We start from the raw sequence: 47,401 nt of genomic DNA on the forward strand, positions 1-47,401 counted from the left end.
CGACACCACCCACCAGGTGGCCTCGGCCGCGGAGGAACTGAGCCGGGTGGCGGAAGAGACCCGCGCCTCGGTGCAGGTCCAGGGTTCAGAGACCGACCAGATCGCCTCCGCCATCAACCAGATGGCCGCCACCATCCACCAGATCTCGAAGAACGCCAACGAGGTGCAGCAGGCCGGGGCGGATGCCGACCGCCTGGCCAAGGATGGCGGCCAGACCATGGCCGGCTCCCAGCAGTCGGTGAACAGCCTGTCCCGGAATATCCTGGAAAGCGCCGAGGCCATCGACGCCCTGGCCTCCCGCAGTGACGAGATCCAGAAGGTGCTGGACGTGATCCACGAAGTCACCGACCAGACCAACCTGCTGGCCCTGAACGCCGCCATCGAGGCCGCCCGGGCCGGCGAGCATGGCCGTGGCTTCGCCGTGGTCGCCGATGAGGTGCGCCAGCTGGCCAAGCGCAGTGGCGAGTCCGCCGGCCAGATCCGCGAGATGATCGATGGCTTTATCCGTGAGTCCCGCAGCGCGGTGGAGCGCATGCGTTCCTCCCAGGGCCTGTCGGAGGAGACTGTGGAGCGTATCAACCACGCCAGTTCGGCCCTGAGCACCATCGAGCAGTCGGTGGAGCACATCCACGATCAGGTGACGCAGATCGCCACGGCCTCCGAGGAGCAGAGCCAGGTGGCCGAGGAGATCAACAAGAACGTGGTGCGCATCGTGGAGGCGGCCCAGAACAGCGACACCGGCGTCACCCAGACCAACGAGGCCAGCCAGGAACTGGCACGACTGGGCGAGCGGCTGCGTGAACTGGTAACCCAGTTCCGGGTGTAACCGCTACCAGCCAGGTGTGAGTGGTTCAGGCGATGTCCTGAACCACCACCCGATTGCGGCCTGCCTCCTTGGCCCGATACAGGGCCCGATCAGCCATTTTGAACAGGTTCTCCCGGTCCGAGGCATGGTCGGGAACCACCGCCAGCCCGGCGGAGAACGTCAGGTTGTCGGGTCCGCCGGCGCCGAAATCCAGTTCAGAGAAGGCCTTCAGCAACCGTTCGACAACCTCCCGGCCCCGGGTGGCATCCAGCCCCGGCAACACCAGCACGAATTCCTCTCCCCCGAAACGGGCGGCCACATCGTGCTTACGACTGCCTTCCGTCAATAACCGGGCGAGCGCTACCAGAATCCGGTCTCCCACATCGTGCCCCCAGTTGTCGTTAACCTGTTTGAAATGGTCCAGGTCCATAACGCAGAAACTCAGGGGCTGCTGCTCCCGAAGTGCCCGGGGAATTTCCTGCTCCAGCACTTCGTCCAGCCAGCGGCGATTGTACAGTCCGGTCAGGGGATCGCGGATGGACTCTTCCTTCAGGGCCCGACGCAAGGCCTCGTTGTCGGCAAGCTGCTGCCGCAGGGAATCTTCCACTTCCTTCAGTTCGGTGACATCCCGGAAACCATACACATACCCCTTGACCTGGCTGCGCCGGTTCCTGAGCTCAGTTCGCCGAACGTTCAACTGCCAGGGCCGGCGAGCCTCGTCACCCGGCGGTTGCAGGGTTAACTCCTCCGCCGGTCTGCCCCCCTGAAACATCCCCGGAAGTGCCTCCTGCAAAAGCCTCCCTCTGGACATATCGACCCCGGCCCGCGTGAAAAGAGCCTGCGCCGCCGGATTCTGATCCAGTAGCCGCCCCCGGGTATCGGTGACCAGCACGCCATCCGCCATGCGCTCAAACACCAGGGAGCGAGCGACCGGCATCAGGTCCAGGAAGCCTTCCCGACGAATGTTGAGGGCCATGATCATGGACGCCACCACAAATCCGAACGGACTGAGATCCAGCTTTCCCCAGGACTCTGGCATCCACTGCATGATGGTTACCACATTCAGTATCAGCACCACCATGTTGCCGGCCAGGAACAATAACGCCTGGCGACGGTACTGGGGATTCTGGATGGCAAAGCGGATGAGCAGAAAGTAGGCGATGAACATTACGATGTAGGAGTAAAGCGTATGCAGCCAGAACGCCGGCCCGCCCTTGAACACGCTCTCACCACCTGGCTCAAAGTCCCCCATGAACCACTGGTGGCCGAACCCTTCGGTAAAATTGGCGATCATGCACAGCGTCGGGATTACCGCCACCAATCCGATCAAACGCAGACCAATCCGCTGCCGGTAGCCGGTATACTGCAATACAAAGATGATCAGGGCCGCGGGTAGCACCGAGACCCCCACGAACATCAGGCGGAACCAGAATAGCGGGTCGTTGAACAGGGTCGGAACCACGTCGGGGTGACGGATATGCAGAATCAGCAGGGCGTAGCAGAACGTCCACCAGCTCAGCCCGCCCATCAGCACGGCGATGGCAGGAGCGGTGCGAACGTCCCGCCGTTGCCAGGCAAAGACCATCATACCCAGCGTCACCAGACAGGACACAAACAGTGCCGCGACGAACAGCATTCACCCGCTCCCGAGCTTCATGGCCAAACTGCCAAATGGATTGTTGTTTTTATGTCAAATATGTTGGAAAGTCGTACTCATTTACGAGACGTTACCGATGAAGGTATCGTCAAAAAATAGAGCGCTGGCTCTATTTCAACAGAAACATGTATTATATGTAACAAAAACAATGTCAAAAAAGGTAGTGACGCCAGCGCGTTTAACGCCTTTTTAGTGCCAGAAGTGAGACCTCCGTGGCAGTTACACATTCTCCACTACAGCGCGAACTCCAAAAGACCCGCAAGCGCTCTTCCGGTGCCACTCCGGAAGATGCGTTCTACAAGGCCCGCCGCATCTGGCTCAAGGGAGAGCGGCTTCACCTGGCTGACCTGGCGGAGGAACTGGGCATCGGCCGCGCCACCCTGTTCCGCTGGGTGGGCAACAAGGACCTGCTGCTTGGCGATATCCTCTGGTCACTGTACATGCCCATCCGCAGCTCGATTGTCGCCTCTACCTCGGGCACCGGTGTTGACTATATTGTAGAAGTGTATCGGCGGATTAACATCGAACTGATTACCGCCAAACCCCTGCAGGAATTCGTGAAGCAGGACCCGGAGCATGCCCTGCGGGTACTGACATCGTCAGCCTCCACCATGCATGGCCGGGTGGTGGAGGCCAACACCATCATGATCCAGGATCAGATCGACAAGGGACACCTGGCGAGACCACCAATGCGGGTGGAGAGCCTGTCCTACTTCATGGTCCGGCTGGCCGAATCCTGCCTGTACTCCGATGTCATCCTCGGTCGGGAGCCGAACATCGAGGAAGTGGACGAGGCCTGCCTGGCGGTACGGATACTGCTTGGGGGCAAGCCCTGAAGGCATAGGGCCAGACATCCAACCTGACTGCTACACGGAATTACTGGCGGACATCCCCCTCTCTCCAACGAGGGAGAGGGGGTTTTAGCCAGGACCGACTCCCACCAGGGAATAGGAAGTTATCGCTAGGGATTAATGATCGCCATGGTGATCCGGGATACGCACACCAGCTTGCCGTCCTCGGTCTCGATGCGGATCTCCCAGACCTGGGTGGAACCGCCAATGTGCAGCGGACGGGCGGTACCATGGACCCAGCCGGATCTGACCGAGCGGATATGGTTGGCGTTGATCTCCAGACCCACACCGGCCGTGCCCTCTTTCCTCACGCAATGGTTGGCCGCGACACTCCCAAGCGTTTCCGCCAGCACCACGGAAGCCCCGCCGTGCAGTATGCCAAAGGGCTGCACGGTGCGCTTGTCCACCGGCATACGGGCACTGATAAAGTCGTCGCCCGCTTCCGTAAATTCGATACCCATGTTCTCCACGGCGGTGTTCCTGACCCGCTCCTGCATGCTTTCCACGGTGGGGGTGGTGGTCCAGATACTGCTCACTGAATGGCCCTCTTGTGTTGGGGGGATGGTTGATGGTTATGGGGTCACAACGGAAAACGGGCATCCCCCGGCGGAGAATGCCCGTTTCCGTTAGCCTTCTATATTTACCCCAGGGGGGTTGGCGATTACAACTGAAGCGCACGAACCTCGAGGAATTCCTCCAGGCCCCACTTGCCGAACTCGCGGCCAATGCCGGAGTGGCCGAAGCCGCCAAACGGCGCCAGCGGGTTGAAGGCACCACCGTTCACGAACACCTGACCGGTGCGCAGCTTGCCGGCCACCTTCTTCGCTTTGTCCTGGTCGCCGGAGAAGACAGCGCCGGACAGGCCATAGGGCGTGCCATTGGCGATGCGGATGGCCTCTTCCTCGGTCTCGTAGGGAATCACGCACATGACCGGCCCGAAGATTTCCTCCTGGGCGATACGGCTATCGGGATCCACATTGCCGAACACGGTGGGCTTGACGAAGTAGCCCTTCTCCAGGCCTTCCGGCGCCTCGGCACCACCGGCCACCAGAGTGGCGCCTTCCTCAATGCCCAGCTTGATGTAATCACGGACCTTGTCGCGCTGGTCGGCGGAGGCCAGCGGCCCCAGGCGGGTGTTCTCGTCCAGCGGATCACCCAGTGTCATGGCATTGGCAATGGCACCGGCGATTTCGCAGGCCTGGTCGTGCTGGTCCTTGTGCACCAGCATCCGGGTCAGGGCGGTGCAGGTCTGGCCGCTGTTGAGCAGGCAGTTGGTGAAGGTGCCCTTGACGGAGGCTTCCAGGTCGGCGTCCGGCAGAATCACCGAGGCGGACTTGCCCCCCATCTCCAGGGCGATGCGCTTGAAGTCATCGGCCGCCGCGTGGGCGATCAGGTGACCGGTACGGGTGGAACCGGTGAAGGACACCATGCGCACCTTCGGATGCTTGATCAGGGTGTCGCCCACTTCCTGACCCAGGCCGCAGACAATGTTGAACACACCCTTGGGCAGGTCGGTGCCATCCAGGATCTCCGCCAGGATAAAGGCGGTCTGCGGAGAAACCTCACTGGGCTTGAGCACGATGGTGCAGCCAGCGGCCAGCGCCGGCACCACCTTCAGGATCACCTGGTGCAGCGGGTAGTTCCAGGGGGTGATACAGCCCACCACGCCCACCGGGGCGTACTGCACCTCGGAGTTACCAGACTGCTCGGTAAACGGATAGTCCGGCAGCATTTCCAGGTAGGTCTCGGTGACCTTGATGGGCATCCCCGCCTGGATCATGCCCGCCAGCTTGATGGGCATACCCACTTCCCGGGCCACCGCCTGGGCAATTTCCGGGGCGCGTTTCTGCAGGCCTTCGTGCAACTGTTTGATGACGTTGATGCGCTGCTCCAGCGGGGTTTCGCTCCAGCTTTCGAAAGCGGCATCCGCGGCCGCGATGGCCTGCTCCATGGTGCCCCGGTCAGAGGACGGCACCTTGGCAATGACATCGCCGTTGGTCCCTTCGTGAACGTCAATAGTGTCGCCAGACCACTCGACCCACTGGCCGTTGATGTAGTTCTTGCTCAGGTTGTTCATCGTTGTGCTCCTTATCGGGAGTCGCTTTTGTCAGATATTCAGACCACAGGCGTTATTCGAAAATGATCACGCCACGGGCGTTCTTGCCTTCCAGCATGTCTTCGAACGCCTGCGGTGCCTCGTCAATGCTGTAGGTCTTGGTAATCAGCTCATCCAGCTTCAGGCGGTTGGCCTTGTACAGGTTGAGGATTTTCGGGAAATCGTACTGGGGCCGGGCGGAACCCAGCCAGCTACCCTTGAGGGTACGCTCATCCGCCGGCAGGGCGAAGGTGCTGATGGAGGTCTTGTCCTTCATGTCGGCAACGCCGACCACCACCACGGTACCGGCGCGGCCCAGGGCCTTGTAGGCCTGTTCCACCACCTTGCCGTTGCCGACACATTCAAAGGCGTAGTCTACGCCACCGGCGCTCAGTTTCTTGATGGCCTTGCTGACGTCTTCCACCTCGTTAATGTTGATGGTGTGCGTGGCGCCAAACTCTCTGGCCATCTCCAGTTTCTTCTCATTGGTGTCCACGGCAATGACCATTTCGGCGCCGGCGGTCACACAACCCTGGATGGCATTCAGCCCGACGCCGCCGATACCGAACACCGCGGCGCGGGAGCCTGGCTCCAGGTCCGCGGTATTGAAGACGGCGCCCACGCCGGTAATCACGGCACAACCCACCAGCGCGGCACTGGGCAGGGACACGCCCTCATCAATCTTCACACAGTTGTCTTCGTGCAGGGTGGCATACTCGGCCATGACGCCGCAGGCGCCGAACACGTACAGGTCCTCGCCATCCTTGCCGTGGGTACGAACGGTACCGTCCGGCAGGGTCACCATGGACTTCTTGGCGTTCTCGCACAGCACCGGGCGGCCACGGACGCAGTTGCGGCACTTGCCGCACATGGTGATGAAGGTGCTGACCACGTAATCGCCCTCTTTCAGGTCGGTCACGCCCTCGCCCACATCCACCACCACACCGGCGGCTTCATGGCCAACCACCAGGGGTGGCGGGTACTGGATCTTTCCGGTGGTGGCGGAATGATCACTGTGGCAGACACCACAGGCGGCCACCTTGATGGTGACCTCGCCCCGTTTGGGGGCATCCACAGTGATGGTTTCCACCTGAACAGGCTTGCCCCATTCGCGGCAAACAACAGCTTTCGCCTGACGGCTCATGGTGTATCTCTCCTGATTGATAGGTCCAAAAAAAACGGATCAGAAGCCTTCTGCTTCCATGTCCAGGGCGGAGGCATCCACCTCCCTCAACAATTGCGCCAGCCCCTGGACCCGGGGCAGCTCATAGCGACTGAAGAAATCGCAGGCCCTCAGCTTGCCCTGGTAAAACGCTTCCGGTTGCGGGCCACCATTATCCAGTGCACTGGACGCCACCAGGCCCTGACGCAGCCAGAGCCAGCCCACCACCATATGTCCGAAGGCTTCAAGATACAGGGACGCATTGGCGAGCGCACGCTCGACCTGCCCCTCCTTCCTGATCGCCTGGATTCTGTCGGTCGCCTCGGTCAGCAGACTCACGGTTTCCTCGAGACGACGGGCATTGTCCGCCAGCCGCTCATGGGAGCGGGCCTGTTCTATTGTGGCAGCAATACGACGCAGCAGTTCCTGATAGTACCGGCCCCCGGCCATGGAGATCTTGCGACCAAGCAGGTCCATGCCCTGGATGCCATGGGTACCCTCGTGGATCGGGTTCAGGCGGTTATCCCGGTAGAACTGCTCCACCGGATATTCCCGGGTATAACCATAGCCACCGTGTACCTGAATCGCCAGACTGTTGGCCTCCAGGCAGAACTGGGAGGGCCAGGACTTGATCAGCGGTGTCAGCAGGTCCAGCAGGCCGGCGGCCATGTCACGCTCTTCGTCGGTTTTTGCCACCTTCTTCTCGTCCACCAGCCGCGAACCCTGCAGGGCCAGGGACAGGCCGCCCTCCACGTAGGCTTTCATGGTCAGCAGCATGCGGCGGATATCGGCGTGCTCGATCAGCGGTACCTGGGGCGACTCCGGGTCCTTGTTGCCCACCGGCCGACCCTGGTGGCGTTCCCGGGCGTATTCCAGGGCATGCAGATAACCGGTGTAGCCCAGCATCACCGAGCCCAGGCCCACGCCGATGCGGGCCTCGTTCATCATGTGGAACATGGCCGCCAGCCCGTTATGGGGCTCACCCACCAGGTAGCCAACGGCGCCGTCCTTCTCACCAAAATTGAGCATGGTCGAGGTGGTGCCCCGGTAGCCCATCTTGTGGATCAGTCCGGCCAGGGCCACGTCGTTGCGCTCACCCAGGCTGCCGTCCTCGTTGACCAGGAACTTGGGCACGATAAACAGGGAAATACCCTTCACGCCGGGGGGCGCGTCCGGCAGCCTTGCCAGCACCATGTGGACGATGTTATCGCTCAGCTCATGGTCGCCGGCGGAAATAAAGATCTTGTTGCCCTTGAGGCGATAGCTGCCATCACCGGCCGGTTCCGCCCGGGTACGCAGATCGCCGAGGGAAGACCCCGAATGGGGCTCGGTCAGGCACATGGTGCCGAAGAAGCGCCCGCTGAGCATGGGTTCGGCATAGCGCTGTTTCTGTTCGTCGCTGCCCTGGGTCAGGATCAGGTTCGCCGCCGCGATGGTCAGGCCTGCATAGGCCTGGGTACCCACATTGGCGCCCTTGAGCAGGCCCACGCACATCTGGCCCACGGCACTGGGCAGTTGCATGCCACCCCGCTCGAAATCCTGAGTGGCCGCCAGCAGGCCGGTTTCCTTCAGGACATCCAGCGCCTTTTTGACTTCCGGGCGCATCACCACCCGGCCATCTTCGAAGGTCGGCTCTTCCTCATCCACCGCCCGGGCATGGGGCGCAAATTCCTCCGCCGCCACTTTCAGCGCCAGGTCGAGAGCGGCCTGGAGGGTTTCACGACTGTGGTCTGAGTAACGGTCAAACCGGAGGAAGTCTTCGACCTGATGGAGTTCGAAGAGCTGGAATTCCAGATCCTGGGTGTTGATGATGTTTTGCTGCACTGCTCAATTCCTTACTGATAACAAAAAAGGGGGCGAACTCTCGCCCGCCCCCTCTCTGATCCGCCTGTTTATACCACTTCGAACAGGCCGGCAGCGCCCTGGCCGCCGCCGATGCACATGGTGACCACCACATACTTGGCGCCACGGCGTTTGCCTTCGATCAGCGCATGACCGGTCAGGCGGGAACCGGTGACACCGTAGGGGTGACCCACGGCGATGGAGCCGCCGTTCACGTTCAGCTTCTCCATGGGGATGCCCAGACGATCACGGCAGTAGACCACCTGGGAGGCGAAGGCTTCGTTCAGCTCCCACAGGTCGATGTCGTCCATGGTCAGGCCATTGCGCTCCAGCAGACGCGGGATGGCGAACACCGGGCCGATACCCATCTCGTCCGGCTCGCAGCCGGCCACCGCGAAACCGCGGAAGATACCCATCGGTTCGATGTTGTTCTTTTCAGCGTAGGTGCTGTTCATTACGGTGCACACGGAGGCGCCGTCGGACAGCTGGGAAGCGTTGCCGGCGGTCACGAAGTTACCTTCACCACGGACCGGGTCCAGACCCTGCAGGCCCTCCAGGGTGGTGTTCGGGCGGTTGCACTCGTCCTTGGTCAGGGTAACGTCCTTCTCGCTGACCTCGCCGGTTTCCTTGTCCTTCACCATCATGGTGGTGTCATAAGGCACGATCTCGTCGTCGAACTTGCCGGATTCCTGGCCAGCGGCGGTGCGCTGCTGGGAGATCAGGGCGTACTCGTCCTGGGACTCGCGGCTGACGTTGTAGCGCTGGGCCACGATGTCGGCGGTCTCGATCATGGACAGGTACAGCTCCGGCTTGTTCTTCATCAGCCACTCGTTGGTGGCCTTGAACTGGTTGAGCTTGTCATTCTGCACCAGGGAGATGGACTCAACACCACCGGCCACGATGGCGGGCACCTTCTCGGAGACCACGCGCTGGGAGGCCAGGGCGATGGACTGCAGACCGGAAGAGCAGAAACGGTTGATGGACAGGCCGGCCGTGGTCACCGGCAGGCCGCCACGGATCGCCGCCAGACGGGCCATGTTCTTGCCCTGGGCGCCTTCGTGGAAGGTGGCGCCGAGGATCACGTCCTCGACGATGTTCGGGTCAATACCGGCGCGCTCGACGGCATGCTTGATGACGTGGCCAGCGATATCAACGCTGTGGCTGTTGTTCAGTGCACCCCGGTAGGACTTGCCCAGACCGGTACGGGCGGTGGAGACGATAACTGCATCAGACATGGATGTGTCCTCTTGAAACGGGTTTGCCGCAGGACCCGGGAGGCCCTGCGGCGAATCAATAAAGGCTTACAGGTCGCCGAACTTCTTGCCTTCAGCTACCAGTTTCTCCAGCAGGGCGGATGGCTCCCACTGCTTGCCGCCCACCTCTTTGTGGTACTTCTTCACGGCGTCCAGGATCTTGTCCAGGCCAATCTGGTCGGCCCAGAACATGGGGCCGCCACGGTAGGCCGGGAAACCGTAGCCGTAGATCCAGGTGATATCGATATCCAGGGAACGGTCGGCGATGCCTTCCTCCAGGATCTTGGCGCCTTCGTTGATCATCACGTACATGCAGCGCTCAAGGATTTCCTGGTCGGTCACCTCACGGGGCGTGATGCCCTGCTCCTTGCGGAACTCGGCGATGATCTCGTCCACTTCCGGATCCGGGATCGGCTTGCGGTTGCCTTCCTCGTACTTGTAGGTACCGGCCATGGTCTTCTGACCCAGGCGGCCCTTCTCCACCAGCTTGTCCATCCAGCTCGGCGGTACGTCCTCACCGGCCTTGCGACGCTCCTCCCGGATACTGTGGCCGATGTCGATACCGGCCAGATCGCCCATGGCGAACTGCCCCATGGGGAAGCCAAGATCGGTCAGCACCTTGTCCACCTGCTCCGGCTTTGCACCGTCATCTACCAGGGCCATGGCTTCGGCACCACGCTTGTGCAGCATACGGTTGCCTACGAAGCCGTGGCAGTTGCCGACCAGTACGCCCACTTTCTTGATGCGCTTGGCCAGGTTCATGGCAGTGGCCTTGACGTCGTCGGCGGTTTTCTCACCACGGACGATTTCCAGCAGCTTCATGACGTTGGCCGGGCTGAAGAAGTGCAGGCCGATCACGTCTTCCGGACGCTTGGTGGCGGAGGCGATCTCGTCGATGTCCAGGGTGGAGGTGTTGGAGGCCAGGATGGCACCCGGCTTACACTTCTCATCCAACTGGCTGAAGATGCTCTTCTTGATGTCCATGCGCTCGAACACGGCCTCGATCACCAGGTCGACATCCGCGAAGTCGTCGTAGGTCAGGGTGCCGCTGATCAGGCTCATGCGCTCTTCCACCTGCTCCATGGTCAGGCGGCCTTTCTTGGCGGTGTTCTCGTAGTTCTTGCGGATGATGGCCAGGCCCTTGTCCAGAGCTTCCTGTTTCACTTCCGCAATGGTGACGGGAATACCAACGTTGGCGAAGTTCATGGCGATACCGCCGCCCATGGTACCGGCACCGATAACACCCACTGTCTTGATATCACGGATGGGGGTGTCTTTCGGCAGACCGGGAACCTTGGATACTTCACGCTCAGCGAAGAAGGAATGGATCAGGCCAGCGCGCTGGTCGGATGCCATCAGCTCGCCGAACAGCTCACGCTCACGCTTCATGCCTTCCTCGAACGAGGAGGAAGTGAAGGCGGCTTCCACCGCGTCGGTGCACTTGAAGGGGGCAATCAGACCACGGGCCTTCTTTTTCAGGCCCTCTCGGAACTGGTTGAAGACATCACTGCCCTTCTCGGCTTCCAGCTTGTCGTTCAGTTCGCTGACGCGACGCACCGGCTTGCCTTCGTCAACGACCTTCTGGGCGAAGGCCAGGCCAGCGGCCTTCACGTCTTCGTTTTCGGCCACTTCGTCGACGATGCCCAGCTCAACGGCATTCTTCGCGGCGACGAACTCGCCAGAGGTGATCATTTCCAGGGACTTCTGGGCACCGGCCAGGCGCGGCAGGCGCTGAGTGCCGCCGGCACCGGGCAGCAGGCCCAGCTTCACTTCCGGCAGGCCAACCTTGGCACTGGGCACGGCAACGCGGTAGTGGCAACCCAGGGCCACTTCCAGACCACCACCCAGGGCGGTACCGTGGATCGCAGCGACAACGGGTTTGTCGGAGGCTTCGATGAAGTTGACCACCTCCGGCAGCCCCGGCTCCTGCATGGGCTTGCCGAACTCACGGATGTCTGCACCGGCAATAAAGGTGCGACCGTCACATACGATGAGGAGAGCCTTGGCGTCCGCATCATTACGACCCTGCTCGATGGCGCCCTGGATGCCGGAACGTACGGCGTGGCTCAGCGCGTTCACCGGCGGGTAGTTGACGGTGATAACGCCGATGGCGCCTTCGCGGTTATAGGTTACGACGTCGGACATAGATCCTCCTTGCGCAAACATGGAATGGAGTTTTATTAAGCGAAACAGACCGGAGATTTAATACAAGTTTGCGGAATGTTTCAACCTTGACTGGCTAAATGGCGACCAGAGAGTATCGAGAGAAATGATTGTACGCCTCATGGGGTGGGAGAGGAAAACCATGACAAAAGCCGGCTTTGGCGGGAAATCCAGAACACGATCAGGAGTGAGATTAAGAGAAAGTCGGGAAGAACTTAGGAGGAGGTGTCCCGTCTACCAACTGGTGCCAGAGCCCGAGGCAGGGGGCCTTTCTCCGCTGCAATTCACGGCCCGTCCATGGACCGACCTTGCACCGCACCATCCATGGTGCTGCTCCGAAAGACCCCCTGCCCCGGGCTTCAAACAATGTACTGGCCTACAGCACCAGAAACATCAAGCACTTGCAGTTATTGAAATTCGTCAGCCAGGTGCCTCACACGCCCAGCGATTCAATATCACTCGCCAACATCGCCAGTTGGTGGGCGATGGAACTACGCAGTTTGTCACCGGACACCAGATAGGACGGTGCCGCGCAGGTCAGGGCCATGGTGGTGCCGTCCTGAAGCCGGACGGGGACACCGGCGGCGTTGATGTTGCGGTCCCACTCTCCCAGGGTCAGGCAAAAGCCATGTTCCCGGTAGTCTTCCAGGGCGCGCTCCAGGCCTTCCTTCTTTTCCGGCCAGCCTTCGGGGCCGTACTTCTCGGCCAGGGCTTCCATCAGGATCTTGCGGCCGTCTTCGGTCAGGGATGAGCAGTAGGCACGGCCCGCCGCAGTGGTCGCCATGGGCAGCTTGAGGCCGATTTCCATGCGCAGCAGGGAGGCTTCCGGCGGCATCCGGTTCTCCACATAGATCATGTGCAGACGGTCGCGGCAGGTCAGGCCAACAGACATATTGTTGCGACGGGCAAACTCGTCCATGTAGGGCTTGGCCAGCTGTCGTACCTTGAGGTTGGAGACATAGGCATAACCCAGGGCCAGCACACCGGAACTGAGCTGGTACTTTTCCAGCACCGGGTTGTAGCTGAGGTACCCAAGTTTGGTCAGGGTGTAGGTCATGCGGGAAACCGTGGGCTTGGGCAGGCCAGTCAGCCTGGCGATGTCCTGGTTACCCAGGATAACCGAGCCCTGACTGAACGCCCGCAGCACATCCAGCCCCCGTGAGAGCGCCTCCACGAACTTACGATCTTTCTCCGGCTTGTCCGGTGCATCCGGGGACGCTTCGACCAGATCTGCTTTTGTTTTAGTATTCAAGGTCATAGATTCCCGTGCCTCAATATGCCCCATGGCACCCAACCTCCATATACCGGGCTGGAACGTTGTCCACAGGGCGCCTCCTGTTAGTGTAGTAAAACTGAAAGTCAGAAACCGCGCATTCTACGCACGCTCCCGCATCGCTGCCACGACCGGAGCGAAATTCGCCTCAAGAAACGGGCCAACACTGCCCCTGTTAATGAAACAGGGTATCGCAGAGCAGCCACCTCACCAGTCATGCTGAAACGCACCGCGAAGCGGCGTTTTCGGTATAACGTTCTGCTTTGCGGAACAGCTTAGTTAATTTAGAAACAAGATGCCAACCGCAATTTGGTAACAGAATGCAGACTCCAGAGGAAGACCTTTGCGAGAAAGATTGAAAAATCAGGTAAAACCCCGCATGCCCCGCTCTCTACGACCATCGGGGCGGTTGACTTGATCCGGGAGGATGTTTCATTGTGCAATACAATTTCATCAAAAAAGCCGTAAAAAAGTCACCGGGGCTATTGCATGACAAAAAATTTATTCCTACTATCCGGTGGACTGCTAACTGGAAGGCGTCCTGACTGAAGCGGCCAATGGTAGGCTGCAGTTGGAGCAGAGAACAAAAAAAGCATCACGGAAGTGTGACTCTCATCAGACACACGACAAAAAGTGTTGTCCCAGCCCGCGAAGGCTCTTGCCTTTACCGGATTCTCTGCTAAGACTGTACCTGATCATTTGCCCATAACTGCCTTGATTGGATTGCATTTTGCTCCAGGACAGGCAGGCAGTCGACCAGAACAACCACAGGCTTATGATGGCCTGGCATGAACTGGCCACAGGGATAACAACCGGAGGTTTGAAAAAGCAACAGGGAATAAACACAAGCAAAAACAAGCGCGTAGTAAAGCGTCACTGAGTCCAACAATCGAGTCGATTAGACAAAAATAAGGGTTTAAAACCATGGCACAGAAAAGCAAGATCACTTCTCGCCCGATGACCAAGGCACTGGGCACCGCTTCCATCCTGAGCATGGCAATCGCCGGCGCCAACATGGCGAACGCTATCCAGACTGACTTCGGCGTTACCTACCAAGCCGACACCTTCTACGTAGATGGCGATGCATACGGCGACGACGGCTCCGGCAACGGCCTGGCCAACCTGCTGCGCCTCAAGGCTGATTTCAAAGACGAAAACACCGGTGTTTCGTTGCACACCAGCCTCCAGCTCGCTGGTGACACATGGACCGGTGATACCCGTGAAGAAGGTGGCCTCGGCTACAACAACCAGGGCAACGAGCGTGTAACTCTGGACACTGGCTACGTTCAGATTCCCATTGCCGGGAACCTGCTGCGTGTCGGTCGCCAGTCCGCCAACTGGAACAACTGCTTCCTGACCTGTGATGACCGTCGTGACCGTATCAGCATGCTGGCACCCACCAGCATCGGCACCTGGGTTGTCCTGTATGACCGTCGTCAAGATGACATCGCTACCAATGGCATTCAGGCCAGCACAGACAGCGGGGACATGTTTACCGGCGGCTTGATCACTCGCGTGAGTGATATGAATGTTGGCCTGCTGTATGTTCACTTTTTCAAGAACTCACAGGCTTCCACTTACTCGTTCCAGAACGTTCACATCTTCTCTCCATACATCAGTGGCGCAGTGACCGACGGTGTTAATTTTGCCACTGGCTTGAACTACGTTTGGGGTAACGATAACGGCGACGGCAACTCACCGTTTGGTGATGGAACTCTTGCCGGCCTGGACGTTGAAGATGGCTGGTCCGGTTATGCCCGTCTGCACGGCGATGCCGGCATGCTGGACTGGGGTGTTCAGTACGTAGGTACACTTGATGGTGGTCTGGTCGACCCCGGCTTCGACACCTACTCCAGTGTCCTGAACAGTAACCCTGCTTCTACTCAGAATCCGACCAGCCTCGTCAGTATGGGCCGTGCTCTGGGTATCCAGGAATATGACGAGCACCTGCTGATCGGTAAGCTGGGCTTCAACGTCACTCCTAAACTGAAGCTCACCGGCGCAGTCGGCTGGTTCAGCGCCGACAATGGCCAGCTTGACGTAGATGATACCTCAATGATCTACGACCTGAGCGCGAACTATCAGATCAACGACGCCGTTAGCACTGTTGCTTCTCTGGGTGTAATGACAGAGAACGAAGCAATGCTCGGAATTAGCGGTAATGGCAACACCCTGATGGGTGTAGGCACTCCCAGCAACTTTGCTGATGAGGACCTGATGGCCGCTAACGTAGGTCTGCGCGTCAAGTTCTAAAGCTTGAGTATAATCAGGTAATTTAGCGACCCTCGGGCGGGTCAGGGCATTGCCCTGACCCGCCCTTTTTGTTTCTATTGTGACTCCTGAAGTCCGCTTACCATCTCTTCCAAAGGTTCTCCGAAATGGATAAGAAGTACAGCACGTTATCCACTCTACTGGTCGCCAGCCTTCTTGTGGGTGGATGCGTCTCCTCCGATCAGGCCCAAAAACAGATTGAAACCGCTGACTCGGAAGCCGGTCTCAATATGCCCGAAAATGAATGGGAAACGCCTTTCTGGGAACGGGGCGGTGGGGCACCCGCAACCGATGCGCCCAGGGAAGTGTCCTCATCATCCGTTGAAGCGGTCCCCGCCCAAGGCCAGTTGCGTACCAACCTGGCGGTTGTTGGCGCCTCGGACGCCCTGTTCCGGGAGATGGACAACAACGCCGCAGATTACGGCTTCAGGCTGGTTCCCCGCTCGGAATTGCGGGATGCGGTCGCCAACACACCGGCCTGCCAGGATACCACTACCGAAGCCTGCGCCGAGGCCCTGGCTGCCTACCCAGGCGCGCGCCTGGTGATCACCGTCAATAATGACGATTCCGTGACCGTCGTGGACGCCGCCAGTGGTGCCCGCTGGACGGAAGCCGCACTGACCTCCGGCAAGCGTGGGGATGAACTGCTGGACATAGCCTCCCAGCGGTCTGACATTGCACCCTGGGCGATGAAAGCCTTCCAGGCAGATGACGGGCGTCTCTACCTGTCTGCTGGCCGGGCCAACGGCCTGGAAGCGGGTGACGAACTGGCTGTACACGAACCCGGCACCCTGGTGCGGGCCCCCAACGGTCAGCCGATCACCTGGCGTGTCGGTGAAAGGGTTGGCACCGTCCGCGTCGCCGAACTGTTCGGCAGCGACCTGGCATCACTGACCCCGGTGGAAGGTCAGCGCCTGAGCCCGCAGCATGATCTTATCCTGGTGGAAGACTGACACCAGCACCCCATGTCCGCCCACTCCCTGAGAGGGCGGACAATTCCACGCGATCACCTTCGAGCATGCCAGTCAGCGGACCGACATTCCGGACTTTTCCTTCGAGCAGGTTGCCGCCTGACTGCCGCCACCCGCTTAACCTGGCGGTTCAGGCAACCGCCTCCCGCCACAACCACTTCCGGTGCCACTCGGCATTCCCGAACTGCAGTTCAATACTGCTCAGCCGCTTGAAGTAGTGGCCGATATCCAGCTCATCGGTCATGCCGATACCGCCATGCAGTTGCACCGCCTGCTGACCGACGTAGCGTGCGGCCGGCCCAAGCCGGGCCTTGAGCTTTGAGGCCATCACCAGGCGCTGTCCCGGATCGGCTGATGGCCAGCGTGTAGCGGTCTGGGTGAGCAGGTTGGCCACGCTGGTAGCCTCGATGTACATATCCGCCATGCGGTGCTGGAGCACCTGGAACTCGGCCAGGGCGACGCCGAACTGTTTTCGGGTCTGGGTGTAGGCCACCGTTTTCCTGACCAGGGTTTCCATGATGCCCACGGCCTCCGCCGCCAGCATCAGGATGCCCTCGGCATGGGCCTGGCGCACCAGGGAGCCCGCAGTACCCGGCACGGTCAATTGCTGGGCATGACTCACCGTTACGCCATTGAAGGCCAGGTTCGCGCCCTGATGGCCATCCATCATGGGGTAGTCGGTAATCTCCAGGCCCGGGGTATCCTGGGGCATCAGGAAGAGTTCAACGCCCGTCTCTTCCGTGTCACCGCCGTTGCTGCGGGCGGACACCACCACATGGCTGGCCGACCGGCTGTAGGGCACCGCCACCTTCTCTCCACTAAGCCGGTAACCCGTACCATCCGGTTCCGCCACCACGGCTACCGCCAGCGGGTTGCCACGGCCCTGCGCGCCCTCGCTGGCGAAAATCACCTGACTGTCGCCGGCGATAACACCGGCCAGAAGCTGCTGACGGTCATCGCCCTGCTCCGCCAGTGCCAGTATACGTGCGGCGTTTACAACCCCCAGGTAGGGTTCGGTGACCAGCCCCTGGCCGAACCCTTTCATAACACTGATGGTATCGGGAATGTCTCCACCAAGGCCGCCCTGATCTTCGGCAAACGGAATGCCCAGCCAGCCCATGTCGGCGAAGGTGCGCCAGTGGTCCGGCGACTGTCCCTGGTTTTGCTTCAGGTTATGGCGACGGTCTTCAAAGCTGTACTCGGTGCGGATAAAGCGCTCGACGCTGTCCGTCAGCATCGCCCGGGTTTCCCGGTTCAGGGTGCTCATGCTCCGTTTCCTTACCGCAACAGGGATTTGGCGATGATGTTTCGCTGGATTTCGTTGCTGCCACCGAAGATGGAGGCAGCCCGGTTGTTCAGATATTTCGGCATCAACGTCAGCAGGTCGTCGTCACCAATAGGTTCCACGCCACTACCCACCGTCAGGGCCGCCAACTGAAGTGCCAGGGACGGCGTACCCGCCACATCGATGCCCAGCTCGGTGATCCGCTGCAGGGTTTCCATGGAGGTGATCTTGATCATGGAACTCATGGGCCCGGACTGGGGCGAGCCCTTTTCCATATCGGCGAACGCCTCCTCGGTGGCCTCCAGGGTGTCCACCTCCAGGCTCAGGCGGATAAACCGGTCATGGAACACGGGATCCTCTGCCAGTACGCCGCCAAAGCCGTCGCCGGTGCGGCCCGCCAGACGTCGGATCAGCGCAAGCTCGTGGCGGAAGGTGGTGGCGAAGGAGGTACCGCCGCCGCGCTCATGTTCCAGCAGGTACTTGGCCACGGACCAGCCGTCGTTCTCCTCGCCAAGACAACAGTCCACCGGTACGCGGACATCGGTGAAGAACACATCACACTGCTCAGGTACCCCGTCCAGCCCGATAATGGGGCGTATCTCAATGCCGGGGTCGGTCAGGTCCTCGATCAGGAAAAAGCTGATGCCCTGCTGGGGTTTGCCGGCCCCGCCGGTGCGCACCAGCAGGAACAGGCGATTGGCATGGTGGGCATAGGTGGTCCAGGTCTTGGAGCCATTGATCACGTAGTGGTCGCCATCCCGCACGGCCCGGCATTTCAGGGACGCCAGGTCGGAGCCGGCATTGGGCTCGGAGTAGCCCTGGGCCCAGAAATCCTCGCCGGACAGGATGCCCGGCAGGTGTTTCCGCTTCTGCTCGTTGGTGCCGTAGTGGATGATCGCCGGCCCCACCATGGAAATGCCCTGGGGCAACAGCAGGGGCACCCCCGCCCGCCGGCACTCCTCCTCGAAAATAAGCTGCCGGGGAACATCCCAGCCGGTACCACCGTATTCCTCCGGCCAGCGGATGGCGGACCAGCCCTGGCTGTGGAGGATACGATGCCATTTCATTACCGCGTCGAACGGCGGGAAGAAACTGGTGGTCTTGCGGCCCGCTTCCAGAACCTCATCATCGGCATTCTGTTTGATGAAGGCTCGGACCTGGTGGCGGAAGGCGGCGAGTTCTGCCGGGTCTTTGGTGATCATGGGGGCCTCAGCTCTACAACGCGTAGCTACTCACATCCACTTTGGAATACAGTTCTTCCCAGTAAATCTCCGCCAATGCGTCTGCGCTGTCAACGTCGCGAACCAGCTCGGACCACTTTGCCAGCAATTCGCGGAATTTGGCCACTTTTTCATCCGCTGTTTCAACACCGTGACGCTCCGTATAGTTCGAGGCGATACGGGAGATGTCAGACCTGATGAATGCCTGTGTAGCCTGCAGAAGCTGCTCTGACGGCTCATGCACCGCGATATCCCGGCTGTCGGCCGCGGCCACTTCCCGGGCCGCGCCCACGTGATAGTCCATACTGACACGGGCGGCACCAATGGCCGACGCATGCAGGACGTTCCTGCGCTGATCTTCGGTCAGCCCTTTCCAGACGTCCCGGTTGATATTGTTGAAGGCCGTCGCTCCGTAGACACCACCGGGAACCCCTGGTGTGAGGTCCGTCACCACTTCCTTGATCTTGAAGATGTCCATATCGATCCCGGATGAGATCGTGCAGTCCAGGACGCCCTGGTTCAGCGCTTCGTACTGGTCACTCACCGACATGGTCACCGGGGTACCACCAAGGTGCTCCACCCAGCGGGCCCAGTGGGGACCGGAGGTGCGGATTCGCTTGCCTTTCAGTTGCTCCAGGTTCGCCACCGGCTTGTTGCATTGCAGCATGTAGTTGTCACTGGCCGAGGCGCTGGTAAATACCTGGTTCTGGGCGGAGAACTCATCCACGCATTCGTCACAGTAGTTGAATACGAAATCAGCCAGGGCCCCCATGAACGCCAGCCCGGCGGTGCTGTCCTGCACATCGTCCAGCTTCACCAGCATGCTCAGTTCCGCTGCCAGGTTGGACACCGGAAACTCCTTCGGATAGTAGGACATCAGCACAAAGCCGGAATCCGCCATGCCATCACGGATGCCTGGGGAGGTTTCCGAAAAACTCAGCAGGGAGCTGGCATAGACCTTGGCGTCCATCTCGCCACCGGACAGTTCTTCCAGCGCACCGGCAAACGTCTCCGCGCCGTTGGCGCCGATGGTATTGGGAGGATAACCGGTGGCGTGGGTGATGGTTTCAGCATTGGCTCCGGCGGTGAACAGCAGACTGCCCAGCACCACGGGTGCCGCAAGCGATGTAACGGTCTTCAGGAATGTCATGTGAACCTCCAGGTTCGGACCGGGTGTCGACGGTCATGCCGCACCCGGATTATTGTTGGCGTTGTCTCAGGACTCTAAGGCCACGGCCCGTTTGGGGGCGTCGTCGCTTACGACGATTTGGTCCCGGCTTCCCTGGCTATCCGATGTTGCGTCCCCGGCCCTTCCAATGCTCTTCCTTCAATTTGAATTTCAGCAACTTGCCGGCGCCGGACATGGGCAGTTCCTCACGCACCTCGTAGCTGCGGGGGCACTTGTAGCCGGCAATGTGTTCCTTGCAGAAGTTGGTCACGGCGGCCTCGTCCAGTTCCCGGCCATCCTTGAGCACCACCACGGCGTGCACCCGTTCACCCCATTTCTCGTCCGGCACGCCGATCACCGCACACTGGGCGATTTCCGGGCATTGCAGCAGCACGTCCTCCACCTCCACGGAGTAGACGTTCTCGCCGCCGGTGACGATCATGTCCTTGATCCGGTCCACCAGGAATACATAGCCGTCGTCATCCATATAGCCGGCATCGCCGGTGTGCATCCAGCCGTCGCGGATGGCCTCCCGGGTCTGTTGTTCCTTGTTCCAGTAGCCCTGCATGACCATCGGGCCACGGGCGCAGATCTCGCCCACCTGGCCACGCTTTACCTCGTTGTCCATGGGGTCGACGATGCGGATCTCGGCAATATGAGTGGGACTGCCGGCGGTCATCAGCTTGTCGTGCCGGGCGGGATCGGCGTGCACTTCTGGCAGCAGCATGGTGACCGTGGGGGACAGCTCGGTCATGCCGTACATCTGCAGGAAGTCGGCGTTCGGCAGCTTGTCCATGGCCCGCTTGAGCAGGGTGCTGTCCATGGGCGACGCCCCGTAGATCAGGCAGCGCAGGGAGCTGGTGTCGTGGTTGTCGAACCCGGGATGGTCCAGCACCGCCCGCAGCATGGTGGGCACCAGGAAGGTTTCCTTCACGTTTTCCCGTGAGATGGCTTCAATCACCGGCAGCGGTTCGAACCGGGGCAGGATCACATGGGTACCGCCCCGGATGGCCAGTTGCACGATCAGGCCGATGCCCGCCACGTGGAAGAACGGAGCCGAATGCAGACCCACGATACGATCGCGGCGGCAGGCCGGGATCACCGTGCTCAGGGCGCTGAGGTAGAGGTTGCCGTGGCTGAGCATGACACCCTTGGGTTTGCCGGTGGTGCCGCCGGTATAGAGGATGCCCGCCAGGTCGTCGCCATGGCGTTCGGCGTCGGCCACCGGGCTGGCATTGTCCATCAGGGCCCCCAGTTCCTCGGTGCCCGCCGGCGCCTGCCCTTCTCCCATATACACCACGGTATGCAGGGAGGCGGACTTTTCACGGATGGTGGGCACCAGCGGCGCAAACTCGTCATCCACAAACAGGATGCGGGTGTCGCAGTCGTCCAGGGAATAGGCAATCTCCGGGGCACTCCAGCGGATATTGACCGTGTTGAACACACCACCACCCCACAGCGCCGCGAACACGGTTTCCATGTAGCGGTCCGAATTCAGGCCCAGGATACCCACACGGTCTCCCTCCCCCATGCCCAGTGTCTGCATCACGCCGGCCAGGCGGGCGATCCGGTCACAGAGCTGGGCCCAGGTCTGGCGTCGGTCACCGAACACCACAGCTTCGTCGTTGGGGTATTCGCGAACAGCCTTGTGGAGGAATTGGGTCAGGTACATGGGTGAACTCTCTTGCGATTGTTGTTGGATGATGGCATCGATTATGTCGACGGGCAGGGATCAGGGGCGTCGTCGGTAGCGACGAGATTGGGGAAGCCTTACGCCTTCCACTTGTTCGGCCCCAGATACCCAAACAGGAACGCCCCCACCTTGCGCTTCTGGATTTCCTCGGAGCCTTCGGTAATCCGGTAACGGCGATGATGTCGATAGATGTGTTCGAACGGCTTATGGCGGGAATAACCGATGCCGCCATGCACCTGCATGGCCTGGTCTGCGGCCTCGCAGCACAGGCGGTTGGCCCAGTAGTTACACATGGCCACCTTGTCGGAGATCTGGTTGGCCACTTCCGGCTTGGACATCTGGTCCATCTCCCAGGCGGTCTTTCGGATCAGCAGACGCAGCATTTCCACCTGGGTGGCCAACTCCACCATGGGAAACTGGATGCCCTGGTTCCGGGCCAGTTCCTGGCCGAAAGGCTTGCGCTGACGGGCGTACTTCACGCTCTCGCGGATACAGAAGTCCGCCGCCCCCAGGCTGGACGCCGCCTGGCGGATGCGGTTCTCGTGGACGAAATGCTGGGCGATGGCCAGGCCGCCGTCCATGGGTCCGAACACCGCCGAGTCCGGCACCCACACATTGGTAAAGCTGACCCGGGGATGGTCCGTGGGCATGTTGAAGGTCCAGAGGTATTCCTCCACCTTCACCCCCGGCGTATCGGAGGGCACGATCAGGGCCGTGATCCCCCTGGCGTCGCCATCGTTACCACTGGTCCGCACAAAGGTCACGCAGTGGGTGGCGGTGTGCATGCCGGTGGTCCACATCTTCTCGCCGTTGATCAGCCAGCCATCGACGCCATCCCGCTGTTCCGGGACCGCCCGGGTCTCCATATGGGTGGCGTCGGAGCCGTGGTCCGGTTCGGTGAGACCGAAGGCCAGCTGGTACTCCTCGTTGAGCATACGGTCCACGAATTCGCTGTACTGGTCGCGGCTCCCGAAATCCCGGAACAGCAGCACGAAGGGGTTGTTGGCGACAATGGAGTGCTCGTTCTGCAGGTCGTTGTGCAGGCCCAGGCCCCTGGCCGCCAGGTGTTCGCGGATTACGGTCATGGCCAGGTTGGAGCCGTCCTTGCCGCCAAACTCGGAGGGTAACGGGAAGCGCAGGTGCCCTGCGTCGTCGGCCAGCCGGCGCACCTCCTTGAGCAGCGCTTCCCATTCCTTCCGGGGCAGGCCGCCGCCTTCAAAGTCGGTACGGGCCCATTCCCGGCGGTGATCGAAGAAGCGGATGTTGTCGTCTTTCTGCTCCAGGGGTTTGATCGTGCTCTCAATGAAAGCGTCCAGCTCGGCAAGGTAATCGGTCAGTTCTTGTGGCAGGTTGAAATCCATGCTCTGTCTCCAGGATCGGGTCGTAAACAATCAGGAATGGGGCCGGGTGGAGCCGGCGCAGAATGCCTCCCACTCCTCACGGGCCCGCTGGTTTCCGGAATAACGGGGCTGGTCCACCGCCAGTTTGGCGAGGGTGGTCAGCCACAGGTGATCACGCAATTGGGGGTCGCCGGCACCCAGGTGGCCGTCGGCAATCAGCCGGCACAGCTCCGCGGTCTGGCCCGCCAGGGTGCCTTTCTTGCCGGTGAGCTGGTACAGGCGCTCCCGCTCATCGTGGGTACTATCGGCGGACGCCTGCTCCAGGTGTCGACGCACCATGGCCAGTGCATTAGCGGCCACCCGGGCACGAAAACCGCCGGCGGCGTCCAGTTGCGGCATCACCTCTTCTTTCAGGAATGCCTCGACCGAGGCCAGCAGCGTGGTGTTGTCTGGCAGATCCTGCATGGGACAATCTCCGTTCAGGGGATCAGGGGCACCAGCTCGCGGAGCAGGTCCACTTCGGTTTCCGAGGCCCGGCGACCGATGGCGCCCCGCTCCGGCGAGGTGTCGTGGCCGCCCACGAAGGACGCCGCCATGCCCTGGCACATCACTCCCCAGCGCAGGGTGCCGAGGATTTCCCAGAAGCGGACCCGGTCCGGGTCGGGGCGATCACCGCTGGCGGCTTCATAGCCGTCGAACAATTGCTCGCGGGCGCCAAAGCCACCCACGGGCAGGTCGATATGGCCGAAGCGCCAGGAGTTCACGCACATCCAACCCAGGTCTGCCATGGGGTCTCCCAGGCACGCCAGCTCCCAGTCCAGCACCGACACCAGGCCGCCCTCATCCACCATCAGGTTGCCGTGGCGGAAGTCGCCATGGACCAGGGCCAGTTTTTCCGGGGCTGCTGGCAAGTGATCTTTTAGCCAGCGGAAAGCCAGTTCGAATACGGGCCGGGGCTCACCATGGCCCTGGTACTCCCGGTAGAGCTGATCCACCACGCCCTCCGGTGTGGTAGCCGGCAGAAAATCCAGGCCCGACACATCCAGTCGATGGATAGCCGACAGCACCTCACCGCACTGTCCGGCCAGCCTGCTGCGGGCATCGGCATACCGCTCGTCCCGCAGGATCTTCGGCGGCAGCGTTTCCCCTTCCAGCCGGGCCATCAGGTAACCAATGCCCAGGCCATCGTCCGGTTCAAGGATCTGGTGAACCCCCGGTACTGGCACGCCGCCCTCACCGGCCCGGATCACCAGCCGTGCCTCGTCGTCCAGTGCCAGCGTGCCTGTGGCATCCCGGTTCCAGTCGCTGGTCTGGCGGAGCACCATGGGGTGGCGTTTACCGTCCGCCACCACATCCAGCGACCACATCTGCTGGTTGGCCCCGCCGGTGAGCCGTGTCAGACCCTCAACGGAGGCATCGGGGAAGACACGCCGGACCACCCCGGCCAGTTTTTCTTCCATCCCGGTCTCGCCGACGGGCGTCCGGCTCTCGCGTGCGGGTTCAGCCATGGCGGTATTCCTCCCGGTAAGGGTGACTGATGACCAGTGTCGGTCCGGGCAATGGTGTCACTTGCTGCGGTTCTTGAAGCGAGCGATGGCCTGTCTGGATTCCTCGCTGTTCAGGCAATGCTTCTGGGCGATGGCCTCAGCCTTGAACACCTCGTCGTAGGAGGCTGTGGCCGCCATCCGAAGCAGCTGTTTGGCTTCGGCAGTGGCCAGTGCAGACCGTTCGCAGAGGGTGGCGGCGATGTCCGCGGCAGTCTGCTCCACCTGTTCCTGGGGCACCACGGCGCGGGCTATTCCCAGATCCAGGCATTCCCGGGCGCTGATACTGCCCCCCTCGGTGACCAGGGCGAACGCCCGGTGATAGCCCAGGGTCTGGAACAGCAGCCAGGTGGCACCGCCGTCCGGAACCAGTCCGATATGGCTGAAGGCCATGTAGATGCGGGCCTCCTCCGCCATCACCACCTGGTCACAACTCATCAGCACCGAGGCACCGACACCCGCGGCGACCCCAGGTGCCACGCCAATCACCGGCTTGGGCATGGAGCGGATGGTGTCCAGGATGGGGTGGTATTCCTCCATCAACTGCTGGGTTACATCAGACTTGTCCGGACTGTTCTCCTCCATCAGGTCGGCCCCGGCACTGAAGGCGCGACCATTGGCCGCCAGTACCACCACGTTGATGTTGTTATCGTCAGCCGCCTGTTTCAGCGCAGCAGTCAGGTCCCGGCGCAAGGCATCATTGAAGGCATTGAGTGAATCAGGGCGGTTCATGCGGATCCAGGCCACGGCATCCCGGGCGTGGTATTCGACAGCGGTGTCATCGCTCATGGGGGGGCTCCTTGTTTTTCTTCATCGTGGTCCGACGGGGCCACCGGGGCATCGTCCGAATCGACGAATCCGGTGATGGCGGTGTTTTCGTCGCATCGGACGATGCCCCGGAACAACCGGATGCCGCAGCCTTAAGGCATTCAAGACAAGGAGACACCATGAGCCAGTTCGAAACCATTACCCTCGATATCAGCGGCGGCATCGCCACCATTACCCTCAATCGCCCGGATCGGATGAACGCCTTCACCCTGACCATGATGGAGGAGTTGATTACCGCCTTCGATCACACCGACGCCAACGATGACGTCAGGGCGGTAATCGTCACCGGTGCCGGCAAGGCGTTCTGCGCCGGTGCGGACCTGTCCGGTGGCGGCGAGACCTTTGACTACAAGGCCCAGTCCGGCAACGCTCCGGACCCGCTGGCCAATGGCGTCAACCGGGACGGCGGCGGCATGGTGTCGCTGCGCATCTTCCGCAGCCTGAAACCGGTGATCGGCGCCATCAACGGCGCCGCCGTGGGGGTGGGTGCCACCATGTCGCTGGCCATGGATATGCGACTGGCGTCCGAAAAAGCCCGTTACGGCTTCGTGTTCGCCCGCCGGGGCATCGTGCCGGAGGCCGCCTCGTCCTGGTTTATCTCCCGGGCGGTGGGCCTGTCCACGGCCCTGGAATGGTGTATGAGCGGTCGCCTGATCAATGCCGATGAACTGGAGAAACGGGGCCTGATACGCTCGGTACACGCGCCGGATGATCTGTACCCCGCCGCTGTGGCCCTGGCCCGGGAAATCGCCGACAACACCGCACCGGTCTCCGTCGCCATGACCCGGCAGATGCTGTGGCGCATGGCCGGTGCCAGCCACCCCATGGAGGCCCACCAACTGGACAGCCGGGCGATTCAGGCCCGGGGCGCGTCGGCAGATGCGAAGGAGGGTGTGGAGTCATTCCTGGAGAAGCGGGCGGCGGAATATCCCAACCGGGTGTCCACCGATATGCCGACGTTCTTTGAGTGGCAGGGGGAGCCAAAGTTCAAATAGCCCCCCGCGGAGATAAGGGGCCTGAAAAGCCCCTCTCCCTTGACGGGAGAGGGTTGGGGAGAGAGTGGAGAGGTCGACTGCCAGGTCGGATCTCCGGCGCCCGTTGGGCGCTACCCCTCTCCCTGGCCCTCTCCCTCAAGGGGAGAGGGGATGGGATACTCACACTTCATGCCCTGGATTCAGACATAAAAAACCGGAGCGCCCATAACAGGCCTCCGGTGACAGTATGGTGGCTGTCTATCGCCTCCGCTCGAGGTTCGCTACAGGAGAAACTTCAGGGTTCGTCGGATACCTTGACCATCAGCTTGCCGTCATTGCCGCCGCTGAACAGCAGCGACAGCCCGTCAAGGGCATTGTCCAGGCCGTCCACCACGTGGTTTTTCCACTGGAGCTGGTCCTGGCTGACCCAGCCAGTCAACGCCTCCAGGGCCTCCGGGAACCGTTTCTGGTAATCCAGCACGATAAAGCCCTTCACCGTCAGACGCTTCATCAGCACCCGACCGAAATCCCTCGGCCCGGGCATCACGCCTTCATCGTTGTACCGGGAAATCATGCCGCACAGGGACAGGCGACCATTGAGATTGAGCCGATTGTAGACCGCGTCCATGATATCGCCGCCCACGTTCTCGAACTGGATGTCCACGCCATCCGGACACAACCGGTCCAGGGCCGCCGGCACATCGTCATTGCGGTAGTCGATGGCGCCATCAAAGCCCAGTTCCTCGGTCAGCCAGCGGCACTTCTCCGGACCGCCGGCAATACCCACTACCCGGCAACCCTTGAACTTGCCAATCTGGCCGACGATGGACCCCACCGCCCCGGCGGCGGCCGAGACCACCAGGGTCTCCCCCGGCTGGGGCTGGCCAATGTCCAAAAAGCCAAAATAGGCGGTGATGCCGGTGGATCCCAGCACAGACATATAGGCAGACAGGGGAATATCCGGATGCCGGTCCACCGGCCGCACCATTTTCCCGTCAGCAACGGTGTAGGCTTCCCAGCCGCCTACCATGGGTTTGACGATATCCCCGGGGCTGAATCGATCCGAGCGGGACTGTTCCACCACACCCAGGGTGCCGCCACGCATCACGTCACCCACCTGCACCGGTGGCAGGTACTGCTCACGGTCGCTCATCCACAGGCGATGGGTGGGATCCAGGGACAGGTAGACGTTGCGGACCAGAACCTGATTGTCCTGCAGGTCAGGCACCGGTTCGGTCACCAGTTCCAGGTGGTCGGCGGTGATATCCGCTTCAGGCCGCTTGCGGAGTATCCACCGGCGGTTCTGTGGTTGGTTTGCCATGTCAGGGTCCTGTTTCTTTTTATCAGTGGAAACAGTTTGGCACCTATGTAGTTTTTTGCCATCGTCTGTTACGACGAATGTTGGCAACGGGCTGCCACAGGCAGGGACCTTACAACAGGTACACCGTAGGCAACTCCCAGGTATGGGACACTCCGGGGGCGGGGAGGTCTTTCAGAGCAGTGACATGGATGCCACGGAAGCGTTGGGGTGGCAGGACGCCCCTCCAACGCGGCGGCGAAAGACCTCCCCGCCCCCGGGGTGTCTTCCACCGCGACCCCAATCAACCTCATGCCTGCGTCACAGGCTCGGCCTCAGGCCCGGAGGGCGGCGACTGGCGATTGCGCCGCCGCAACGACCAGATCCGCAATTGCCCAACCACCCCGGCGGGGAAGAAGTACACACTGAGCACGAACAGCACCCCGAACCACAGCAGCCAGTGATCCTCTCCCAGCAGGTTCTCCACCAGCGGGATACCGGCGGTGTACTGCCCCACCCAGCCCAGCAGGTCCTGGAGATAGTTCTGGGCCAGGATAAACAGCGTGCTGCCAACAATGGCCCCGTACAGCGTACCCATGCCACCAATCACACACATCAGCAGGATGAACACCATCAACTCGAAGTTCAGGGTGTTCTCCGGGTTCACATAACGGTTGATCAGGGCAAAGGCGGCACCGGCCAGGGTGGCCACCAGGGCCGCCAGGATCACCACCGCGGTGCGGTAGACCACGGTACGGTAGCCCAGGGCCTCGGCCCGGAACTCGTTCTCCCGGATCGCCTGCAGCACCCGGCCAAACGGTGAGTTCACCAGCCGCAGCAGGAACAGGAACACCCCGGTGGCCATCAGCACCAGCACGTAGTACATGATATTGCGGCCGTTGAAGCGCATCTCGAACAGCGAGTCCTGCCATACCTGCCCCAGGTTCCAGGGCTGGGTCAGCAGGCCCTTGAGCAGCGTGGGCAGATCGATCCCCGGAAGCGGTTTCTCGAAGGGCCGGAACGCCGGCCCCAGTTCCCGGGGCACGCGGACACGCATGCCATCCTCACCGCCGGTGATGTGATAAAGCTGGGTCACCAGACTGAGGAAGGCAAAGGCCACCGCCAGGGTCACCAGGGCGAAGAAAATCGCCTTCACCCGTAGCGACAACAGGCCCAGCAGCAGCGACAGCAGGAAACTCACCACCAGTGCGCCCAACAGACCCACGCCGATGGCGCCAAAGCTGTCACCCATGCCCTCAATGGCCATGGCGACACCATAGGCGCCGATGCCGAAGAACATGGTGTGGGCGAAGGACACGATGTGGGTGTAGCCCAGCATCAGGTCATAGGCGGCCACCACCATGATGAACACGCAGATCATGGCCAGGGTGGTGAAGGCACGGATACCGTCAAACAGGAACGGCCCCAGTACCAGACAGGTGACGATGATCAGCAGCAGCGCGGTCAGCGGGCGGCTGCGGGGATAATCGCCGGACAAGATTCGGTTCAGCATACTCATCTCCTTAAACCTTGATCACCGGGATCAGCCCCTGGGGCCGCCACATGAGCACCCCGACCATCAGCCCAACCGTGGCCACCGCCGCCAGCCGGGGCTCCACAAAGCCGATGTAGAGGTTGATCAGCCCCACCAGCAGGGCACCGTAGAAACAGCCACGAATGGAACCCAGCCCACCGAGGATGATCACCACGATCACCGAGATCATCATCTCGTCGCCCATATGGGGCGTCAGCAGCTCCTTGTACATGCCCCACATCACACCGCCGAGACCGGCCAGAGCCGAACCGGCGACGAACACGCCCAGGAACAGCAGGTGGATGCGGTAGCCCTGGATCTCCACCATCTCGCGGCTCTCCACACCGGCGCGGATCAGGATGCCGATACGGGTGCGGTCGATGACCCACAGCATGGCGGCGTAGATGGCCAGCCCCAGCACCACCGCCAGCAGGCGGTATTTCTCCAGCACGATGCCGCCGATCAGCGGCAGGAACTCCGGCACGAAGAAGGCGCCACTCAGGGACTCGGGACGGGTAACGGGGATCTCGTTGGGCCCCCAGATCACCTCGATCAGTTGCATCAGGATGATGGAGCCGCCCACGGTCACCAGGATCTGCTTGAGGTGGTCGCCGTAAACCGGCTTGATCACCAGCTTCTCGAACACCAGCCCCACCACGCCGGCCACCAGGGCCGCAAACAGCAGGGCAGGAACGATGGCCACCAGGTTGGTGAGTAACGATGGCGCGTCGGTGAAGCCGTCCAGCCAGAAGGCCAGCACGGTGCCGCCGGCAAAGGCACCCAGGGAGATAAACGCCCCGTGGGCCAGATTGAGTACACTCATCAGCCCGAACGTCAGGGTCATGCCGGAGGCCATCAGGAACAGCATGGCGCCCATGGCCACCCCGCTGATGGTCAGCACCAGCCAGGTCTGGAAATCGATAACCGCGACAGACACCAACAGCATGATTCCCAGCAGAAAGAGGTGAGCCTGGTTGTCACGACATTCCGCCAGCCACTTGAGCGGACTGCGACGTTGCCGGACAGAGTCGGAACCGGCATCGGACATCGGCATGGCAGTGGTCTCCTCGCTCATTGGTGTGCTCCCAGTCCCAGGCCCAGCAGGTCCTGTTGCAGTTCATCGTTCTCCGCCAGCTCAGCCATGGTGCCGGCATGCACCACCGCGCCGTCGTTCATCACCGCCACGGACTGGCCCAGGCGGCGGGAGAAGTTGAAGTTCTGTTCCACCAGCAGGATGCTCACCTGCTGCGCCTTGAGTTGCTCGAAGGCATCTGCCAGGTCGTTGATGATGGCCGGTGCCAGCCCCTTGGTGGGCTCGTCCACCAGCAGCAGCTCCCGGGGTTCGATCACCGCCCGGGCGATGGCCAGCATCTGCTTCTGGCCACCGGACAGGGTGCCGGCCGGCTTGTCCCAGAATTTCTTCAGGGGCGGGAACAGGTCGAAAATCCACTGCAGCCGGGCATCATCCATGGGGCCGTTGACGGCTGCCAGCACCAGGTTCTCCCGTACGCTCAGCAGGCCGAAGATGCCCATGCTCTCAGGCACGAACGCGATGCCGGCCCGGGCAATCTTCGGGGTCGGCCAGCGGCTGATGTCCTGCCCCTGGTAGGTCACGGTGCCGCCGGTCAGGGTGGTCAGGCCCATGATGGTGCGTAGCGTCGTGCTCTTACCCGCGCCGTTGCGGCCCAGCAGCACGGTCAGCTCGCCTTTCGGCACCACCAGGTCCACGCCATGGAGGATGTGGTACTGGTCGATGTCCGCCTTGACGCCGGACAGGGTGAGGATGGGTTCAGCCATGGGACACCTCCGCCTCGGTTTCCGGGGCAGCCCCCAGGTAGGCCTCCTGGACGACCGGCGAGGCAATCACCTCGGAGGGTTCGCCGTCAGCCACCAGTTCACCGTTGTGCAGCACCACGATGCGATCCGACAGGGAGCGCACCACATCCATCTTGTGTTCCACCAGCAGCACCACCTTGTCCTGCTGTTTCTTGATATCGGCGATCAGGTCGAGGATCACCGGTACCTCGTCCACGCTCATACCGGCCGTGGGCTCGTCGAACATGAATACTTCCGGCTCCAGGGCCAGCATCAGTGCCACTTCCAGCTTGCGCTGGTCGCCATGGGGCAGGCCCGCCACCAGGTACTCGGCCCGGCTGGCCAGGTTGACCTGCTCCAGGTAGGCCATGGCCCGGTCGGTCAGGTCGGTGCGCCGGCTGGCCATCTGCCAGAAGACATGACCAATGTTGTGGCGCGACGCCACCGCCAGCCGGACATTTTCCAGGGCGGTGAGGTTGGGAAACAGGTTGGTCAGCTGAAAGGCCCGGCCCAGGCCCTTGTCGGCCCGGCTCGCGGCGGTGAGCCCGGTGATGTCCTCGCCATTGAGGATCACCTGGCCGGCCGTCGCCTTCAGCTGGCCGGAAATCAGGTTGAACCAGGTGGTCTTGCCGGCGCCGTTAGGGCCGACGATGGAGGTCAGGGTCCCCTTGTGGAACTGGCAGGAGACCTGGTTGACCGCCACATGGCCACCAAAGTTGATAGTCAGGTCGCGGGTTTCAAGAACCGCTTGTTGGGATGACATGAACCACTCCGCTTTTGTATTCCAGAGACTGCGGCCCCCGGCGTACCGGGGGCCATGGAGCGGGAACCGCTCAGTTACGGACCGGAATCTCCATCTCCTTGCGGTCGATCACCCGGATCAGCTTGGGAACGCCCGCTTCCACGGTGCGACCGGCAAACCAGTCGTCGCGCTCTTCCACCTCAATCTCGAAGTGATACATGTCCTGCAGTGCCTGGTGATCCTCGGCACGAATCTCCATCTCACCCTTCGGCGTCTGGAACACCAGGCCCTCGAAGGCCGCGATCAGGTCCTCGGCATCGGTGGAACCACCGGATTTGCGGATGGCGGCGGTAATCGCCATGGCCTGGGCAAACCCCTGGGCAGTGAAGAAGTCCGGGGCCGAGTTGTGGCGGTCGAAGTGCTCTTTCACCAGCCAGTCGTTGATCTCGTTGTCCGGCGACTCAAAGTAGTAGAAGCCGGCCCCCTGCATGCCCGGGAAGTCGGAATACCCAACCATGGCCGCCAGGATGTTGCCGCCGGTAGCCAGCTTGATGCCATGGCGACCCGGGTCCAGGTCCTGGATACGACCTAGAGGGTTGGAGGAACCGGCCCAGATGGCAAAGATATACTTGCCCTGTTCACAGTCGCTGCGATCTTTCAGGGAATCAAACAGGCGCTGGGCGGCGGCGGTGAAGTCGGTGGCGTCGGTGGGCAGGTATTCCTCGTGGACAATCTTGCCCCCCTCGGCTTCCATGGCTTCCTTGTAAGCCGCTACGCCATCACGACCGAAGGCGTAGTCCTGGGCGATGGTGGACACACAAACACCAGGCTCACCCAGGGCGACCGCGTTGGAGACGGCATCCTGGGAGGAGTTGCGGCCCACCCGGACCACGTAGCGGTTCCATTCAGCCCCGGTGATGGCGTCGGCCACCCCTTCGGGCATGATGATGCGCTCGTAATCCTGGGCCAGCGGCAGGGTGGCCAGGGCAACACCGGAGGATACCGGTCCCACCACGATATGGGCATCATCCTCGGCGTAGGCTTCCTCGACCAGGGCCCGGGCACGGGCCGGATCCAGCTGGGTATCCTTGCGGGAGATCTGGATCGGACGACCCTCGATTTCCATGGTGCCGTCAGTGGCGTACTCGAACCCCATACTCAGTCCGATATCCAGCTGTTCGGCATAGGGTGCCAGTGCCCCGGTGAAACCGGTGACATGGGCAATACGGATGGCATCTTCGTCCGCCTGGGCGGACAGAGCGCCAACCGAAATGGCGGCTGCAAGCATGATGCGCTTCATACGACGATCCCCTTTTGTTGTTGTCGGGCTTCTGGTTATGGCGCGGCGGACGACCTGTCGGTGAACGTTCCGCCTTGTTGTGTCATTGCTCGACCTAAAATATGACAACCGATTCAGGTTTTATCAAGAAAAAATTTCTCTTTTTTGACTATTAACTGAACGTATAGTGATAGATAAATTTTCTCGAATGCGACAAAAAGCCTGTTATTACTGACTTCTTACGCCTTGACAGGGATGGCGCGCTTTCCTAGATTACTTGACGACTGATTCATGTTTCGCAATCATGAAACCCGGTAACTGACCAACCCCGCCCATCAGGGTGGATGGACCCGGCTCCGTCACCACACGGCAGAAGGACAAGGCTGATGAGTACAACAACACAGGCCCCGCAGTCCCCCGGCGCACCCAAGACCGCCCGCGGCGCCCGCACCCGGGCAAAGATCCTCAAGGCGGCGGAAGACACCTTCGGCACCCTGGGCTATCACCGTGCCGGGGTCACCGACATCACCAAGGCCGCCGGTGTCGCCCAGGGCACCTTCTATACCTATTTCACCAGCAAGGAAGAAATCCTGCGGGAGCTGGTCATGGACCTGGGCCACAAACTGCGGGCCCACCTGGCCGCCCAGGTGATCGGCACCAGCGACCGGCTGGAGGCGGAGGAACAGGGGCTCCGGGCGTTCCTGCAATACCTGTCGGATCACCCGTCCCTGTACCGGGTCCTGCAGGAAGCCCAGTTCGTGGATCAGGCCATCTACCAGGAGTATTACGAGACCTTCGCCCGGGGCTATACCGACATGCTCAATACCGCCACCCGCAAGGGCGAGATCCGACCCGGCAACAACCAGCACCGGGCCTGGGCGCTGATGGGACTGTCCCACTTCCTGGCCCTGAAATACGCCCTCTGGGACCAGCGCGCCAGCGAAGGGGAGCACGCCTTCGATCCGATCGTGGAGACCATGTCGGATTTCCTGCGCAACGGCCTCGCCCTGAACGGGAGGGACAAGTCGTGACTCGCGGACTGACACACGTCATCTATCGTCAGGAGGGCGGCATCGCCCGGCTCACCCTCAACCGCCCGGAACGCCACAACGCCCTGGTCCCGGAGTTGCTGGACGATCTGAAGGAGGCGCTGGCCCAATGCCGACGTGAACAGCCCGCTGCACTACTGATCGATGCCGCCGGGAAATCCTTCTCCACCGGTGGCGATGTCGCCGGTTTCCACAACACGCCTCGCCATGGGCGGGAGTCCTACGCCAGCAGGGTAGTCGGCACCCTGAATGACGTGATCCTGCAACTGCTGACCCTGCCGGTGCCCACCGTAACCGCCTTGCACGGCATGGTGACCGGCGGTTCCCTGGGTCTGGTCCTGGCCAGCGACATTGTGGTGGCCGGCCCCCGCGCCAGTTTCGCCCCCTGGTACACCGTGGTGGGCTTCAGCCCCGATGGTGGCTGGACGGCGCTGATGCCGGAGCGCATTGGTCGCGCCCGGGCACTGGATGTACAACTCACCAATCGCACCATTTCGCAACAGGAGGCCCTGGCCTGGGGGCTGGCCCAGTACCCGGCGCCCGCCGATGGCGAACTGGCCCGTGCCCTCGACATCGCCACTAACCTGACCTGCAAACAGCCCGGCAGCGTCGCCCGCACCCTGCTCCTGAACCGGCCGGACGCGGATCGTATCGCCGGCGCACTGGAGCAGGAACGCCAGCAGTTCCTGGAACAGATCATCACCGACGAAGCCGACCGGGGCATGGCTGACTTTCTCGGGAGGACCCCATGAACATGTTTGACCTGGCGGGCCACCGGGCCCGCGTCACCCCCGATCGTCCGGCCCTCGAGGACCTGGCATCGGGACGTGCCTACACCTATCGACAGCTCAACGAACAGGCGGCCCGCTTTGCCGCAGCAGCCCTCAGCCACTGGGGTCTGAGTAAGGGTGACCGGGTCGCCTTCCTGGGCCATAGCCGGGCGGAATTCTTCGCCATGCTGTTCGGCTGCGCCAAGGCCGGCCTCATCCTGGTGCCCCTGAACTGGCGCCTGGCCCAGCCGGAGCTGGAACAGCTGATGGAGGACTGCTCCCCCGGCGTCCTGGTGTTCGGTGAGGAATTCACCGACAGCGCCCGCAAACTCAGGGCCTCGGGCTATACCGATCAACTGGTGGACCTGGACGGCAGGGCCGATGACTGCCGCCATTACGATGCGGACCTGGCGGATACGCAGCCGGACCTGCGCGCCCATCCGGACCGGGACCCGGATACCCCCTGGTACCTGCTCTACACCTCCGGCACCACCGGCCGGCCCAAGGGGGTCATTCAGACCTTCCGCATGATGATGAGCAACTACCTGAACATCGGCCTGGCGGTGGACCTGACCGGCCAGGACACCCTGCTGAACGTGCTGCCCCTGTTCCACACCGCCGGCATTAACCTCTACTCCTCGGCGGTGTTCCTGGCGGGCGGCTGCGTGCTGGTGGCCCGCAATTTCGACCCGGACCAGACCATGGACGTGCTGGAGAAGCGCGCCACCATCTTCTTCGGGGTGCCGGCGGTCTACCAGGCGATCCTGGAGCACCCGTCGTTCAGCGGGGAGCGGCTGCGTAACGTCCGCTCCTGGGGCTGTGGCGGCGCGCCGCTGGCCCTGCCGGTGGCCCGGCGATTCGTGGACCAGGGCATCCGGGTACGTACCGGCATGGGCATGACCGAAACCGGCCCCACCGTGTTCCTGCTGGATGAAGCGGATGTGCTGGACAAGATCGGCTCCGTGGGGCGCCCACAACTGCTCACCGAGGTCCGCATTGTCGGCACCGATGGAAAAGATGTCGCCCCGGGCGAATCCGGCGAGCTGCTGATCCGCGGCCCCAACATCACACCGGGGTACTGGAACCGCCCCGATGCCACCCGCGAGGCCATCGAGCCGGACGGCTGGCTGCATAGTGGCGACGTGGCCCGCTGCGACGAGGACGGCTGCTACTACATCGTTGACCGCTGGAAGGACATGTTCATTTCCGGCGGAGAGAACGTCTACCCCGCCGAGGTGGAGCGGGTACTGGTGGAACATCCCGCTGTCAGCGAGGTGGCGGTGATCGGCGTGCCGGACGAGAAATGGGGCGAGGTGGGCAAGGCCTTCCTGTGCCTGAAGCCCGACAGCGACGAACCGGATTCGACCGATCTCAATGCCTGGTGCCGGGAACGGCTGGCCGGCTACAAGGTGCCCAGGTACTTCCAGTTCGTGGAAGAGCTGCCCCGTAACGCCCTGGGCAAGGTAACCAAACAGGTTCTCAGACAGGATTGACCATGACCGACACCACCATTCCCTGTGAGCAGACCTTCATGCTCACCCAGGCGGACTTCGACCGCTTCGCCCGCCTCAGCGGCGACCACAACCCGATCCATGTGGACCCGGAGTTTTCGGCCCGCACCAGTTTTGGCCGCACCGTCTCCCACGGCATGCTGCTGTTCAGTGTGGTGCGCAGCCTGCTGGCCCGCACCTGGCCCGGCGCCGTGCTCGAGAGCCAGGACCTGATGTTCCCGTCCCCGGCCTACGCCGGTGAGGCGCTGGAACTGACCGTGGAGGAACTGGACCGCAACGGCAATACCCTCACCCTGCAGACCACCATCACCCGGGAGGACGGCGAAACCTGCCTGACCGGCCGGTGCCAACTGACCCTGGCCCGGGAGGACGCCGCATGAGCCTGGAACGTTTCGATGCCCTGAGCGAGGGCCAGTCCGCCACCCTGGAACGACGTTTCTCCGCCGATGACATCCACGACTGGAGCCAGCTTTGCCAGTTGGACGATGACTGGCAGGGCGTTCCGGAACCACTGATTGCGGGGTTGTTCTCCTGCCTGCTGGGCGAGGACCTGCCAGGCCACGGCACCAATTACCTGAAGCAGGCCATGACCTTCCACGCCACCGCCGACGCGGATGAACCCCTGCAGGCGTCGGTGACCGTCAGCCGACTGCGCCGGGACAAGGCACTGGTGAGCCTGACCACCCGGTGCACCGGCCGCGATGGCCGACTGATCTGCGATGGCGAAGCCCTGGTGCTGTTCCAGCACTGAGCCCGCCGGCTATGGAGAACCCGATGACCAACGTACATCCCAACCTGCGCGCCTGGCTTGACCAGCTCAACCCCCTGGTCGCCGATCAGAAGGCCCGCGGCGTGGAAGCCACTCCCCGGATGGTACGGGACAGCCTGGCTGGCATTACCACCACCTTTGTTACCCAGGCGTCGGATCTGCCCCGAGTCAGGGACCTGCAGGTGGCGTCCGCGGACGGCAACATTCCGGTTCGACTCTACGATCCGGCCCCCGGTACCGAGAAGCCGGTGATGCTGTTCTTCCATGGCGGTGGCCATATGGCCGGCAGCGTCCAGGTCTACGACCCCATCGCCCGCACACTGGCCGATGCCAGCGGCTGGCTGGTGCTGTCGGTGGATTACCGACTGGCGCCGGAAACCCCCTACCCGGGCGGGCTCAACGACTGCCTGGCGGTGACCCGTCAGGTGTGGTCGCTACTGGAAAACGAAAGTGTGGTCTTTGAACGCCGGCTGGCACTGGCGGGAGACTCCGGCGGCGGCACCTACGCAGCCACCGTCAGCCGGCAGGTGGCGGGAGATCCTGAACTGAACCTGACCGATCAGATCCTCCTCTACCCGAGCCTGGACTACACCATGGACCACCCATCCATCAACAGGCACGGCGAGGGGTACCTGCTGGAGGAGGCCAGGATCCGCTGGTATTTCGATCACTATTTCGCTGGCGGCGAGGACCGCCGCGCTGCATCACCGCTACATATGCCAGTGCCGGAGGGCATGCCGGCAACGCTAGTGGTCACCGCCGGCTTCTGCCCGCTCCATGACGAGGGAGTTGCCTATGCCCGCAAGCTGGAGAAAGCAGGCGTCACCTGCCGGCTGAAGGACTACGCCGACATGATCCACGCCTACCTGAACCTGGAGGACCTGGTGCCGGACGCCTGCGGGGATACCTACCGACAGGTGGCCGACTTCCTGAATCGGGAGGCCTGATCAGGAACCGCCAATGGCCCCGACCGGATGCCGGCGACAACAAAATTGACAGCTGTCCAGTTACAGCCCCAAGGCGGTTCCCGGCATTTAAGATCTATGCTAATGTCCCGAAAACACCCAATCTGGAAGGGTGGCTTTTGGGGCCAGACTCGAAGGCCATGAAGGAAATTGACACAGGGAGATGTGGCAATGGGCAGCAAACCCATGTCCTTTCTGACAAGTCATCATACTTGTCCCAAGAAACGCGGCAGTACCTCTCACAAGGGCGGCCCGGTCATTGAAGGCTCCGGCAACGTGTTTGTCGGCGGCATGCCGGTAGCGAAGGTAGGCGACAAGCTGGCCTGCGACGGACCACCGGACACCATCGCTGAAGGCTCTCCCTCCGTTTTCATCAATGGCAAGCCGGCAGCCCGTGTCGGCAGTATGACGGCCCATGGCGGTCAACTGGTCGCTGGTAACCCCACCGTGATGGTCGGCGACGCCAGCTATGTAGGCACTGCCGGTGGTATGACAAGCCTGGCCGACCTTACCGAGGCCGAAAAGCTGGCCATCGAGGAGGAACAGAATCCGGAACCCGGAAGATCCCGCCCCCAGGTAGACGAATCCGTGCCCGCCTCCGGCATCAACCGTGGGGCCTCGGAGCCCAAGTCCCTCCTGCCCGCCGAACGTTACGAGGAAGAGGAAGAAGAGCAGGTGGTTCCCCACGAGGAATGGCTCCATGTGGAGGTGCTGGGTGAGAACCACCCGGAAGGCCAGTCCCTGAAAATCATGACTCCGGAATACAGTGAGATTGACGGGGGCATTGATGGTACCCACGCCGAGGAAACCACCGACGACAGCGTGATCCACAAGTGGTTGTGGAAAAAAAGCACCGACAGATACTCGCCCAAAGCCGCCGTGGCCATGGAAATTGCTACGGAGCAGGGTGATCCCATCCGGCTTCCGGTCTTCGACACCCCCTATGCCGAACCAAAGAAAGAGCCTCGTCAGCGGTATATCCTGGCACCTTTCGTCCCCCTGACCACCCTCGAACGACAGGGGACCGCCCGCAAGGGCGTGGTGACCTCAAGAGGTGGGTACCTGTACATCTTTCGCCACGACAGACTATGGCGCGAAATCCAGCTCGTCAGGGACGAAAGTGGCGAACTGACCTACCGGGATGTACCCCTGGACACCTATCGCGATGCACCAGGAGAACGCCTGACCGAAGACCGCCGGGAGCCCACCGGGGTGGCGCTGGAAGAAATCTGGCTGCCGGTGAGGTACCTGTACTCCAGCCTGGCCTTCCAGTAGCTGGACTACCGGGTGGCGTTCTCTGAGGTACAGTGGTCCGCCGGCAGAGTCCGCTACCTGGAGCACAACGTCAGTGACCAGATGGACCGGGCCCAGGTGGTGGTCGACCACCGCACCAACTGGAACCGATACCAGTCGAAACTTCTGCCCCTGAGCGCCCAGGAGGATGTGCCACCACAACGCGCCCGGGAGCCGTTGCTGGAAGAGCAGGTGCCCTGCGCCTATGAATTCCTGATCAACCGATCCGGAAGCTACGCCAAGGAATGCTACGAGTTCGCCCGGGCGGAACAGCAAGCCCTGATGAAAGGCGCCGAGCAGGCCGAACAGGCCTGGCGGCAAAGCCGGCAGGACGGTACCGAGCTTGGCGATTCCGCCGGCCTCAGGTGGGACGCCTTCCAGGACCTCTGGCAAGAGGAAAAGCAGCAGTTCGACTACGAACAAAGCCACCAGAACGTCTGGAGCAACATACCGTCTGCAACGGACGTGCTCAATGTGCCCAGGCAGCGGAAGATCTACGGTCTGGTGGTCTACGATGAACTCCACGAACTGCGGTTGCAGGTGGCCCGAGTCAACCATGCCATGCAGTACCAGGCCGATATCCGGGAGTGGCTGGCCGGACAAACCCATTTCGATAGTGCGGAACTGATTGAGCAAACCATCCTGCCATCCAGGCTTGGCGGCGAGCGCAACCCATTGCGGGAATTCGCCGATAAGCTGGATGACCGCCTCAATGGCACCCTCCTGAAGACGCTGCACCAGCATTTCAGGGCGGTTGCCGTCGATTGCATCAAATACAACCAGGCGTCGCTACGGGCCTATGCTGGGCAGGACCATGTCCAGAGACGCTTTGCGGACCTCTTCTCGCTGGAAGGCGAAGACTACCTCAGCGGCTTCATGCTGGCGGGTGGCCTGTTTGAAAAGCTGCAGCACAACTCGGAGGCCGCCGACAAACCCTGGCTGGCCCCGACCAACCAGGATGGCGATACCAGCCTGGGGGCCCTGACCCTGCCCACTGCGGCCATCGACCCTCACCGGGATGGCAGCGAACTGGTACTGGATATCGTCAAGGACAGTTCCGGCTACCCGCTCCATGACATGCTGTTCCCGCCGGAAGAGGACGTCCCCCTTACCGAGGCGTTGGACACTGCTGCCCTGAAGGCCGACAACCCCGGCGATGGTCGGTTCCGGCCCAAACTGTTTGTGGATATCGGGGCCAATGACAAGTTCTCCCATCCGTCCACGTTGCAGACGGCGGAAGCGAAGATGCTGGCCAAGCTGGAGGATGACGAAGGACCTGACGGGTATACGACAGCCCGGCTCATTGCCAAGACACTGGACGGTATTGCCAGCAAATTGATGAAGGAGTTCAACAAGGCCTACGAACGGGGCACACAGGACCTGATGCGCTTTGACCTGACACTCCACGGACCACTGGCACGGGCCATGAAAGGTATGCATCCCCGTCAACTGGGCGAGTTGGTGATGATGCCTTATGGCCAGAAGCCCTTCAACATGGTCCCGTTCGGGATTGAAGACCCCGATATCGGCCTACGTAACGGGCTGCTGGACGCTGAGCGGGCCTATGTGGACAGCACGAACCACAGTGGTCGTTTTTTCGGTGAGATCCGTACCGCTGATGGTCAGTTGGCGGCCCATACCAACGCTCGCCGGTTGCCTGGCGGTTCCAACCCCGGGGACTATGCCAACGTCAGTGTGTTCATGGCCCCATCCGGGTCCACCCTGGTGAAGGACTACCGTGAAGTGCGTGAGGCCACCAGCCGCAGCCGGGCCATCGGGGAAACCCTGGATGGCATTGGCCTGCCCTACGTGGTCATGGGGATTGAGCTTTGGAATATTTCCAGTCTCGCCAAACGGGAAGCTGAATTAAGCAGAAATCGGGGCAACGCACGTGCGGACGCTGAAATTGCGTCAAGCTATGCCCATCTTGGTTTTGCGTTGGCTGCCGTGGTGGAGCGAATGGCGGGCACGGAAAACTGGCTGGCCCGGGGGCTGAACGCGACGGTTTTTGATGTGGAGAAGGCCCACATCGCAGGCAAAATCAGTGACGACCTTGCCAAATTCCTTCCCAGGGCCATATCCGTCCGGATGGTGTCAGTCTCCATCCTTGGCGTACTGGACGCCGGCATCCGCCTTTCCGATACCCATGACTACTGGCAGAAGAACCAGATCGCCTCCAGTGCCGCCATGGGGGTCTCGGCCCTTGGGTCACTGATGGGCACCTGGGCCGGGGCCTCGTTGATGTCCTCCGCCAGTGGCGCGGGAACGGCCACCATCCTCGGGCTGTCGACTCCCGCCGGCTGGGTGGTGCTGAGTCTGGGCATCGCCCTGTCCCTGGGCGGGTACTTCGCGGCCACGGCACTGGAAAAACCGGACCTGGAAATGTGGATCGAGCATGGTCCCTTCGGGTTGCTCCATGATGACAAACCACCCCGCGAGGTGCCGGAGGGGCTGAGCCATCGTCATCCAACGGACCCCGCCGATGACGATCCCCGCAAAACCTACGGCCACATCCGGGGTGAGGACAATGCTCGGGAGGCGTTCTACCGCCTGGCTAATATCCTGGCCGGCGTGACGGTCACGGCGGAGGACTTTGCCGTCAGCGACGAGCTGGCTATCGCCACCGCCAGCAACCTGCTGGAGGCCCGGGGCGAGCCGGCCACGGAACAGGCCGTTTCGGTGATGGTCGAGTCCCTGATGAAGGTCAACGTGCGGGTGCAGGTGAAGAGCAACCTGGCGGCCATCGCCGGTCACGAGGCTCTGGAGTTTGATATCCGCCGCCTGCGGGCCTACTCGAAAGTGAGTTTCGGAGGGCTGGGAGTCTCCCGGGGCAGCGAGCAGTGGGAGATCCAGTCTCCGCCCGGCGACCACTGGTGGGTCTACGAGGTGGCTCGACCGGACGGTGCCGAATACTGGCTCCACTCCCCGGAGCAACCAACCGTGGAGGACATGAAGCAAAGTGGCGAGGACGAAGCCTTCTACTGGATTGTCCGGGCCCGTATGAAAGCCTCCCTGGGCACCGACACGGAATATGTATTCCCGGCACCGCCCCTGCACGATAACCTGACCTACAAAGACGGGAAGCATGGCACTCCGGATTTCACGAAACAGAAGGACTTCTGGGTAAACCAGATCGTCTAGGGTGGATTCCATGGAAACGCTATCCCGGGGAACCACCTGGCGCCGTATAAAGGGACTGGAAACCCATGTCTGAACAAGCATATTACAGTACCACCGCCTGGCGGCCCGCCGATGATGGGGGGGGCAGGAAACGTCCCCGGCCCCAACCGGATACCCGCTCACGGTCCTTCCGTGTGCAGTGGGAGGCAGGCCGAAAGCTGTCGAAGAGCTATATCCCCGATCTGGTTCCGGGGGATTTTTTGGACCTTTGGCGACCGCGGCTGGAGGACAAATCCGTTTCTTACATGGATGGAGAGAACGGAGAGAAAATTCCTGTTTCCTGGATGAACCACGAAAGCTTTCGGTGGACCACCTTGCCTAAGTTTGCCTGGCGTTGGTTACTGGTGAAAGCTATCGCAAAGTTTCTGCTAGTAGCTGGTACGCCTGTTCTTTTTGCCACCTTTTTGCATATTTACTTTTTATCCAACGAACGGCTTGATGGGTCTATTCAGGAATTTTTCCTGCCGGTTATATTGTACGGAGGGGGGGGCTGCCTGTTCCTTTGGGGCGGGATCAGCCTGTGCGAGCGCCTTTTCCCTGATTTTATGTACGCCGCCCCCAAGGGGCCTCTCTGGGAGTTCAACCGCCGAACCGGCATGGTGATCGTATTCTGTAACCCGGAGAAGAAAAGCCAATCCGGTAAAGTCCTATGGCAATCCCCCTTTGAGGAGTTTGATTGCTATATCCATATGGGCCCCACTACGCAGGGGTTGCCCCTGTATTACGCCGCCATGGTGAACCGGTATCGTGAGGAATCCATGGTTCTGACCGCACTGCATCCGGCGTCGTCAAACCCCGGGGACCACAAGGCCGTGTGGAACTTCTGGTGCCAATACATGGACAGCACGGCACCGCTGCCGGATATTCCGTTGCTGGAACCCCATCGCTCAGAAGATCCGGTGACGGCGGCCTATGACAAGGAAACAGGACGCGATCCCCGCTACTGGTACAACATGAGCAACGCGGCCTACCAGGTGAAGATCAAGCAGATGTACCAGCGCTGCCGGTCGGCGTTTGGCTGAATCCGGAAGGGACGAAGGACACGGGATGTCTGAACAAGCGTATTACAGCACCACTGCTTGGCGACCCACCGATGATAGTGGTGACAGGAAACGTCCCCGGCCCCAACTGGACGTCCGCTCCCGGTCCTTCCGTATGCAGTGGGAGGCGGGCCGGAAGCTGTCGAAGAGTTACATTCCCGATCTGGTTCCGGGGGATTTTTTGGAGAACTGGCGGCCAAGGCTAGGGGATGAATCCACGATCTATGTTGAGAAGGGGCAACTGGCTGATGAAGCCCTCCCTCGGACCGACGGAGATGAGAACGAGAAGGTCCCGATGGCATGGATGAACCATGAAAGCTTTCGGTGGACCACTTTGCCCAAGTTTGCCTGGCGTTGGTTGCTGGTGAAAGCGATAGCCAAGTTTCTGCTAATAGCGGGCACTCCTATTCTTCTACTATCGCTGTTGCATTTCTACGTATTTTTAAATGAGCATTTTGAAGGGGTATTTAGAGATGCGTTTATACCTACTGTTTTTTATGGGGGGGGCATGCCTGTTCCTTTGGGGTGGGGTCAGCCTGTGTGAGCGTCTTTTCCCTGATTTCATGTATCAAAGCCCCAAAGCCCCAAAGGCCCGACCTGGGAGTTCAATCGTCGTACCGGCATGGTGACCGTGTTCTGTGACCCTGAGAAGCGGGGGCAGGCGGGCAAGGTTCTCTGGCAGTCCCCGTTTGAGGAATTCGACTGCTATATCCATATGGGGCCAACCACCCAGGGTTTACCGCTTTACTATCCCGTCCTTGTGCATCGGTTCCGTGAAGAGGTCCTGCACCTGACGGACCTGCAACCAGCTTCTAACGTTAACCGTGGCCATAAGGCCCTATGGAACTTCTGGTGCCAGTACATGGACAGCACGGCCCCACTGCCGGATATGCCATTGCTGGAGCCGTATCGGGCGAAGGACCCGGTGACAGTGGAACACGATAAGCAGACGGGGCGTGATCCCCGCTACTGGTACAACATGAGCGAAGCGGCCTACGCGGTGAAGATCAAGCAGATGTATGAGCGTTGCCGGTCAGCGTTCGGCTGACGCCCTCAATTTAGTCCGCAAAAAACGTTAAACCAGGCCATTAACTGCTAGCCACACCGCCTATCCGTTGGCCTGCTTCCAGTGTTTCTTGATCTTCTTGGCCAGGGACCACTTGTGCACTTCGGTGGGACCGTCATACACCCGGAAGGCCCGGACCTCCCGGAACACCTGCTCCACGATGGAATCCTCGGTCACGCCTGAGCCTCCCATCACCTGCACGCACCGGTCGGCGATACGCATCAGGGCCTCGCTGACGGAGACCTTGGCCATGGAACTCTCCACATTACCGTTATCGCCACGGTCCAGCACGCTGGCGCACCAGTCGATCATCAACTGGCACTGCTGGATATCGATCAGGTTCTCCGCCAGCATGAAGCCAACGCCCTCGTGGTCCACCAGCGGCTTGCCGAACGCCACGCGACGGTTGGCGTAGTCGGAAGCGATCTCGTTGGCGCGGATACAGGCCCCCAGCCAGCGCATGCAATGGGACAAACGGGCCGGCGCCAGGCGCACCTGGGCGAAGCGGAAGCCGTCTCCCGCCGCGCCCAGCATCTGGTCGTCGGGCACACGCAGGTTCCGGATGGTGACGGTGGCATGACCACCGGGCATGGAGCTGTCGATGGTGCGTGGCACCCGGTCGATCCGGATCGCCGGGTCCGGCAGGTCCACCAGGAACATGCAGGCGCCTTCGGGCGCCTTGGCCATGATGATGCCCACGCCAGCCCCCTCGGCGCCGGTGATGAACGCCTTGCGACCGTTGATGACCCACTCATCGCCTTCTTTCCGGCATTCCGTAAGCATCATGGAGGGATCGGAACCGGCGCCGCCTTCCGCCGCCGGCTCGGTCATGAAGAACGCCGACCGTTTCTCGCCCCTGACGATGGGCTCCAGGAAGCGCTCCTTAACCCTGTCGCTGCCCATCTTGCCAAGCAGGTACATGTTGCCTTCGTCCGGCGCGGCGGTATTACAGGCCAGTGGGCCGAGGGGAGACAGTCCGCTCTTGATCAGCACCCGGGCGGTACCACGCTGGCTGAGGTGACTGCCATCCGGCAGGATATGAGGGGTCAGCACGCCGGCTTCCCGGGCCTTCTGCCGCAGTTCCCGGGTCAGTTCATCGGTCGGACAGTCATGGTGGTCCCGCCGTGGGTCAGTCTCGTAAGGCACAACCACCTCACGGACGAAGCGCTCCACCCTGACCGCGATCTCTTCAGCCTTTTCCCGGTCCGGGAAGGCATCGGCGCAGCTTGCAACTGAAATAAGGTCGTTGCTCATTCTTGATCTCCGTCTTACTTACCCAGCCCCGGCAGGAACAGGATGATGTCCGGGAAGGCCATCAGCAGGAACAGCACGAACAGGTCCATCACCAGGAACCAGAAGATCCCCCGGAAGACCTGCGCGGTGCTCACCAGCTTGCCCACCACACTCTTGATCACGAACACGTTCATGCCAATGGGCGGGGTGATCATGCCCACCTCCAGCAACTTGGTCAGTACCACGCCAAACCACAGCAGGCTCAGGCCCAGGTTATCGATGATCGGCAACACGATGGGCAGCGTCAGCAGCATGGCGCCAATGGGCTCCAGGAACATGCCCAGCAGGATGTAGATCAGCACGATCGCCAGCAGGATCACCACGGTGGAGGCCTCCAGGCCGATGATCCACTCGGACAGGAAATCACCGGCACCGGACAGGGCCAGGAAGCGGGTCAGCAGGCTGGCCCCCACGGCGATGATGATCAGCGCGCTGGTGGTCAGCAGGGTTTCCAGGATCGCATCCCGGAACCGCCCCCAGGTCAGGCTGCCCTTGATGCCCGCCACCACCAGCGACAGGAAGGCCCCCACCGCGCCCGCCTCGGTGGGCGTGAAGATGCCGCCAAACAGGCCGCCGAAGATACCGATCATGATCAGGATCACCGGCCAGGTGTCCTTCAGCGCCCACACCTTGTCGGCGAAGGGAATCTGTTCATTGGTGTCCGGGGCCAGCTCCGGGTTCAGCTTGACCCGCACCAGCACCACGGTGATGTAACCGATGGCGGTGAGGATACCGGCGGAGATCCCCCCCAGGAACAGCCCGGTGATGGACTCCTGGGCGATGATGCCGTACAGGATCATGATGATGGACGGCGGAATCAGCGCCCCGATGGTGCCCGCCACCGCCACGGTGCCGGTGGCCAGTTCCGGGTTGTAGCGGTACTTCACCATTTCCGGCACGGCAATCCGCCCCATGGCCGCAGAACAGGCCACCGACGAACCGGACACCGCCGCAAACCCGGCGGAGCCGAAGATGGCGGCAATGGCCAGGCCCCCGGGAATGCCGGACAGCCACATCCGCGCCGCCCGGAACATGCCCTGGGTGAGCTGGGTGTGGTAGCAGATAAAGCCCAGCAGCAGGAACATGGGCACCGAACTGAGCACCCAGTTGGTGGCAAACTGGTAGGGAATGATGCCCAGGGAACCCCAGGCCACGTTGAAGCCCATCAGGTACCACAGGCCACCGAAGGACACCCCCACCAGCGTGACGCCGATGGGGATACGCAGGGCAATCAGGAAGATGATCAGGCCAAGACCGGTCAGGCCAATCTGTACGTCACTCATTATTATTGTCTCTCGTCAGTCCGGGTCGAGTTCGTCGGCTTTGGCACGCTCGGTATCCAGGCCACTCTCCTGGGGGAGGAAACTCATGATCAGCTTGTACAGCACCACCAGCACCATCAG

Annotated in this window: 40 protein-coding genes; 16 read left to right on the forward strand and 24 right to left on the reverse strand. The window is 61.6% G+C overall.

All coding sequences use genetic code 11. The annotated features are described in order from the left end of the window. Positions 1-826: methyl-accepting chemotaxis protein (locus ACJO3T_RS16610; RefSeq protein WP_406965780.1), on the forward strand; the 826-nt coding region annotated here is incomplete at its 5' end. Positions 827-851: 25 nt separating this feature from the next. Here the strand turns inward: ACJO3T_RS16610 and ACJO3T_RS16615 are convergent. Further along, entirely contained in the window at positions 852-2,441 is a 1,590-nt protein-coding gene (locus tag ACJO3T_RS16615; RefSeq protein WP_406979197.1) for a diguanylate cyclase, read from the reverse strand. A gap of 233 nt (positions 2,442-2,674) precedes the next feature. On the opposite strand from ACJO3T_RS16615, the gene ACJO3T_RS16620 reads away from it, so the two are divergent. After that, positions 2,675-3,298 carry a QsdR family transcriptional regulator gene (locus ACJO3T_RS16620; RefSeq protein WP_406965784.1) on the forward strand — a complete coding sequence of 208 codons (624 nt, stop codon included), beginning with the start codon at positions 2,675-2,677 and terminating at the stop codon, positions 3,296-3,298. A 125-nt stretch (positions 3,299-3,423) separates the two neighbouring features. Here ACJO3T_RS16620 and ACJO3T_RS16625 read toward each other — a convergent pair whose 3' ends face one another. From ACJO3T_RS16625 to ACJO3T_RS16655, 7 genes are all read right to left on the reverse strand, one after another. Further along, positions 3,424-3,810, reverse strand: a complete 387-nt coding sequence (locus ACJO3T_RS16625; RefSeq protein WP_406965825.1) for a hotdog fold thioesterase — start codon at positions 3,808-3,810, stop codon at positions 3,424-3,426. 164 nt (positions 3,811-3,974) lie between these two features. After that, positions 3,975-5,390, reverse strand: a complete 1,416-nt coding sequence (locus ACJO3T_RS16630; RefSeq protein ID WP_406965785.1) for an aldehyde dehydrogenase family protein — start codon at positions 5,388-5,390, stop codon at positions 3,975-3,977. A gap of 52 nt (positions 5,391-5,442) precedes the next feature. Continuing rightward, positions 5,443-6,552: a zinc-binding dehydrogenase gene (locus tag ACJO3T_RS16635; protein WP_406965786.1), complete on the reverse strand. Its 1,110-nt coding sequence runs from the start codon at positions 6,550-6,552 to the stop codon at positions 5,443-5,445. Positions 6,553-6,591: 39 nt separating this feature from the next. Further along, a complete protein-coding gene (locus ACJO3T_RS16640; protein WP_406965787.1) occupies positions 6,592-8,394 on the reverse strand; it encodes an acyl-CoA dehydrogenase in 1,803 nt (600 codons plus the stop codon). 68 nt (positions 8,395-8,462) lie between these two features. Continuing rightward, positions 8,463-9,647 (reverse strand): acetyl-CoA C-acyltransferase, encoded by a 1,185-nt coding sequence (locus tag ACJO3T_RS16645; protein ID WP_406965788.1) that lies wholly within the window; start codon positions 9,645-9,647, stop codon positions 8,463-8,465. Between the two features lie 66 nt (positions 9,648-9,713). Further along, on the reverse strand, positions 9,714-11,810 hold the full coding sequence (locus ACJO3T_RS16650; RefSeq protein ID WP_406979198.1) for a 3-hydroxyacyl-CoA dehydrogenase NAD-binding domain-containing protein: 2,097 nt from the start codon (positions 11,808-11,810) through the stop codon (positions 9,714-9,716). 451 nt (positions 11,811-12,261) lie between these two features. Next, a complete protein-coding gene (locus ACJO3T_RS16655) occupies positions 12,262-13,056 on the reverse strand; it encodes an IclR family transcriptional regulator (protein WP_406965827.1) in 795 nt (264 codons plus the stop codon). A 969-nt stretch (positions 13,057-14,025) separates the two neighbouring features. On the opposite strand from ACJO3T_RS16655, the gene ACJO3T_RS16660 reads away from it, so the two are divergent. Together ACJO3T_RS16660 and ACJO3T_RS16665 are read left to right on the forward strand one after the other, a co-directional pair. Further along, positions 14,026-15,354, forward strand: a complete 1,329-nt coding sequence (locus ACJO3T_RS16660; protein ID WP_406965791.1) for a hypothetical protein — start codon at positions 14,026-14,028, stop codon at positions 15,352-15,354. Between the two features lie 248 nt (positions 15,355-15,602). Further along, complete coding sequence (locus ACJO3T_RS16665; RefSeq protein WP_406979199.1) at positions 15,603-16,325, forward strand: hypothetical protein; 723 nt, start codon at positions 15,603-15,605, stop codon at positions 16,323-16,325. A 148-nt stretch (positions 16,326-16,473) separates the two neighbouring features. On the opposite strand, the gene ACJO3T_RS16670 is transcribed toward ACJO3T_RS16665, so the two are convergent. The 8 genes from ACJO3T_RS16670 to ACJO3T_RS16705 all read right to left on the reverse strand — a co-directional run bounded on the left by ACJO3T_RS16670 (position 16,474) and on the right by ACJO3T_RS16705 (position 25,382). Beyond that, positions 16,474-17,610 (reverse strand): acyl-CoA dehydrogenase family protein, encoded by a 1,137-nt coding sequence (locus tag ACJO3T_RS16670; protein ID WP_406979201.1) that lies wholly within the window; start codon positions 17,608-17,610, stop codon positions 16,474-16,476. An 11-nt stretch (positions 17,611-17,621) separates the two neighbouring features. Further along, the gene (locus tag ACJO3T_RS16675) at positions 17,622-18,830 is read right to left on the reverse strand and encodes an acyl-CoA dehydrogenase family protein (RefSeq protein WP_406979202.1); all 1,209 of its coding nucleotides are present in this window, start codon (positions 18,828-18,830) and stop codon (positions 17,622-17,624) included. 13 nt (positions 18,831-18,843) lie between these two features. Next, complete coding sequence (locus ACJO3T_RS16680; RefSeq protein ID WP_406965797.1) at positions 18,844-19,998, reverse strand: C4-dicarboxylate TRAP transporter substrate-binding protein; 1,155 nt, start codon at positions 19,996-19,998, stop codon at positions 18,844-18,846. Positions 19,999-20,134: 136 nt separating this feature from the next. Continuing rightward, positions 20,135-21,745 carry a long-chain-fatty-acid--CoA ligase gene (locus ACJO3T_RS16685; RefSeq protein ID WP_406965828.1) on the reverse strand — a complete coding sequence of 537 codons (1,611 nt, stop codon included), beginning with the start codon at positions 21,743-21,745 and terminating at the stop codon, positions 20,135-20,137. 41 nt (positions 21,746-21,786) lie between these two features. Further along, positions 21,787-23,070 carry an acyl-CoA dehydrogenase family protein gene (locus ACJO3T_RS16690; protein ID WP_406965799.1) on the reverse strand — a complete coding sequence of 428 codons (1,284 nt, stop codon included), beginning with the start codon at positions 23,068-23,070 and terminating at the stop codon, positions 21,787-21,789. 30 nt (positions 23,071-23,100) lie between these two features. Continuing rightward, positions 23,101-23,514 (reverse strand): DUF6285 domain-containing protein, encoded by a 414-nt coding sequence (locus ACJO3T_RS16695; protein ID WP_406965801.1) that lies wholly within the window; start codon positions 23,512-23,514, stop codon positions 23,101-23,103. A gap of 14 nt (positions 23,515-23,528) precedes the next feature. Continuing rightward, complete coding sequence (locus ACJO3T_RS16700; protein WP_406979204.1) at positions 23,529-24,557, reverse strand: phosphotransferase family protein; 1,029 nt, start codon at positions 24,555-24,557, stop codon at positions 23,529-23,531. Between the two features lie 57 nt (positions 24,558-24,614). After that, positions 24,615-25,382 (reverse strand): enoyl-CoA hydratase/isomerase family protein, encoded by a 768-nt coding sequence (locus ACJO3T_RS16705; protein ID WP_406965804.1) that lies wholly within the window; start codon positions 25,380-25,382, stop codon positions 24,615-24,617. 158 nt (positions 25,383-25,540) lie between these two features. Here ACJO3T_RS16705 and ACJO3T_RS16710 point away from each other — a divergent pair, with 158 nt between their 5' ends. Continuing rightward, positions 25,541-26,416 (forward strand): crotonase/enoyl-CoA hydratase family protein, encoded by an 876-nt coding sequence (locus ACJO3T_RS16710; RefSeq protein WP_406979205.1) that lies wholly within the window; start codon positions 25,541-25,543, stop codon positions 26,414-26,416. A 274-nt stretch (positions 26,417-26,690) separates the two neighbouring features. On the opposite strand, the gene ACJO3T_RS16715 is transcribed toward ACJO3T_RS16710, so the two are convergent. The 6 genes from ACJO3T_RS16715 to ACJO3T_RS16740 form a co-directional block, all read right to left on the reverse strand. Continuing rightward, positions 26,691-27,716, reverse strand: a complete 1,026-nt coding sequence (locus tag ACJO3T_RS16715; RefSeq protein ID WP_406979206.1) for an NADP-dependent oxidoreductase — start codon at positions 27,714-27,716, stop codon at positions 26,691-26,693. Positions 27,717-28,002: 286 nt separating this feature from the next. Next, complete coding sequence (locus ACJO3T_RS16720; RefSeq protein ID WP_406965808.1) at positions 28,003-29,205, reverse strand: branched-chain amino acid ABC transporter permease; 1,203 nt, start codon at positions 29,203-29,205, stop codon at positions 28,003-28,005. Between the two features lie 10 nt (positions 29,206-29,215). Next, positions 29,216-30,301, reverse strand: coding sequence for a branched-chain amino acid ABC transporter permease (locus ACJO3T_RS16725; RefSeq protein ID WP_406965810.1), 1,086 nt, complete (start codon positions 30,299-30,301; stop codon positions 29,216-29,218). Continuing rightward, on the reverse strand, positions 30,298-31,023 hold the full coding sequence (locus ACJO3T_RS16730; RefSeq protein WP_406965811.1) for an ABC transporter ATP-binding protein: 726 nt from the start codon (positions 31,021-31,023) through the stop codon (positions 30,298-30,300). Before ACJO3T_RS16730 ends, ACJO3T_RS16725 begins: the two co-directional genes overlap by 4 nt. Continuing rightward, positions 31,016-31,804 (reverse strand): ABC transporter ATP-binding protein, encoded by a 789-nt coding sequence (locus ACJO3T_RS16735; RefSeq protein WP_406965813.1) that lies wholly within the window; start codon positions 31,802-31,804, stop codon positions 31,016-31,018. The genes ACJO3T_RS16730 and ACJO3T_RS16735 overlap by 8 nt, the downstream gene beginning before the upstream one ends. Positions 31,805-31,874: 70 nt before the next feature. Continuing rightward, the gene (locus ACJO3T_RS16740) at positions 31,875-33,083 is read right to left on the reverse strand and encodes a substrate-binding domain-containing protein (protein WP_406979207.1); all 1,209 of its coding nucleotides are present in this window, start codon (positions 33,081-33,083) and stop codon (positions 31,875-31,877) included. A gap of 365 nt (positions 33,084-33,448) precedes the next feature. Between ACJO3T_RS16740 and ACJO3T_RS16745 the strand changes: the two genes are divergently transcribed. From ACJO3T_RS16745 to ACJO3T_RS16795, 11 genes are all read left to right on the forward strand, one after another. Next, a complete protein-coding gene (locus ACJO3T_RS16745; RefSeq protein ID WP_328188458.1) occupies positions 33,449-34,093 on the forward strand; it encodes a TetR/AcrR family transcriptional regulator in 645 nt (214 codons plus the stop codon). Beyond that, positions 34,090-34,863, forward strand: coding sequence for an enoyl-CoA hydratase/isomerase family protein (locus ACJO3T_RS16750; protein ID WP_406965815.1), 774 nt, complete (start codon positions 34,090-34,092; stop codon positions 34,861-34,863). The genes ACJO3T_RS16745 and ACJO3T_RS16750 overlap by 4 nt, the downstream gene beginning before the upstream one ends. After that, positions 34,860-36,374 (forward strand): acyl-CoA synthetase, encoded by a 1,515-nt coding sequence (locus tag ACJO3T_RS16755; RefSeq protein ID WP_406965817.1) that lies wholly within the window; start codon positions 34,860-34,862, stop codon positions 36,372-36,374. Before ACJO3T_RS16750 ends, ACJO3T_RS16755 begins: the two co-directional genes overlap by 4 nt. A gap of 2 nt (positions 36,375-36,376) precedes the next feature. Then, positions 36,377-36,772 carry a MaoC family dehydratase gene (locus ACJO3T_RS16760; RefSeq protein ID WP_406965818.1) on the forward strand — a complete coding sequence of 132 codons (396 nt, stop codon included), beginning with the start codon at positions 36,377-36,379 and terminating at the stop codon, positions 36,770-36,772. Then, positions 36,769-37,143 (forward strand): hotdog family protein, encoded by a 375-nt coding sequence (locus ACJO3T_RS16765; protein WP_406979208.1) that lies wholly within the window; start codon positions 36,769-36,771, stop codon positions 37,141-37,143. Before ACJO3T_RS16760 ends, ACJO3T_RS16765 begins: the two co-directional genes overlap by 4 nt. A 23-nt stretch (positions 37,144-37,166) precedes the next feature. After that, positions 37,167-38,108 carry an alpha/beta hydrolase gene (locus ACJO3T_RS16770; protein WP_406979209.1) on the forward strand — a complete coding sequence of 314 codons (942 nt, stop codon included), beginning with the start codon at positions 37,167-37,169 and terminating at the stop codon, positions 38,106-38,108. Positions 38,109-38,297: 189 nt separating this feature from the next. Continuing rightward, the gene (locus ACJO3T_RS16775) at positions 38,298-39,401 is read left to right on the forward strand and encodes a PAAR domain-containing protein (protein WP_406979210.1); all 1,104 of its coding nucleotides are present in this window, start codon (positions 38,298-38,300) and stop codon (positions 39,399-39,401) included. Between the two features lie 12 nt (positions 39,402-39,413). Beyond that, positions 39,414-42,560 carry a hypothetical protein gene (locus tag ACJO3T_RS16780; protein ID WP_406979213.1) on the forward strand — a complete coding sequence of 1,049 codons (3,147 nt, stop codon included), beginning with the start codon at positions 39,414-39,416 and terminating at the stop codon, positions 42,558-42,560. 65 nt (positions 42,561-42,625) lie between these two features. Then, positions 42,626-43,621 (forward strand): hypothetical protein, encoded by a 996-nt coding sequence (locus ACJO3T_RS16785; RefSeq protein ID WP_406979214.1) that lies wholly within the window; start codon positions 42,626-42,628, stop codon positions 43,619-43,621. Between the two features lie 25 nt (positions 43,622-43,646). Next, entirely contained in the window at positions 43,647-44,183 is a 537-nt protein-coding gene (locus ACJO3T_RS16790) for a hypothetical protein (RefSeq protein ID WP_406979216.1), read from the forward strand. Between the two features lie 87 nt (positions 44,184-44,270). After that, positions 44,271-44,687: a hypothetical protein gene (locus ACJO3T_RS16795; RefSeq protein ID WP_406979217.1), complete on the forward strand. Its 417-nt coding sequence runs from the start codon at positions 44,271-44,273 to the stop codon at positions 44,685-44,687. A 60-nt stretch (positions 44,688-44,747) separates the two neighbouring features. Here ACJO3T_RS16795 and ACJO3T_RS16800 read toward each other — a convergent pair whose 3' ends face one another. Then, complete coding sequence (locus ACJO3T_RS16800) at positions 44,748-45,959, reverse strand: acyl-CoA dehydrogenase family protein (protein WP_406979218.1); 1,212 nt, start codon at positions 45,957-45,959, stop codon at positions 44,748-44,750. Between the two features lie 14 nt (positions 45,960-45,973). Beyond that, entirely contained in the window at positions 45,974-47,281 is a 1,308-nt protein-coding gene (locus tag ACJO3T_RS16805) for a TRAP transporter large permease (RefSeq protein ID WP_406979219.1), read from the reverse strand. Positions 47,282-47,401 lie beyond the last annotated feature (120 nt).

Source organism: Marinobacter shunpengi, from assembly GCF_045449715.1.
Classification (GTDB): Bacteria; Pseudomonadota; Gammaproteobacteria; order Pseudomonadales; family Oleiphilaceae; genus Marinobacter.

Bases quoted from the DNA above. Each gene is read 5' to 3' on its own strand.
- ACJO3T_RS16615 (WP_406979197.1), bottom strand. From the start codon at position 2,441: ATGCTGTTCGTCGCGGCACTGTTTGTGTCCTGTCTGGTGACGCTGGGT.
- ACJO3T_RS16625 (WP_406965825.1), bottom strand. From the start codon at position 3,810: ATGCAGGAGCGGGTCAGGAACACCGCCGTGGAGAACATGGGTATCGAA.
- ACJO3T_RS16630 (WP_406965785.1), bottom strand. From the start codon at position 5,390: ATGAACAACCTGAGCAAGAACTACATCAACGGCCAGTGGGTCGAGTGG.
- ACJO3T_RS16635 (WP_406965786.1), bottom strand. From the start codon at position 6,552: ATGAGCCGTCAGGCGAAAGCTGTTGTTTGCCGCGAATGGGGCAAGCCT.
- ACJO3T_RS16645 (WP_406965788.1), bottom strand. From the start codon at position 9,647: ATGTCTGATGCAGTTATCGTCTCCACCGCCCGTACCGGTCTGGGCAAG.
- ACJO3T_RS16650 (WP_406979198.1), bottom strand. From the start codon at position 11,810: ATGTCCGACGTCGTAACCTATAACCGCGAAGGCGCCATCGGCGTTATC.
- ACJO3T_RS16660 (WP_406965791.1), top strand. From the start codon at position 14,026: ATGGCACAGAAAAGCAAGATCACTTCTCGCCCGATGACCAAGGCACTG.
- ACJO3T_RS16665 (WP_406979199.1), top strand. From the start codon at position 15,603: ATGCCCGAAAATGAATGGGAAACGCCTTTCTGGGAACGGGGCGGTGGG.
- ACJO3T_RS16670 (WP_406979201.1), bottom strand. From the start codon at position 17,610: ATGAGCACCCTGAACCGGGAAACCCGGGCGATGCTGACGGACAGCGTC.
- ACJO3T_RS16675 (WP_406979202.1), bottom strand. From the start codon at position 18,830: ATGATCACCAAAGACCCGGCAGAACTCGCCGCCTTCCGCCACCAGGTC.
- ACJO3T_RS16680 (WP_406965797.1), bottom strand. From the start codon at position 19,998: ATGACATTCCTGAAGACCGTTACATCGCTTGCGGCACCCGTGGTGCTG.
- ACJO3T_RS16690 (WP_406965799.1), bottom strand. From the start codon at position 23,070: ATGGATTTCAACCTGCCACAAGAACTGACCGATTACCTTGCCGAGCTG.
- ACJO3T_RS16695 (WP_406965801.1), bottom strand. From the start codon at position 23,514: ATGCAGGATCTGCCAGACAACACCACGCTGCTGGCCTCGGTCGAGGCA.
- ACJO3T_RS16700 (WP_406979204.1), bottom strand. From the start codon at position 24,557: ATGGCTGAACCCGCACGCGAGAGCCGGACGCCCGTCGGCGAGACCGGG.
- ACJO3T_RS16705 (WP_406965804.1), bottom strand. From the start codon at position 25,382: ATGAGCGATGACACCGCTGTCGAATACCACGCCCGGGATGCCGTGGCC.
- ACJO3T_RS16710 (WP_406979205.1), top strand. From the start codon at position 25,541: ATGAGCCAGTTCGAAACCATTACCCTCGATATCAGCGGCGGCATCGCC.
- ACJO3T_RS16715 (WP_406979206.1), bottom strand. From the start codon at position 27,716: ATGGCAAACCAACCACAGAACCGCCGGTGGATACTCCGCAAGCGGCCT.
- ACJO3T_RS16720 (WP_406965808.1), bottom strand. From the start codon at position 29,205: ATGCTGAACCGAATCTTGTCCGGCGATTATCCCCGCAGCCGCCCGCTG.
- ACJO3T_RS16725 (WP_406965810.1), bottom strand. From the start codon at position 30,301: ATGAGCGAGGAGACCACTGCCATGCCGATGTCCGATGCCGGTTCCGAC.
- ACJO3T_RS16730 (WP_406965811.1), bottom strand. From the start codon at position 31,023: ATGGCTGAACCCATCCTCACCCTGTCCGGCGTCAAGGCGGACATCGAC.
- ACJO3T_RS16735 (WP_406965813.1), bottom strand. From the start codon at position 31,804: ATGTCATCCCAACAAGCGGTTCTTGAAACCCGCGACCTGACTATCAAC.
- ACJO3T_RS16740 (WP_406979207.1), bottom strand. From the start codon at position 33,083: ATGAAGCGCATCATGCTTGCAGCCGCCATTTCGGTTGGCGCTCTGTCC.
- ACJO3T_RS16745 (WP_328188458.1), top strand. From the start codon at position 33,449: ATGAGTACAACAACACAGGCCCCGCAGTCCCCCGGCGCACCCAAGACC.
- ACJO3T_RS16755 (WP_406965817.1), top strand. From the start codon at position 34,860: ATGAACATGTTTGACCTGGCGGGCCACCGGGCCCGCGTCACCCCCGAT.
- ACJO3T_RS16760 (WP_406965818.1), top strand. From the start codon at position 36,377: ATGACCGACACCACCATTCCCTGTGAGCAGACCTTCATGCTCACCCAG.
- ACJO3T_RS16765 (WP_406979208.1), top strand. From the start codon at position 36,769: ATGAGCCTGGAACGTTTCGATGCCCTGAGCGAGGGCCAGTCCGCCACC.
- ACJO3T_RS16770 (WP_406979209.1), top strand. From the start codon at position 37,167: ATGACCAACGTACATCCCAACCTGCGCGCCTGGCTTGACCAGCTCAAC.
- ACJO3T_RS16775 (WP_406979210.1), top strand. From the start codon at position 38,298: ATGGGCAGCAAACCCATGTCCTTTCTGACAAGTCATCATACTTGTCCC.
- ACJO3T_RS16785 (WP_406979214.1), top strand. From the start codon at position 42,626: ATGTCTGAACAAGCATATTACAGTACCACCGCCTGGCGGCCCGCCGAT.
- ACJO3T_RS16790 (WP_406979216.1), top strand. From the start codon at position 43,647: ATGTCTGAACAAGCGTATTACAGCACCACTGCTTGGCGACCCACCGAT.
- ACJO3T_RS16800 (WP_406979218.1), bottom strand. From the start codon at position 45,959: ATGAGCAACGACCTTATTTCAGTTGCAAGCTGCGCCGATGCCTTCCCG.
- ACJO3T_RS16805 (WP_406979219.1), bottom strand. From the start codon at position 47,281: ATGAGTGACGTACAGATTGGCCTGACCGGTCTTGGCCTGATCATCTTC.